This window comes from Paraburkholderia agricolaris (assembly GCF_009455635.1).
Classification (GTDB): domain Bacteria; phylum Pseudomonadota; class Gammaproteobacteria; order Burkholderiales; family Burkholderiaceae; genus Paraburkholderia; species Paraburkholderia agricolaris.
Genome location: NZ_QPER01000002.1, coordinates 1256396 through 1313811, shown reverse-complemented (window position 1 = coordinate 1313811; position 57416 = coordinate 1256396). Strand labels below are relative to the sequence as shown.

53 protein-coding genes and 1 pseudogene (2 of these 54 running past the window's edge) are annotated in these 57416 nt (G+C 62.6%); 23 read left to right on the top strand and 31 right to left on the bottom strand.

What is annotated here, in order from left to right; genetic code table 11:
• From GH665_RS27300 to GH665_RS27290, 3 genes are all read left to right on the top strand, one after another.
• Positions 1-571: the 3' portion of an anti-sigma factor gene (locus GH665_RS27300; protein ID WP_153140359.1), read on the top strand. The gene continues 212 nt to the left of window position 1, outside the view; only the last 571 of its 783 coding nucleotides appear in the window; the start codon falls outside the window, past its left edge; its stop codon occupies positions 569-571.
• Positions 572-587: 16 nt separating this feature from the next.
• Positions 588-1913 (top strand): NAD(P)/FAD-dependent oxidoreductase, encoded by a 1326-nt coding sequence (locus GH665_RS27295; protein ID WP_153140358.1) that lies wholly within the window; start codon positions 588-590, stop codon positions 1911-1913.
• 154 nt (positions 1914-2067) lie between these two features.
• Complete coding sequence (locus tag GH665_RS27290) at positions 2068-2763, top strand: TetR/AcrR family transcriptional regulator (RefSeq protein ID WP_153140357.1); 696 nt, start codon at positions 2068-2070, stop codon at positions 2761-2763.
• Positions 2764-2849: 86 nt separating this feature from the next.
• Here the strand turns inward: GH665_RS27290 and GH665_RS27285 are convergent, their stop codons facing one another.
• From GH665_RS27285 to aroQ, 3 genes are read right to left on the bottom strand one after another with little or no spacing between them, the layout of a single operon-like run.
• A complete protein-coding gene (locus tag GH665_RS27285) occupies positions 2850-4223 on the bottom strand; it encodes an MFS transporter (protein WP_153140356.1) in 1374 nt (457 codons plus the stop codon).
• Positions 4224-4269: 46 nt separating this feature from the next.
• Complete coding sequence (locus GH665_RS27280; RefSeq protein WP_153140355.1) at positions 4270-5205, bottom strand: shikimate dehydrogenase; 936 nt, start codon at positions 5203-5205, stop codon at positions 4270-4272.
• Positions 5202-5657 carry a type II 3-dehydroquinate dehydratase gene (gene aroQ / locus GH665_RS27275; protein WP_153140354.1) on the bottom strand — a complete coding sequence of 152 codons (456 nt, stop codon included), beginning with the start codon at positions 5655-5657 and terminating at the stop codon, positions 5202-5204. Before aroQ ends, GH665_RS27280 begins: the two co-directional genes overlap by 4 nt.
• A 318-nt stretch (positions 5658-5975) precedes the next feature.
• On the opposite strand from aroQ, the gene GH665_RS27270 reads away from it, so the two are divergent.
• The 3 genes from GH665_RS27270 (at position 5976) to GH665_RS27260 (ending at position 8862) form a co-directional block, all read left to right on the top strand.
• Positions 5976-7859, top strand: a complete 1884-nt coding sequence (locus tag GH665_RS27270) for a bifunctional sugar phosphate isomerase/epimerase/4-hydroxyphenylpyruvate dioxygenase family protein (protein ID WP_153140353.1) — start codon at positions 5976-5978, stop codon at positions 7857-7859.
• A gap of 253 nt (positions 7860-8112) precedes the next feature.
• Positions 8113-8445 (top strand): hypothetical protein, encoded by a 333-nt coding sequence (locus GH665_RS27265; protein WP_153140352.1) that lies wholly within the window; start codon positions 8113-8115, stop codon positions 8443-8445.
• Positions 8446-8601: 156 nt separating this feature from the next.
• On the top strand, positions 8602-8862 hold the full coding sequence (locus tag GH665_RS27260; RefSeq protein ID WP_153140351.1) for a hypothetical protein: 261 nt from the start codon (positions 8602-8604) through the stop codon (positions 8860-8862).
• An 18-nt stretch (positions 8863-8880) separates the two neighbouring features.
• On the opposite strand, the gene GH665_RS27255 is transcribed toward GH665_RS27260, so the two are convergent.
• The 6 genes and pseudogenes from GH665_RS27255 to GH665_RS27230 all read right to left on the bottom strand — a co-directional run bounded on the left by GH665_RS27255 (position 8881) and on the right by GH665_RS27230 (position 13868).
• Complete coding sequence (locus GH665_RS27255; RefSeq protein WP_028194912.1) at positions 8881-9210, bottom strand: hypothetical protein; 330 nt, start codon at positions 9208-9210, stop codon at positions 8881-8883.
• Positions 9211-9222: 12 nt separating this feature from the next.
• Positions 9223-9990 carry an AraC family transcriptional regulator gene (locus GH665_RS27250; RefSeq protein ID WP_153142323.1) on the bottom strand — a complete coding sequence of 256 codons (768 nt, stop codon included), beginning with the start codon at positions 9988-9990 and terminating at the stop codon, positions 9223-9225.
• Positions 9991-10110: 120 nt separating this feature from the next.
• A complete protein-coding gene (locus tag GH665_RS27245) occupies positions 10111-11421 on the bottom strand; it encodes an FAD-dependent oxidoreductase (protein WP_153140350.1) in 1311 nt (436 codons plus the stop codon).
• Between the two features lie 119 nt (positions 11422-11540).
• Positions 11541-11792 (bottom strand): annotated as a pseudogene (locus GH665_RS27240) ((2Fe-2S)-binding protein); the annotation flags it as partial.
• A complete protein-coding gene (locus GH665_RS27235; RefSeq protein WP_153142322.1) occupies positions 11785-12915 on the bottom strand; it encodes an NAD(P)/FAD-dependent oxidoreductase in 1131 nt (376 codons plus the stop codon). The gene GH665_RS27235 and the pseudogene GH665_RS27240, both read right to left, overlap by 8 nt.
• On the bottom strand, positions 12912-13868 hold the full coding sequence (locus GH665_RS27230) for a 4-hydroxyproline epimerase (protein ID WP_153140348.1): 957 nt from the start codon (positions 13866-13868) through the stop codon (positions 12912-12914). The genes GH665_RS27235 and GH665_RS27230 overlap by 4 nt, the downstream gene beginning before the upstream one ends.
• Positions 13869-14215: 347 nt before the next feature.
• Here GH665_RS27230 and GH665_RS27225 point away from each other — a divergent pair, with 347 nt between their 5' ends.
• Positions 14216-15121, top strand: a complete 906-nt coding sequence (locus GH665_RS27225; RefSeq protein WP_153140347.1) for a dihydrodipicolinate synthase family protein — start codon at positions 14216-14218, stop codon at positions 15119-15121.
• A gap of 12 nt (positions 15122-15133) precedes the next feature.
• On the opposite strand, the gene GH665_RS27220 is transcribed toward GH665_RS27225, so the two are convergent.
• Positions 15134-15853 (bottom strand): response regulator transcription factor, encoded by a 720-nt coding sequence (locus tag GH665_RS27220; RefSeq protein ID WP_028194918.1) that lies wholly within the window; start codon positions 15851-15853, stop codon positions 15134-15136.
• A gap of 408 nt (positions 15854-16261) precedes the next feature.
• Here GH665_RS27220 and GH665_RS27215 point away from each other — a divergent pair, with 408 nt between their 5' ends.
• Both GH665_RS27215 and GH665_RS27210 read left to right on the top strand, forming a co-directional pair.
• Positions 16262-17563 carry an MFS transporter gene (locus tag GH665_RS27215; RefSeq protein ID WP_153140346.1) on the top strand — a complete coding sequence of 434 codons (1302 nt, stop codon included), beginning with the start codon at positions 16262-16264 and terminating at the stop codon, positions 17561-17563.
• Between the two features lie 159 nt (positions 17564-17722).
• The gene (locus GH665_RS27210; protein WP_153140345.1) at positions 17723-19243 is read left to right on the top strand and encodes an MFS transporter; all 1521 of its coding nucleotides are present in this window, start codon (positions 17723-17725) and stop codon (positions 19241-19243) included.
• A 34-nt stretch (positions 19244-19277) separates the two neighbouring features.
• Here GH665_RS27210 and GH665_RS27205 read toward each other — a convergent pair whose 3' ends face one another.
• The 6 genes from GH665_RS27205 to GH665_RS27180 form a co-directional block, all read right to left on the bottom strand.
• Positions 19278-19550: a hypothetical protein gene (locus tag GH665_RS27205; protein ID WP_153140344.1), complete on the bottom strand. Its 273-nt coding sequence runs from the start codon at positions 19548-19550 to the stop codon at positions 19278-19280.
• 64 nt (positions 19551-19614) lie between these two features.
• Positions 19615-20046, bottom strand: coding sequence for a DoxX family protein (locus GH665_RS27200; protein ID WP_153140343.1), 432 nt, complete (start codon positions 20044-20046; stop codon positions 19615-19617).
• A 233-nt stretch (positions 20047-20279) separates the two neighbouring features.
• Positions 20280-20687 (bottom strand): VOC family protein, encoded by a 408-nt coding sequence (locus tag GH665_RS27195; protein ID WP_153140342.1) that lies wholly within the window; start codon positions 20685-20687, stop codon positions 20280-20282.
• Positions 20688-20711: 24 nt separating this feature from the next.
• Positions 20712-21176 (bottom strand): RbsD/FucU family protein, encoded by a 465-nt coding sequence (locus GH665_RS27190; protein WP_153140341.1) that lies wholly within the window; start codon positions 21174-21176, stop codon positions 20712-20714.
• Between the two features lie 27 nt (positions 21177-21203).
• Complete coding sequence (locus tag GH665_RS39220; protein WP_246216379.1) at positions 21204-21566, bottom strand: hypothetical protein; 363 nt, start codon at positions 21564-21566, stop codon at positions 21204-21206.
• 28 nt (positions 21567-21594) lie between these two features.
• Complete coding sequence (locus tag GH665_RS27180) at positions 21595-21963, bottom strand: nuclear transport factor 2 family protein (protein WP_153140340.1); 369 nt, start codon at positions 21961-21963, stop codon at positions 21595-21597.
• 293 nt (positions 21964-22256) lie between these two features.
• Here GH665_RS27180 and GH665_RS27175 point away from each other — a divergent pair, with 293 nt between their 5' ends.
• From GH665_RS27175 to flhC, 7 genes are all read left to right on the top strand, one after another.
• The gene (locus GH665_RS27175; protein ID WP_153142321.1) at positions 22257-22628 is read left to right on the top strand and encodes a type II toxin-antitoxin system RelE/ParE family toxin; all 372 of its coding nucleotides are present in this window, start codon (positions 22257-22259) and stop codon (positions 22626-22628) included.
• Positions 22625-22927: an addiction module antidote protein gene (locus GH665_RS27170; RefSeq protein WP_028194927.1), complete on the top strand. Its 303-nt coding sequence runs from the start codon at positions 22625-22627 to the stop codon at positions 22925-22927. Before GH665_RS27175 ends, GH665_RS27170 begins: the two co-directional genes overlap by 4 nt.
• A 189-nt stretch (positions 22928-23116) precedes the next feature.
• Positions 23117-23995 carry a helix-turn-helix domain-containing protein gene (locus GH665_RS27165; protein ID WP_153140339.1) on the top strand — a complete coding sequence of 293 codons (879 nt, stop codon included), beginning with the start codon at positions 23117-23119 and terminating at the stop codon, positions 23993-23995.
• 86 nt (positions 23996-24081) lie between these two features.
• The gene (locus GH665_RS27160; RefSeq protein WP_153140338.1) at positions 24082-24630 is read left to right on the top strand and encodes a GNAT family N-acetyltransferase; all 549 of its coding nucleotides are present in this window, start codon (positions 24082-24084) and stop codon (positions 24628-24630) included.
• Positions 24631-24660: 30 nt separating this feature from the next.
• The gene (locus tag GH665_RS27155; protein ID WP_153140337.1) at positions 24661-25884 is read left to right on the top strand and encodes a YeeE/YedE family protein; all 1224 of its coding nucleotides are present in this window, start codon (positions 24661-24663) and stop codon (positions 25882-25884) included.
• A 521-nt stretch (positions 25885-26405) separates the two neighbouring features.
• Positions 26406-26726 (top strand): flagellar transcriptional regulator FlhD, encoded by a 321-nt coding sequence (gene flhD / locus GH665_RS27150; RefSeq protein ID WP_028194930.1) that lies wholly within the window; start codon positions 26406-26408, stop codon positions 26724-26726.
• A gap of 14 nt (positions 26727-26740) precedes the next feature.
• Complete coding sequence (flhC, locus tag GH665_RS27145) at positions 26741-27310, top strand: flagellar transcriptional regulator FlhC (protein ID WP_028194931.1); 570 nt, start codon at positions 26741-26743, stop codon at positions 27308-27310.
• Between the two features lie 151 nt (positions 27311-27461).
• Here the strand turns inward: flhC and GH665_RS27140 are convergent, their stop codons facing one another.
• The 6 genes from GH665_RS27140 to GH665_RS27115 form a co-directional block, all read right to left on the bottom strand.
• The gene (locus tag GH665_RS27140; RefSeq protein ID WP_153140336.1) at positions 27462-28790 is read right to left on the bottom strand and encodes an Nramp family divalent metal transporter; all 1329 of its coding nucleotides are present in this window, start codon (positions 28788-28790) and stop codon (positions 27462-27464) included.
• A gap of 60 nt (positions 28791-28850) precedes the next feature.
• Positions 28851-30053, bottom strand: a complete 1203-nt coding sequence (locus GH665_RS27135; protein WP_153140335.1) for an acyl-CoA dehydrogenase family protein — start codon at positions 30051-30053, stop codon at positions 28851-28853.
• A 99-nt stretch (positions 30054-30152) separates the two neighbouring features.
• Positions 30153-30809, bottom strand: a complete 657-nt coding sequence (locus tag GH665_RS27130) for a methionine ABC transporter permease (RefSeq protein ID WP_153140334.1) — start codon at positions 30807-30809, stop codon at positions 30153-30155.
• The gene (locus GH665_RS27125; protein WP_153140333.1) at positions 30802-31959 is read right to left on the bottom strand and encodes a methionine ABC transporter ATP-binding protein; all 1158 of its coding nucleotides are present in this window, start codon (positions 31957-31959) and stop codon (positions 30802-30804) included. The genes GH665_RS27130 and GH665_RS27125 overlap by 8 nt, the downstream gene beginning before the upstream one ends.
• A gap of 13 nt (positions 31960-31972) precedes the next feature.
• Complete coding sequence (locus tag GH665_RS27120; protein ID WP_153140332.1) at positions 31973-33379, bottom strand: LLM class flavin-dependent oxidoreductase; 1407 nt, start codon at positions 33377-33379, stop codon at positions 31973-31975.
• 83 nt (positions 33380-33462) lie between these two features.
• The gene (locus tag GH665_RS27115; protein WP_153140331.1) at positions 33463-34311 is read right to left on the bottom strand and encodes a MetQ/NlpA family ABC transporter substrate-binding protein; all 849 of its coding nucleotides are present in this window, start codon (positions 34309-34311) and stop codon (positions 33463-33465) included.
• A gap of 216 nt (positions 34312-34527) precedes the next feature.
• On the opposite strand from GH665_RS27115, the gene GH665_RS27110 reads away from it, so the two are divergent.
• Positions 34528-34716: a hypothetical protein gene (locus GH665_RS27110; RefSeq protein ID WP_153140330.1), complete on the top strand. Its 189-nt coding sequence runs from the start codon at positions 34528-34530 to the stop codon at positions 34714-34716.
• Here the strand turns inward: GH665_RS27110 and GH665_RS27105 are convergent.
• From GH665_RS27105 to GH665_RS27090, 4 genes are all read right to left on the bottom strand, one after another.
• Complete coding sequence (locus GH665_RS27105) at positions 34713-36356, bottom strand: efflux transporter outer membrane subunit (protein ID WP_153140329.1); 1644 nt, start codon at positions 36354-36356, stop codon at positions 34713-34715. The genes GH665_RS27110 and GH665_RS27105 overlap by 4 nt on opposite strands.
• Before the next feature lie 13 nt (positions 36357-36369).
• A complete protein-coding gene (locus GH665_RS27100) occupies positions 36370-39555 on the bottom strand; it encodes an efflux RND transporter permease subunit (protein ID WP_153140328.1) in 3186 nt (1061 codons plus the stop codon).
• Between the two features lie 88 nt (positions 39556-39643).
• The gene (locus tag GH665_RS27095) at positions 39644-40855 is read right to left on the bottom strand and encodes an efflux RND transporter periplasmic adaptor subunit (protein ID WP_153140327.1); all 1212 of its coding nucleotides are present in this window, start codon (positions 40853-40855) and stop codon (positions 39644-39646) included.
• 45 nt (positions 40856-40900) lie between these two features.
• Positions 40901-41755 carry an alpha/beta hydrolase gene (locus GH665_RS27090; protein ID WP_153140326.1) on the bottom strand — a complete coding sequence of 285 codons (855 nt, stop codon included), beginning with the start codon at positions 41753-41755 and terminating at the stop codon, positions 40901-40903.
• Positions 41756-41929: 174 nt separating this feature from the next.
• Here GH665_RS27090 and GH665_RS27085 point away from each other — a divergent pair, with 174 nt between their 5' ends.
• Entirely contained in the window at positions 41930-42934 is a 1005-nt protein-coding gene (locus GH665_RS27085) for a LysR family transcriptional regulator (protein ID WP_153140325.1), read from the top strand.
• Positions 42935-43158: 224 nt separating this feature from the next.
• Positions 43159-43473, top strand: coding sequence for a DUF4148 domain-containing protein (locus tag GH665_RS27080; protein ID WP_153140324.1), 315 nt, complete (start codon positions 43159-43161; stop codon positions 43471-43473).
• A gap of 831 nt (positions 43474-44304) precedes the next feature.
• Here GH665_RS27080 and GH665_RS27075 read toward each other — a convergent pair.
• Complete coding sequence (locus GH665_RS27075; RefSeq protein WP_153140323.1) at positions 44305-45378, bottom strand: purine-nucleoside phosphorylase; 1074 nt, start codon at positions 45376-45378, stop codon at positions 44305-44307.
• A gap of 246 nt (positions 45379-45624) precedes the next feature.
• Between GH665_RS27075 and GH665_RS27070 the strand changes: the two genes are divergently transcribed.
• Positions 45625-46605, top strand: a complete 981-nt coding sequence (locus tag GH665_RS27070) for an aldo/keto reductase (protein WP_153140322.1) — start codon at positions 45625-45627, stop codon at positions 46603-46605.
• Positions 46606-46647: 42 nt separating this feature from the next.
• Here the strand turns inward: GH665_RS27070 and GH665_RS27065 are convergent, their stop codons facing one another.
• From GH665_RS27065 to GH665_RS27050, 4 genes are all read right to left on the bottom strand, one after another.
• Complete coding sequence (locus GH665_RS27065) at positions 46648-47553, bottom strand: cation diffusion facilitator family transporter (protein ID WP_153140321.1); 906 nt, start codon at positions 47551-47553, stop codon at positions 46648-46650.
• A 156-nt stretch (positions 47554-47709) separates the two neighbouring features.
• On the bottom strand, positions 47710-52551 hold the full coding sequence (locus GH665_RS27060; protein WP_153140320.1) for an NAD-glutamate dehydrogenase: 4842 nt from the start codon (positions 52549-52551) through the stop codon (positions 47710-47712).
• A gap of 146 nt (positions 52552-52697) precedes the next feature.
• A complete protein-coding gene (locus GH665_RS27055; protein WP_153140319.1) occupies positions 52698-53474 on the bottom strand; it encodes an alpha/beta fold hydrolase in 777 nt (258 codons plus the stop codon).
• Positions 53471-54505 (bottom strand): M14 family zinc carboxypeptidase, encoded by a 1035-nt coding sequence (locus GH665_RS27050; protein WP_153140318.1) that lies wholly within the window; start codon positions 54503-54505, stop codon positions 53471-53473. Before GH665_RS27050 ends, GH665_RS27055 begins: the two co-directional genes overlap by 4 nt.
• 291 nt (positions 54506-54796) lie before the next feature.
• Here GH665_RS27050 and phnC point away from each other — a divergent pair, with 291 nt between their 5' ends.
• The 3 genes in view from phnC to phnE are tightly spaced (at most 43 nt apart) and all read left to right on the top strand, a layout consistent with a single transcriptional unit that may run on beyond the window.
• Complete coding sequence (gene phnC, locus GH665_RS27045) at positions 54797-55714, top strand: phosphonate ABC transporter ATP-binding protein (RefSeq protein WP_153140317.1); 918 nt, start codon at positions 54797-54799, stop codon at positions 55712-55714.
• Between the two features lie 43 nt (positions 55715-55757).
• Positions 55758-56762, top strand: a complete 1005-nt coding sequence (phnD, locus tag GH665_RS27040) for a phosphonate ABC transporter substrate-binding protein (RefSeq protein WP_153140316.1) — start codon at positions 55758-55760, stop codon at positions 56760-56762.
• Positions 56759-57416 carry the 5' portion of a phosphonate ABC transporter, permease protein PhnE gene (gene phnE / locus GH665_RS27035; RefSeq protein ID WP_174771761.1) on the top strand. The gene runs 185 nt beyond the window's last position, so 658 of the gene's 843 nt are visible here — the first part of the coding sequence; its start codon is at positions 56759-56761; its stop codon lies off the right edge, out of view. Before phnD ends, phnE begins: the two co-directional genes overlap by 4 nt.

The following is a 57416-nucleotide window of genomic DNA, read 5'->3' as shown; positions in this document are numbered from 1 at the left end:
TGAACGGCGTCTCGACCTGAACTCGGCACGTGAGGCGGCACGTCCGCGCACCGTGGTCGAAAAACCCGCGCGTCCGTCCGGCAGCATCTTCGAGAACCTCGCGTTCTGGCGTGGCTGGGCAATCGGTGTGACAGGCTTCGCGGTGATCGCGGCCGTGGTCGCCGTGCGCTCGCTGCTGCCGTCCGCCGCAACCACCTCCACGACGCCAACCGTCGCGCAACAACCGGAGGCCGCCGTTTCGCATGTCGCGGTGCTCAACGACAAGGACACGCATCCGGTCATGCTGGTGGCGTGGGACGAAACTCATGCCACCATGACGCTGCATCCGCTCGCCAAGGTCGATTTGCCGGCCGGCCGGGCGATGGAGTTGTGGGGTATTCCGGCCAGCGGCCATCCGGTGTCGCTCGGCATGCTGCCGGACAGCGCCAATGGCAAGGTCACCGCCGGTCAGCAGAAACCTGAGGGCTACGCGGCGCTGGCGGTCTCGATCGAAGCGCCGGGCGGCTCGCCCGATCACAACGCGCCCACCGGTCCGGTGGTGTTCAGCGGCAAGCTGCTGCCGGTGTCCTGAGCCGGCCTTCGACTCCATGCAAAGTTTTTATGAAGCCACCGTCGCCCGCTCTGCCGGGCGCCCGTCCGCTTACGCGCCGCTCGCCGGCCGGCGCAGCGTCGACGTCTGCATCATGGGTGGCGGCCTCGCGGGTTTGTCCACCGCGTTGGGACTCGCCGAGCGGGGCATCACCGACGTCGCCGTACTCGAAGCCGAGCAGGTCGGTTTCGGCGCCTCCGGCCGCAATGGCGGCTTCGTATTCGGCGGCTACAGCCTCGATTGCGCGGCTCTGCTGAAAACCCTCGGGCCGGCCCGCGCGCGCGAACTCTATACGCTGACCACTGACGCCGTCGATCTGATGAGGAAGCGTATCCAGCGCTACAGCATCGATTGCGACGTGACCGATGCCGGCGTGATCCTCGCCAACTGGTTCGACGAACCGGCAAGACTCGACGCGCAGCGGCGCCTGATGCGCGATTCGTTCGGCGTCGAGTGGGAACCCGTGACGGCCGCGGCGCTCGCGTCACAACTGAAGACGAGCCGCTATCACGGCGGCCTGTTCGAGCGCAACGCGTTCAACTTTCATCCGCTGAAATATGTGCTCGGCGTCGCTTGCGCCGCAGCCAATGCGGGCGTGCAGATTCACGAGACGTCGCCGGTGGTGCGCCTGGAACACAGCGGCACCCAACGTGAAGGCGCCGGTTTTGTCGTGCATACGCCGCACGGCGTGCTCGAAGCGCGTCACGTGGTGATGGCCGGCGGCGGCTATGCGCGCAACGTCTATGCACGGGTCGAGCGCGCGGTGCTGCCGATCGCCACCTACGTGATGGCCACCGAACCGCTCGGCGCGCGCCTGAAAGAGGCGATGGACACGCGCGCCGCCGTCTACGACACCCGCTTCGCCTTCGACTATTACCGCCCGCTGCCCGACACCCGCATCCTGTGGGGTGGCCGCATCTCGGTGCGCGAGCGCGACCCCGACAGCATCGCGCGGTTGCTGCGGCGCGATCTGCTGAAGGTCTATCCGCAGTTGCACGACGTGCGTATCGAGTACGCCTGGGGCGGCCTGATGAGCTACGCGCGGCACAAGATGCCGCAAATCGGCCGCAGCGCGGACGGCGTCTGGCACGCGGTCGGCTTCGGCGGCCACGGCATGGCGCCGACCACCGTGTCCGGCGAATTGCTGGCGGCGGCCATTTCCGGCGAACGGCCGGTGCCCGACGCATTTGCCGCCTTCGGCCTGACACCCGCCTACGGCGCACTCGGTCTCGCGGCGGCCCAACTCACCTATACCGCCATGCAGACACGCGACGCGCTCGCGGCCCGGCGCCCCTCGACACGGTCGCCCCGCTCGACGTCGTGATGCCGCGATGCCGTGATGCCGCGATGCCGTGATGCCGTGATGCCGCGACTCTACGCCGGCGGCAACTCAATACGCCGCCGCTTATGCCCGGGACCCGCTCCAGAGGCGGATTTCGCCATGCTAGAATGCGCCGTCACTGCCGCTCGAATACACAATGAAAAAGGGAAGCAAGGCCGCCGAGCCTGATACCAACGGCATCGCGTCCGGCGCTCCGCGCGCCGACGCCCGACGCAAGTACGATCCCGAACAGACGAAGCGCAACATTCTCGACGTCGCGACCCAGGAGTTCTCCGCGATGGGATTGACCGGCGCGCGCGTCGACGCGATCGCGGAGCGCACGAACACCACCAAGCGCATGCTGTACTACTACTTCGGCAGCAAGGAAGGGTTGTACCAGGCGGTGCTGGAAAAAGTGTACGGCGACATTCGCGCGCTCGAACAGGATCTGCACGTCAGCGAACTCGATCCGATCGAGGGCATGCGTGCGCTGGTCGAGTTTACGTTCGACTATCACGACCGCCAACGCGACTTCGTGCGCCTCGTGACGATCGAGAACATTCACGGCGCGAAGTACGTCGAGCAGGTGAAGAGCTTCAAAGGCCGCAACGTCACCGTCATCCATACGATCGAAGATCTGCTCTCGCGCGGTATCGCGGCAGGACTGTTCCGCAGCGACGTCGACGCAATCGACCTGCATCTGATGATCAGCTCGCTGTGCTTTCACCGCGTCGGCAATCGCCATACCTTCGGTACGGCGTTCGGCCGCGATCCGTCGCACCCGCGCCTGCGCGCACGTCATCGCGCAATGATCGTCGACGCCGTGCTGCGTTTCGTACGCAAGGAAGACTGAAGCGCAGCTGAAACGAAACAAGGGGGACGCGGCCTCGCCGCGTCCCCCTTGTCTATTCCATCAGCCGATTCAATCGGGCCTGCGGCTCAATCCACCAGCACGATCCGCTTGATATCGCCGACGATAAAGATGTACGACAGCGCGCCGATCAACGCGACCGCGCCGATGAACACCAGCGCGCCGACAAACGAGCCGGTTGCCGCGACGATGAAACCCACCACCAGCGGCGTGATGATCCCGGCCAGGTTGGCGGCAAAGTTAAAGATACCGCCCGTCACGCCGAGCAGGCCTTCGGGCGCAATATCCGACACCAGCGTCCAGCCGAGCGCCGCCATCCCCTGCGCGAAGAACGCCACCGACAGAATCGCGATCACCACCACATTGCTCTCGACATAGTTGGCGAGAATGATCGTCGACGCGAGCAGCAGGCCGGCAATGATCGGCAGCTTGCGCGCCACATTCGCCGACTTGCCGCGCCGCAGCAGCCAGTCGGAGAAAATGCCGCCGAACATCACACCGATCGACGCCGCAATAAACGGCATGATCGCGAAGAAGCCGATCTTCAGCCATCCCATATGGCGTTCGGTGGCGAGATACGTCGGGAACCAGGTGAGGAAGAACACCAGCGTCGAGTTGCCGGCGAACTGGCCGAGGCAGATGCCGGCCAACTGGCGATGCTTGAGCAGGCGTCCGATGGTGCGCCATTCGAAGCCGCTCTTTCCTGCTGCCGCAGCCGGTGCGCCGGAAGGAGCGGCGTCCTTCTTTCCGTGAGTCAGACCGCCGCCTGCTTCGATATAGTCGAGCTCCGCCTGATTGATCCACGGATGCTCGTGCGGCTCGCGATAAAACTTCCACCAGACGAGGCCAAACACAATGCCGACGGCGCCGACCACGTAGAACAGCGAGCGCCAGCCGAACGCCCCCATCAGCATGAACAGGAACGGACTGAAAAACGCCAGGCCGATATATTCGCCGACGGTGTAGGTGCCGGTCGCCATCGCGCGTTCGCTTTGCGGAAACCAGGTGGCCACCACACGGCTATTGGTCGGAAAGCATGGCGCTTCCGACACACCGAGGCCGAGCCGGAGCGCAAACAACGCGCCGATGCCGTGCACCAGCCCTTGCGCCAACGTGCACAGCGACCAGAACGTCATCGACAGGAAATACGTGAGCTTGCTGCCGAAGCGGTCGAGAAAGAGGCCGCCCGGAATCTGCGAAGCCACATAGCTCCACGAGAACACGGAGAACAGCAGCCCCATGACCGCGGCGTTGATACCGAGCTCCTTCGTCAACTGCGGCGCCGCGATGCCGAGCACCGTGCGGTCCAGATAGTTGATCATCGTGCCGATCGCCAGCAACGAGAGAATCTGGTAGCGCGCTTTCGAGCGGCGCACGGTGCCAGCCGCGGCATTCGTCTGGCGTGTCGCGTCGGCGGGCGTGGATGGAAGCGGTTGTGGCATGGTGTGTCTGTCTCCTCGGTGTGATTACGTACCGGACATGTATGGTTTATGTGCTACTGCTGCTGGCCTGGCGTTGCAACAAGGACTGAAAGTGCGTGTACACGCGCTCGGCATCGGGCTCCAACCCCGTGAAGATACGCATCGCGTCGACCGCCTGGTACACCGCCATGCCGCCGCCGCTCAGCGTGCGGCAGCCGAGCGCTTCCGCCGCCTGCAACAACGCGGTGCGGATCGGGAAATAGACGATGTCCGCCACCCACAAATCGCGATGCAGCAATTCGACCGGCAAAGGCAAGCCCGGCAATTTCTCCATGCCGGTGGGCGTGGCGTGAATCAGGCCGTTGGCGGCCGCGAGCGATTCATGCAGCGACTCATGCAGCGATTCCGTGAGCGAGTTGCCGGCGCTGACGGTGGACGCCGGGAACCGCTTCTGCAACTCCTCGGCGAGCGACGCGGCGCGTGCGGCGTCCACATCGAATAAGGTGAGCGTTTGCGCGCCCATCGTCAGCGCGGCATGCGCGACTGCCGCGCCCGCGCCGCCCGCGCCGAGTTGCACGACGCGGGCAAGCGACACGTCCGGCAAACCGCGTTGAAACGCACGGGCGAAACCGGACCAATCGGTGTTATGGCCGATCCGTTTGCCCTCCTTGAACAGAACCGTGTTGACCGCACCGAGTGCGCGCGCGTCGTCGGACAATTCGTCGAGCAAAGGAATAACCGCCTGCTTGCACGGGTAGGTAATATTCAAGCCGTTGTAGCCCATGCGTTCCGCCGCGGCGAGCAAATCGGGGAGCGCCGCGGGGTCCAACTGCAACGCTTCCAGATCGATGCGGCGGTACACATAGTGCAGACCGAGCTTGCTACCCTCTTCCTCATGCATCGCGGGGCTGAGCGATCCGCCGATACCCGCTCCGATCAGACCAACGAGAAACGATTTGTCGCTTGCCTGTGAGTTCGCTTGTGGGTTCACGTGAGTGCTCATTTGGCCGCCCGATTTTTCAAAATGACTGCCATCCGCTCCAGTGCGAGCACGTACCCCTGCGTACCGCAGCCGACGATGATCGCCTCGGCCACCGCCGACACATACGAGTGATGCCGGAATGCTTCGCGACGATGCACGTTTGAAATATGCACTTCGATGACGGGTTTTTCGATCGCGCTGAGCGCATCGGCAATCGCCACCGAGGTATGCGTATAAGCAGCAGGATTGATTACGATGCCGTCGACTTTGGTACGTGCCGCATGCAGCCAGTCAATGAGTTGGTGTTCCGCGTTCGATTGGCAGAAGTCGATCGACAGATCCAGCCGTTCGCCGGCGTCACGGCAAAGTCTGGCGACGTCGTCGAGCGTTTCCGAGCCGTAGATGGTCGGCTCACGCGTGCCGAGCAGGTTGAGATTCGGTCCGTTGAGGACCAGCACTGATGCAAAACTCATGACGGGAACTCCTGCAAAGTAAGGCATAAAGCGGGCCACGACACACGCCGCGGCTCTACAACGTGAGCGCAGTGTGCGCGCATTGGCTGTAGCCGTCATTCGGGGTTTATACGAATTTGTACCATCTAGTTAGTTTGTATAAACTGGCTGAAAATTGCAGTATTGTGGGTGCTTGCGACCTGAGAGAACCGGCTTGCCGGTAACTAGCTAGACCATTTTTCGCATTGCAACATGACGGCCCGCAGGGCATGAGGACGCGGCACAGCGGCCGCCCGGCACCGTCCCAACCGTTGTTTATTGCTTTTGCAGGAGCCGTTCATGCAACGTTCGATTGCCACCGTGTCGATCAGCGGGACTCTCGTCGAAAAGCTGACCGCCATTCAGGCGGCGGGCTTCGAAGGCGTAGAAATCTTCGAGAACGACCTGTTGTATTTCGACGGCTCGCCCGCCGACGTACGGCGCATCGCCGAGGATCTCGGGCTGAAAATCATGCTGTTTCAGCCGTTCCGCGATTTCGACGGGGTCAGCCCGGAGCGCCTCGCGCGCAATCTGGATCGGGCGAAGCGCAAGTTCGACGTGATGCATGAACTGGGTACGGATCGGATTCTGGTGTGCAGCAACGTCTCGCCCGACACCATCGGCGACGATTCGCTGATGACCGACCAGCTCGGCGCGCTGGCCCGCGCGGCCGAAGCGGCCGGCGTAATCGCCGGTTATGAAGCGCTTGCATGGGGCAAGCATGTGAAGACGTACCGTCACGCATGGAAGCTCGTCAATGCGGTGAATCACCCGAATCTCGGGCTGGTGCTCGACAGCTTTCACACGCTGTCGCTCAACGATACGGTGGATGCGATCGCCGATATTCCTGGCGATCGCATCGCCTTCGTACAAATCGCGGATGCGCCGAAGCTCGCCATGGACGTGCTCGAATGGAGCCGCCATTACCGCTGCTTTCCGGGTCAGGGCGACTTCGATCTGGCAGGGTTCACCGCGCAGGTCGTGAAAACCGGCTACCGCGGGCCGCTTTCGCTCGAAATCTTCAACGACGGTTTTCGCGCCGCGCCAACCGCTATTACCGCGGCGGATGGCCATCGCTCGCTGCTGTTCCTCGAGGAACAGACTCGCGCGCTGCTTGAAGCCAACCGGCAGCCGCCCGGCGAACTCTATCAATCGCCCGCCGCGCCTGCCCACGTCGGCTATCAGTTTCTCGAGTTCGCGGTCGACCACACCACCCGCGCCCATCTCGTCGACTGGCTCGGCAAGCTGCGCTTTCGCCAGGCCGGTCAGCATCGTTCGAAAGATGTGAGCTTGTTTCAGCATGGCGCGGCGTCGATCGTGCTGAACGCCGAACCGGATTCATTCGCCAACGCCTTCTTCCAGCGGCATGGGTTGTCGCTGTGCGCGTCGGCATTTCGGGTAGACGATGCCAATCAGGCGTTCGAGCGCGCCGCCGGGTTCGGCTACGCGCCGTTCTCGGGCCAGATCGGCCCAAACGAACGCGTGCTGCCCGCCGTGCAGGGGCCCGACGGCAGCCTGAACTATTTCGTCGACGAAACGCCGGACCAACCCACCCTGTTCGAAGCCGATTTCGTCCTCACCGACATCAACGGTCCGGCCGAAGTGGGACCGCTCACGCGCATCGACCATGTGTGCCTGTCCGTGCCGGCTCCTGCGCTGGATACGTGGGTTCTGTTTCTGCGAACCGCGTTCGGCTTCCAGGCCGAGCCGGGCGTGCTGGTGCCCGATCCATACGGGCTGGTGCGCAGCCGCGCGCTGCGCAGTCGTGACGGTTCGGTGCGCATCATATTGAACGCGTCGGTGGACCACCACACGGCGGTGGCCGAAGCCGTCCACACCTACCACGGCTCGGGCCTGAATCACGTGGCATTCGGCACCAGCGACATTTTCAGCGCGATTCCCGAGTTCATCGCCGACGGTCTGCCGGTGCTGCGCATCCCGCGCAATTACTACGATGACCTCGCCGCCCGCTATGCGCTGCCGGACGAGACGCTCGAGGCGCTGCGCGCACACAACATCCTGTATGACCGGGACGAGCGCGGGGGCGAGTTCTTCCACGCTTACACCGAACAGCTGGATCAGCGCTTTTTCCTGGAACTGGTCGAACGGCGCGGCGGCTACGACGGCTACGGCGCTGTCAACGCGGCCGTGCGGCTTGCGGCGCAAGCTCAGCGCCGCAAATAGGCGTTCGCGGTCGGAACCCCTGGGGCTGCGGCCACAGGCAGCATGGGTTTCGGGCGGCGCTGTGCGCCTGGCATTGCGCCCTCGCCTGCGGATTCATGCGGATTCATGGGAATCGGGCACACCCCATGCTCCCTCGGCTCAGGCAAACTAGCCGCGCCGATATAATGGCGTCTGATCCGCAGCCCGGTACCGCGCCCTCAGCCCCATTCGGGTGTCGCGCGCGCCTTAGGCCGAATGAAACGCCAGGAGAGATATGAAGAAGTTTGCCGTAGTCCTTTCAGTTCCCCTGCTTCTCAGCGCTTGCGCTTACTTCCAGAAGAATCCGGATGCCGGCGAACCCGTCATCGACACTGTCACGCAGCGCTCAGTCAACGACGTGGTCGCCTGCCTGACGCAAGTGGCGACCAGCCACAACGCCGCGTTCAAGTCGACCGAAATCCCGCAAGGCCAGATGCTCGACTTCGGCGATTCGAATATCGTCAAGGTGCGCAGCGACAACGGTGCGACGACCTATCGCTTCTACCCGGGCAAGCGCCACGTGAGCAATCTGTGGCTTGAATCGGCGAGTAAAACCTGCGCGCCCTAAGGTAAGCCTGAGTAATAATCGGCCAAGTGTAACTATCGGTAACTTGTTCCGACGCAATGATAGTGTCACGGTGTTACATCACAATGGTGTCTTAAGAATCGTTTAAGACTTCATCCGCATGATCCACTCGACACTATCCCGCACAAGGTGCGCTCCATGAACCAGCCCGACCACAACACGAACGAAACGACGGCGCCAGCGAAGCGGCCCACGATTTTGCGCCGCCTGCTGAGCCATCACGAACTGGCGACGCTCCTGCTGTTGCTGCACGCGCCGATCGACGCATCCGCGAAGCCCGAAATTCCGCAGCTTCACGAAGCCGGCCTGATCGAAACGGTCTCCGGCGACACCGGTGCTTCGCAAATCCGTCTGACGTCTGAAGGCAATGCAGTGCTGCGCGGGCTGGGTGTGAAGTAAGACAGTAGCAAGCGTGGTTTATGCCTGCCACACGCCGTACCCCGCCTCGCGTAGTCCAATCGCCAACTCCACTTCCATATCCTGTGCGCCGCGGTAAGGCATAGGGTTGAACACTTCATACAACTCGGGCAAGAGGCGCAGGCCGTAATCGCGCACATAGCGATTTGCCTGAATGCCGGCTTTGTGCCGGTCGAATCTCAGATCCGGGTCCAGTCCCGTCATTCCCACATACACGCAAGGCTTGTCGAACCGGTAATCCGGATTCGCGCGGCGAAAGCGCGCCTCGTTCCAGACGGTGTCGTCCAGCGCGACGACGTAGACATAGTAATGATGCTTGCGACGAACCATGGGTGCCGGAGCTCAGCTTCGCGAGGTTCCGTGCAGCAGCATCCGGTACTCGGTCGGCGTAATGCCGACGGTCGCCTTGAATTGCCGCGTAAAGGCGCTGTGGTCGGTGTAGCCGCAGAGCGCGGCGACGTCGGTGACCTTGTCGTGCGAAACCAGCAGCGCGGTGGCGGCGTCCAGTCGCGTTTTCAGCAACACCTGACGCGGCGTCAAATGAAACACTTTGTGAAAGTAGCGCTCCAGTTGCGCCACCGACATATCCGCCATGGCAGCAAGCTGTTTCAGATTCAACGGCTGCACGTAGTTTTCCTGGATGGACTGCACCACCGCGGCCAGCCGGCTGTAAGCGGGGTGACTGCTTTCGTCGGCTTTCAGATCGCGGGAAATGCCGGCGAGGCCGACCACCTTGCCCGCGGGATCGCGCAACGGCTGCTTGCAGGTCAGACACCAACCCGGCTGGCGGCCCGGGTACAGATGCAGTTCCAGTTGATCGATCATCTGGCTGCCGACGTTGATGATCGCTTTGTCCTGGGCCGTGTAGATGCGGCCAAAGCGGCGCGGGAAAACGTCCTCGGCGGTCTTGCCGAGCAACGCGGCCTTTTCCTTGAAGCCACAGCGCGAAGCCAGCGTGCGGTTGACGAGCGCATAGCGCGCGTGCGCGTCCTTGACGAAGAACACGACGTCCGGCATTGCGTCGAACACCGGCTCGAGCAAAGTGAAATGCGACAGCATGCCGGACAGCGTTGCGTCGTCCGGTTCGAGCGGATGAGCCAGCGTGTTCATCATGCGGGTTCCGTGGTCGGTGCGGTTTGGTGTTGGTCGTGCGTTGCCGGCGCGCGCTTGCGCTCGATTATAGGACCACGCGGCTGGAGACAATATGCGGCAGCCGGGTGGATGCCGGGGTCATTCGGTCGGCGGCGCCTCCGCGCCCGCCACCATCAAGGTGCCGATTTGCGCCGGACTGAACGGCGGGCGCGGCGCGGCGGCTTGCCAGCCAAAGTACAGTCCAGCGGCGGCGCCGCAGATGCGTCCCTGGCATGCCCCCATTCCGCAGCGGGTATGCAGCTTGGCTTCGCGCCAATCCGGCCAGGCGCGCACTTCGCCAACGCTGACGTCTTCGCAACGGCAGAGCAGCGTGGCATCGTCGGGTGGCGTGCGCGCGGCGGCCTGTAACGCGAAGGCTGTTTCGACGCGCGTTGCGAAACGCTGCCATCGCGCGCGTTGGCTATGTAGTGCGATAGGGTTTGCCGAGCTGCGGTTTGTGGAGGCGTCGCTTGCCGGGGTGCCGCTCGCGAAGAGTCCGGCGATCTCGCCTTCCACACCCGCCAGTTCCGCACCGCCAACACCCGTGCATTCGCCTGCCGCCAACACGCCGTCGACTGAAGTCCGCTGCTCACTGTCGACCACGATCTGCCCTGCTTCGTTGATCGCACAGCCGAGTGCTTGCGCAAGCGTGGTATTCGGCACCAGTCCATAGCCGCATGCGATACGGTCGCAAGCGAGTGTCAGTTGCCGGCGTCCGCGCTGGATGGTCACGCGTTCGACGCGACCATCGCCAAGCGCTTGCCGGACGATGCTGCCGGTCCAGTAACGCACCCCCGCGAAACCGCGCGTCATGGTCACGGCCTGCCGCAACTTCGCAGGCTCGGCCAATAAGGAAATTCCGAAGCTGACAACCTCGAACGACGGTGCCTGCTCCACGACCGCCACGACTTGCGCGCCGGCAGCACGCGCGGTGGCAAGCGCGGCGATCAGCAGCGGACCGCTGCCGGCAATCACGATCCGCTCGCCGCGCACCGGCATGCCACCTTTAATGAGCGCCTGCAGCGCGCCCGCACCGGTCACGCCGGGTAGCGTCCAACCGGCGAACGGCAGGAGCCGCTCACGCGCACCGGTTGCGAGAATCAACTGCCCGTAGCTGATAGATACGCCGCCGAGCTCCGCCGATTCGAGCAGTAAACCGCGCGCACGCAAAGGCGCGATCACGCGAGTCGACGGCATAAGGGTGACGTTGGTTTGCATCTTCAAGGTGGCAAGGAAGCCTTGCAGCGGCACTTGCGGCGGATGGCCGGGACCTTGCCGCCAGATTTGACCACCGGCGCGCGGATTGTCGTCGAGCAGTGCGACCGTGGCGCCCGCGCGCCCCGCGGCTTGCGCGGCGTTCAGCCCAGCCGGACCGGCGCCTACCACGACGATATCGAAATGTTGCTTCATCGTGTGCCTGTGGTAGTGCCCGTGCCCTTGATGGCGGCAGCGGCTGTGGCGATGACAGTGCCCGTGCCCGCGTTGGCGTTGGCGTTGGCGTTGGCATTTATAACGTTCGCCGCGACAGTTGTGCGAACCACCTGCCCCTCGCAGCAAAGCGTCTGACACGCCATCACATGCGCCCGGCCGTCAATCGTAACGCGGCACTCCTGGCACACACCCATGCCGCACAGCGCCGCGCGCGTCTCACCGCGAACCGACGTCCGCGTACCGCCCACGCCCGCGATCGCAAGCGCCGCGGCCACGGTCGTACCCGCTTCGACCGCGACCTGCCGGCCGTCGATCGTCAAGTGAAGTCGCGCTGCATCGGCATTAGTCATGGGTCACCACCTGTTGCGCAAAACGGCCGGGCAAGTACGGTTCGACAGGAATCGGCGCGACCTCCCCCGTGATTTGCGCAGCCAGTAACTTCGCGCTCGCGAGCGAGGTCGTCACACCAAGACCTTCGTGTCCGATTGCCAGCCACACGCCGGGTGAAAAATCGCCGGCGGGACCGATCAACGGCAAGCCGTCGGGCGACGCCGCGCGAAAGCCGGTCCACGCGCGAATGCCATGGAGTGTCGGCAGAACCGGCAGGTAATGCGCGGCACGCTGCAGCATCTGAGCGAGCACCGGCATGTCGACCGCCGGATCGGTTGTATCGAACTGGCGCGACGAGCCGATCAGCAACTGGCCCGTGGGCCGCGGCTGTGCATTGAATGCCACCGAGGTGCCCGCCGCGTGATGCGCGCTCTTGATGTAGCCGAGTTCGAGCAGTTGATGGCGAATGAGCTCGGGGTAACGGTCCGTGATCAGCAGATGACCTTTCTTCGGCTGCAACGGCAGCGATCGCAGCAGTTGCTGAGCGCCCAGGCCATTGGCCACGATCACATGCGCGGCGCCGATGCGCTCGCCATCGGCCAGCGTCACGCCGTTCGCACTGACGGCAATAACCCGCGCGCCGAGCCGCACGCGAATATTCTCCACTCCTGAAGATTGTGTCAGCAGCCATTCGGCAACCGTGGGCGCATAGACGATACTGTCGTGCTCGATCCGCAAGCCGCCCGCCATCGACTGCGCCAGCGCCGGTTCGCACGCCCGCAACTCGACAGCATCGAGCATCTGCGCCGAAACACCCTGCGCCGCGAACGCGGCATGCATGGTGCGGGCGGCCTGCCATTCCTCGTCATCGGCTGCGACCCACAGCGTGCCGCAGCGCGCGAACGCATCGCGCTTGCGCAGTTGCGGCGCAAGCGCCAGCCACAAGTCGCGCGAGTAGCGGCTCAACGCGAATTCCGCGGGCGAGTCGTTCATCACGACAATATGGCCCATGCCCGCTGCCGTCGCGCCGCCGCCGATGCCCTGCGCGTCGAGTACATCGACCCGCATGCCGAGCGCGGCCAGCTCCGCGGCGCAAGCCGCACCGACAATGCCGGCCCCGACGATCAACGCGTCCGCCATCATGCGGTGCGAATGCCCCACGCGAACGGGTCGCGTTCGTCGAAACACAAGCGACCTTCGGCCATGATGTGCGCGTGGCCGGTAATGGTCGGCGTCACCGAAACCCCATCGCCAGTGTGGCGATAGCTCGCCTCGAATACGCTGCCGATAATGCTCTCCTGCCGCCACACCGCGCCTTCGGCGAGCTTGCCGTCGGCGGCGAGGCAGGCGATCTTCGCGCTCGTGCCGGTACCGCAGGGCGAGCGATCGTACGCGTTGCCGGGACAGAGGACGAAGCTGCGGCTGTCGATGCCGTCGCGCGAGCCGGCTCCAAAAAGTTCGACGTGATCGATCAACGCGCCTTCTGCACCGGTGATGCGCTGCGCGATCAGTGCGTCGCGGATTGCCGTACTGAACACGGTCAACTCGGCGATGTGCGCCGCCTCCAGCGCGTGCCCGTGGTCGGCAACGAGAAAGAACCAGTTGCCGCCCCAGCCGATGTCGCCAGTCAACTTGCCGTAGCCCGGCACGTCGACCTGCACGCCTTGCCGGTACCGATAAGCCGGCACGTTGCGCACAGCCACGCTGCCGTCCTCGTTGAGCGTCGCCTCGACAACGCCGACCGGCGTCTCGATCCGGTGACGCCCCGGTCCAATCCGGCCCATATGCGCGAGCGAGACGACGAGGCCGATGGTGCCGTGCCCGCACATGCCGAGATAGCCCACATTGTTGAAGAAGATCACGCCGGCTGCGCAAGCCGGGTCGTCCGGCTCGCACAGCAGCGCGCCGACCACCACGTCCGAGCCGCGCGGTTCGGTGACGACGCCCGCGCGCCAGTCGTCGAAACGCGTGCGAAACACGTCCAGACGCTGCGCCAGTGTGCCGCCGCCGAGCGCCGGGCCACCCGACACCACCAGGCGGGTCGGTTCACCGCCGGTGTGCGAGTCGATGATATCGAGGGTTTTCATGATGCACATGGTAGGAATGCCGGCCGCCGGAGTCTTGGTGTGCTTAAGCGCGGATTATGACGATTTCAGCATAGTGATTGCGCTCGCTCCCGCACACCCCAATCTTTGAAAACTGACAGAACCCACGCCTGAACAGCGTCCGGCAAGCAGAATCGGAAACGCACGCGAGCCCTTGCCAGCGCGACCCAGACGCATCCCGCGCATTGTCCTGAAATAGCGGGCTTACCCGATCTTGTTAGGCCTCAAGGCATGACGACTATGCTGAAATCGTCATCAGCCACGCATGAATCACGCAAGACGGCGGCATTTTCCCTGCTTACACTGCGCTTCAATTTAACTCACTCGGGAGAGCAGTCGTGGCGCATATCTGGGAAGGCGTATGGCCGGCGGTAACCACCAAATTCAACGCGGATTTCAGCATAGACCGCAAATGGACCGGCAAGAATATCGAGGCGCAGATCGACGCCGGAGTGGACGGCATCATCGTGTGCGGATCGCTCGGTGAAGCATCGACCCTTTCGCTGGACGAGAAACTGGAGGTGCTCGACATCGCCGTCGAGGCCTCACGCGGCCGGGTGCCGGTGTTGCTGACGATCGCCGAGAACAGCACGCTCGACGCCTGCCGCCAGGCCGAAGCCGGCAGCGGGCATGGCGCCGCGGGTTTCATGGTGCTGCCTGGACTGCGCTATCTGTCCGACCGGCGTGAAACGCTGCATCACTTTCGCAGCGTCGCCGATGCGAGCGTGCTACCCCTGATGATCTACAACAATCCGCTTGCCTATGGCGTCGACATGACGCCCGAGATGTTCGCGGAAATCGCCGACGAAAAGAAGATCGTCGCGATCAAGGAATCGTGCGGCGACGTGCGGCGTGTGACCGATCTGATCAACGTGGTCGGTGACCGCTTCGCGATTCTGTGCGGGGTCGACAATCTCGCCATGGAAGCGCTCCTGATGGGCGCGCATGGCTGGGTGGCCGGTCTCGTGTGCGCGTTTCCGCGCGAGACGGTTGTGATCTACAAGTTGCTGAAGGCGGGCCGGCTTGAAGAAGCGCGCGCGATCTACCGCTGGTTCGCGCCCCTGCTTGCACTCGACGTCTCGGCGAAACTGGTGCAAAACATCAAGCTGGCCGAGACGATTGTCGGGCTGGGCACGGAGCCGGTCCGGCCGCCGCGCCTGCCGTTGGCCGGCGATGAACGCAAGGCCGTCGATGCGTTGATCCGCCGGGCGATCGAAACCCGGCCGGTGCTGCCGCAAGTTTGAGTCGCAGTGGGCTCAAGCCGCCTGCTTCTCCGCACCCGCTTCACCCTGCCGCAGATGCAGCAGCCGATAGCCGCTCTTGTAAACGGGTTGCAGCCGGAAGTCGTTCTGCGGCTCGATCTCGAGCAGCAGGCGCAGGCGCGACACGTGGCTGTCGATGGTGCGGGTGAACTCGCGGAACTCACGGCCCCATACCATCGCGAAAATATGGTCGCGCGACAGCACGCGGCCGATATTGGAAAAGAACAGCGAGGCCAGCCGGTATTGCGTGCCGGATAGCGCGACCGGCTGGCCGCGCAGCATGACGAGCTGGCGATGCGTGTCGAAGTGGTAAGGCCCGACATCGAAGCTCGCGGCGCTGAAACGGTCCGGATAGGCGCGGCGCAGCAACGCCGCCACGCGCTCGCGGAATTCACCCGGCCGCAACGGCAGCGCGACGTAGTCGTCCGCCCCGCTGGCAAAGGCACGCACCACGCTCTCCTCCGACGTCTCCGCCGAAGCGAACAGAACCGGCAGGCGGTCGCCGCCGACCGCGCGCACCGAGCGCAGAACTTCGGCACCGGACAGGCGCGTGCCGTGCCAGTCCAGCACCAGCAAATCCACGGTGGAACGGGCGAGTGCTTTCGACATGGACAGACCGTCGTCGTAGGCCATACAGGTATGGCTGGCACTCATGAGGACCTTTTCGATCGACTGACGCATGACGGGGTCACGCTGAAGGATGGCAATGCGCATGGGATAACTTTTCACTGATAGCTCGGACGCGATTCTCAGAGGGACGCCCCAGTCATCCCATAGGAGCAATCCTAATTTACGCACCGATCGCCCCCTTCCGACAGATGCCCGCCGCATTCCTACACGCGAAGGCTCCAGCTCGCACGACACGCACTGCTCGCGATACAGCCCATAGCCAGGAAGGCAGGTTTCGGGGAACTTTTTCCAATCTAATTAAGCACTTCCCTAAGCAGACCGCAGTCATCCTGTAAAATCCCCGGCCTGGCCCCAGTCGTCATCGCGCTTGCCCTATCCGGGCGGCGCGCCGGTGTCCCGTGCTCTACCCAGCGCTTGCCACACTTCTCGCCCGACGACCGCCGATTTTCCACGCGCTACGTGTGGCTCCCAATTCAAGACAAAACACAAGCAATGCAAGCGACAAATCTGGGTGGAGCGCAGGCTGTCACCCCACGCCCTCTTGGGCGAAGCGATTACAAGACGCTCGGCCTCGCCGCGCTCGGCGGGGCGCTGGAGTTTTACGACTTCATCATCTTCGTATTCTTTGCGCCGGCGATCGGCCAGTTGTTCTTCCCTGCCGCGATGCCGGACTGGCTGCGTCAGGTGCAGACCTTCGGGATCTTCGCGGCGGGCTATCTGGCCCGGCCGCTTGGCGGCATCATCATGGCGCACTTCGGCGACCTGTTCGGCCGCAAGCGCATGTTCACGCTGAGCGTGCTGCTGATGTCGGTGCCGACACTGATGATGGGCCTGCTGCCCACCTACGCCAGCATCGGCGTGATGGCGCCGGTCTTGCTGCTGCTGTTCCGCGTGATGCAAGGCGCGGCGGTCGGCGGCGAGGTGCCGGGCGCATGGGTATTCGTTTCCGAGCACGTGCCGCAACGGCACGTGGGCTACGCGTGCGGCACGCTGACCGCCGGCCTCACGGCGGGCATCCTGCTGGGCTCGCTGATCGCATCGGCGGTGAATCGCAACTTCGCACCGACGGAAATCTCCGCCTACGCATGGCGCATTCCGTTCCTGGTGGGCGGCGTATTCGGCATGTTCTCGGTTTATCTGCGCCGCTGGCTGCATGAAACGCCGGTGTTCGCCGAACTCAAGCAACGCAAGGCAATCGCCGCGGAAGTGCCGCTCAAGGCCGTATTGCGCGACCATGGCCGCGCCGTGATCGTGTCGATGCTGCTCACGTGGATGCTGTCGGCGGCGATCGTCGTGGTGATTCTGATGACGCCGACCCTGCTGCAAAAGCAGTTTCATATCGCGCCGGCCACCGCGCTGCTGGCGAACTGCGTGGCAACGCTGTGCCTGACGATCGGTTGCGTGATGGCCGGTTCGATCGCCGGCCGGATCGGCGCGGGGCGCACGATTTTCATCGGCGGGCTCGCGCTGGCGGTGACGTACTACGTGATGTTCCAGCAACTTGCCGTCGATAGCTCGGCGCTGGTGCCGCTGTACGCCGTGGCCGGTCTTTTTGTCGGCGTGATCGGCGCGATCCCGTTCGTACTGGTCAAGGCGTTCCCGCCGGTCGTGCGATTCTCGGGCATCTCGTTCTCGTACAACGTCGCCTATGCGGTGTTTGGCGGCCTGACGCCGATCGCTGTTTCGCTGATGATGAAGTCGAACCCGATGGCCGCGCCGCTCTATGTCGGCGCGATCTGCATTCTCGGGGCGTTGACTACGCTGTTTATCAAAGACGCGCCGCCAGCGCGCTAATCGAGCGACTCCACAACGGCGCGCCGATAGCGCGCCGTTGTTCTATCGTCGCCACGCCACGCCTTTCCCGCGGTTTCGGCGGTTCGGGCGGTTTCGGCGACATCCACACTTCACGCCGGACCGAAACATCGCGTGCCGCATCGGCCTACGATGTAGGTCATGAACTCTTCCCACACGCCCCCCTCGCCCGCTCTCGGCCGCATCCTTGCGACAGTCAGCATCGGCTTCGTCGTCACCCAACTCGACGTGACCATCGTCAACATCGCACTGCCGAAAATCGGTGCGGACCTGCATGCGAATGTCGCGGGGCTGCAATGGGTCGTCGACGCGTACACGCTCGCGTTCGCCGTGCTGATGCTGTCGGCGGGCGCGCTCGGCGACCGGCTCGGCATCCGGCGCATGTACGCGGCCGGGATCGTGCTGTTCGCGCTCGCGTCGCTCGCCTGCGGCCTGGCGCTCGGTGCCACCATGCTGGTGGCCGCGCGCGCGGTGCAGGGCATCGGCGCGGCCGCCATGTTGCCGAACTCGCTGGCGCTGCTCAACCGCTCATACGGTCACGATCCGAAACTCCGGGCACGTGCAGTCGGCCTGTGGACCGCTGCGGGTGCGATTGCGATCGCGGCCGGGCCGGTGGTCGGCGGTCTGCTGATTGCGGCATTCGGTTGGCGCAGCATCTTTCTCGTCAATCTGCCGATTTGCGCAGCCGGTTGGCTGGCGACTTTGCTCTGGGTGCCCCGGTCTGAGCCCGCGCGAAACGAAACACGGCAAACGGCACCGGCTAACGCCGCTGCCGCGTCTGAAGCTCACGCGGCAACCCAGGCCGGAACAGCAAGCGCAGCGAGCCCGCGCGGCATCGACCTGAGCGGTCAGACCCTTGCGATCGTCGCGCTCACCGCCTTCGTAGCCGCGGTGATCGAATGGCGGCCGCTGGGGTTGGGCCATCCGCTGGTAGCCGGCGGTTTCATCCTTGCGCTAATCGCCACAGTTGCCTTTATCGCCGTGGAATCGCGCGTCGCGGCGCCGATGTTGCCGCTCTCGCTATTCAGCAAGCGCACGTTCAACGCGGCGGTGCTGTTCGGCGTCTGCGTAAATCTGACGTACTACGGCATGGTGTTCGTGCTGAGCCTGTATTTGCAGCGCGTGCGCGGCTACACCCCGCTGCAGGCGGGCCTCGCCTTCCTGCCGTTGACCGGTGGCTTTCTGATTTCGAATGTGGCGAGCGGCTGGGTGGTCGGACGGTTTGGCGTACGCGTGCCGATGATTGCCGGCGCGATCACGGCGGGGTTCGGCTACGGCCTGCTGCATTTCGTCGGAGCGTCCACACCGCTGGCCGGCTTGCTGCTGCCGTTCCTGCTTATTCCGTCGGGAATGGGGCTTGCGGTGCCGGCCATGACCACCGCGGTGCTGGCCTCCGTTGAAGCGAGGCGCGCGGGCACGGCGTCCGCCGTGCTCAATACCGCGAGGCAAGCAGGCGGCGCAGTGGGGGTAGCCGCCTTCGGCGCGTTGGCGAGCGGCGCGGCCGCCGCACAGATCGTCACAGGGATGCAGGCGGCGACAGCGATCTCGGTCGGCCTGCTGGTGATGGCCGGCGTAATGGCCTGCCTTGTCCATCCGGAACCGCACGCGCCGGCCTCCAGGCCCCACAAGACCGGCCGCGGGCAAGTGCCTGACTCGCGCTGATCAGATCATGCGCCGATCAGCGTGACTGCGCGACTTACAGCGACGCTTCCTGAATCGCGCCGGTGTCAATCGCACGCTCGATCAGCCCTTCGTTTTGCGCCTTGGCGATCGCGTCCGCGACCAGCTTTTCCGGCTGTTCGATTTCGGCCTTGATCGTGCCAATCAGACCCGATGCATCCAGAACCACCAAGGTTTTCGCCGAATCGGCAAGGCTGATGATGACGCGATGCGGCGTAGGCCCTTCGCCGAGACTTGCGCACAACTGCGTGACCTTGCCGCCAATGGTTTGCTCAAAACTTTGAATCATTATTTGCTCCCTTGATTACAGCCAGAATCAAAAGCGACCGGCACAGACTACGTCGACCGCGTGACTAGAGATTCAGTCCCCGGCGTGGCGATCGCGCGCCGTCGATACTGATACGGCCCGCTCCGGTCACGAACAGCAGCAGGAAACCGCCGGCGATACCAATGTTCTTCCAGAAGTGAATCACCATATCGCGTTGCAACGCGGGATCCGTGACGTTCCAGAAATCGTGGCCCAGCACGGCGGTTGCCACAGTGTAGACGGCCATGATGAGCGCGAGTGGGCGAACCTTGAAGCCGACGATCAGTAGCAGACCACCGAGCGCCTCGACAGCGGTTGCAATCGGCGCGGCGACCTGAACGAACGGCACCCCCTTCGAATGCAGATAGCTGACAAAGCCCGCATAGCCCAGCAATTTCATCACGCCGCCCCACAAAAACAGCACAGCAAGGGCGATACGCGCGATGAGGATCACGCCGGAATCGACGGGACGCGTCATGAGGGGCTCCTGTAAATGAATAAGCAGCAGACCCGGCCAGGCGGCCGCAGTTCCCTATTTTGCATCCGGTAACATGTGCATTGCCCGCCTTTTCCAAGCGCGGGCCGGCGTGAACGGCGCATTTCGCACCGTCCCGAGGGGAGAATCCAGGGGAACAGAGGTGTGCGGGCGCCCGGCACGCAGCGGATTTTGCCCGGCACGGCGGGATTGGCCCGCGTGGCCTCGATGCTTATTTATGCTCGAGGATACGTTGCGACTTCGATCAGATTGCCGTCCGGATCGCGGCAATACACCGAAGTCATCTTGCCGCGCGCGCCGTCGCGCTCAACCGGGCCGGCCTCTATCTCAACACCCTGGGCAAGCCAATGGGCTTTGACCTCGGCCGGATTCGCGGTCGTGACGAAGCACAGATCGGCACTGCCCGGCATCGCCTCACGGCCGGTGAACCACGCGACCGTGTCCGCATCCGCCGGACGCAGATTGATCTTCTGATTGCCGTAGGTCATCGCCACCCGCGTGCCGGTGCGCGACTCGAACTCGGTGCGCCGCATGCCGAGCATTCGGGCGTACCAGGCCGCGCTGGCTTCCACGTCAGCGACATTCAGAACGAGATGATCGAGACTGTCTATCGAGAAGCTCATGGACCCCACCGCCGTGACGAAGTGCTATTGCTGCGGCGCATCCGGCGCGAGCAAGACACCTTTTGTGAAAACGAAGCAGCCGTAACCGCGCTCTTCACCGGTCGCGATCACGCAATAGGCTTTGCGCGCCCGCTCATAAAATGCGAAACGTTCGACCGACGCAAACGGCACCTCGCGCCCTTCCGCCGCATTGATCTCGATCTGCGCTTCGCGCTGAACGGCCGGGATCGTATCCGGCTCGCCCACTACTTGCATCCGCGAGGCAGGACGATCGATGAAAGTATCCAGTGGCATCACCGACAGAATCGCGCGGATCGCGCGCGGTGCATTCACGCCATCGAGGCGAAGCAGCTTGCCCAACACCGTCTCCTGTGCGACCGAAGCGCCCGGAAAATTGGCGTCGCAAACGACCAGTTCGTCGCCATGTCCCATTGAGCGGAGCGCATGCAGCACGTCGGCATTCAGCAGCGGGTCCAGATTCTTCAGCACGGTGTCTCCTTGAGGTCTGGTTAGTGGCTAGCCAGGCCGAACGGGTTGTCCCCGTAGTGTCCCTGTAGCACGTCGCGATCGATTGTAGCAAGACCGCGGCGCACGGTCCGTTGCCGGCGGCTTATCGTCAATCAGCCTTGCCGCGCGATGCGGTGAGCGGCGTTCCGCCGACACGCTCCAGCGCAGCCATCCGACCAGGGCGAGCAGCACGAGACCCGCGCCGCCCAACACCGGCTCGCGCCAGGCCAGCAACGCCGTGAAGGTGAACGCGCGCGTGCCGGCCAGCAGAGCGAAGCCTGCGATCGCGCTGGAAAGCGCGTTGACCGCGCCCGACAGGCGCGCGAACGTGAGAACCGTACCAGGAACCGTGGCGGCAGCGGACTCGTGCATGATCGTCTCCGTGAAAAACTGCGTGTTGTCAGGTAGCGGCAGGCACCTGATCGAGGAAACCGGTCACCGCCTGCAGCCGGCCGTGTGTATCGAGCAGGCCGAAGTCGGAGCCCTTGACGATCGCTTCGCCCGCCGGCGTGGTCAGTGCCCACGAAAACCGCAGGCGGTTCGCGAAACCGTCGACCTCGGTCGTGCGGTGAAACGTGTGATGCGGGAAGCGTTCATGCACCGCACGGATCATCGCGTCGATGCCGTCGTGACCCGCGCCCGCCAGCAGCGGATCGCGATAGTCGGCATCGGCGGCCCACGTCGCGGCGATCAACTCGCGGCGGCGCACTGCATCCGTCTCATTCCATGCGTCGAAATAACGGTCGATCAGATCGGTATGCGCATTCATCTCAGACTCCTTGGTTGGCATGACTGAGCACTACGCCAGGCAGACACGTTGTATGCGGCGGGCTCGGAACAAAGATTGGCGCTTCGGGCGCGGCGCGTCGATTACGTGAGAGGTAAGCATCCGGATGCACGGAGGTGAAGAACCGTGTTTTTTGCCTGCCGGATTGGCCATCCGGCCGAATCGTCAGGAGCGGCGTCAGCCGCTAACCTCGTGAAGCAAATGGGGGCCGCGCAGCGTTGACGCACGGCATGTGACGAACTGAACGGGTGCGGACACGAGCCGCTTTTTTCAGTATGGTTTTTACTCTTGCAAGACCGTATCCATGGGGATACACTTCTCAGCAGATCGGTTCACCGCCTGTGTACACGGTCAATCGCACCGAGGAATTCGACAGCTGGCTCGCGGGCCTCGCAGACTTGAGAGCGAGGGCAAAAATCCTGGTGCGGGTCCGGCGTGCGGAGCGAGGTCATTTCGGCGACGTGAAGCTGCTGGAAGACGGTGTATCCGAAATGCGCGTTGATAGCGGTCCCGGCTACCGGGTCTACTTCGCGCGCGAAGGGCGAATGGTGTACCTGCTGCTCTGCGGAGGCGACAAGTCCACGCAGGCGGCCGACATCAAACACGCCAAATCAATGTGGGCAGCAATCAGAAAGGAACTGTCATGAGCAAAGTCAAAACCGCACGGTTCGACGCATCGCACTACCTCGATAGCGAAGAGATGATCGCTGAATATCTCAACGCAGCCCTGGAAGAAAGCGACGCCGACGTCCTGCTCGCCGCGATCGCCGATATCGCAAAAGCGCGCGGCATCGCAAAGGTCGCGGCCGACGCCGGGCTCGGGCGCGAAAGCCTCTATAAAACGCTCGCGCCGGGCTCCAAACCGCGCATGGATACTGTGTTCAAACTGCTGCGCGCGCTGGGCGTCAAACTTAATGCCGTGCCGGAAGGTGTGGCGCACGCGTGATTCGCACTCGCCGTGTCCTTGGCTGGGGCAACGCGCTGAATAGGCTGCGATTCGTGGGTGCGTGGGTGTGTGGGCGCGTGGGTGTGCCTACGCTTTCCCGGATATTCCCGTGTATTCCCCAATAATCCGTGGTATTCCATTACCTGCTAGGTAATGGATTGCTAACGCGCTTTGGCTATCATCGGTAGCATGAACACACTCTCTCTTGCGCAAACCATCCCGTCGAACGCTCCGACGGCAAGCCGCACGGTCGGCGATCTGCTGCGCGAATGGCGGCAGCGGCGAAGAATGAGCCAGTTGCTGCTCGCCGCCGAAGCCGAAATTTCAACGCGGCATCTGAGCTTCGTCGAGTCAGGCCGGGCGGTGCCCAGCCGGGAAATGGTCATGCACCTCGCCGAGCGACTCGACGTGCCGCTCCGTGCGCGCAACGCGCTGCTGGTCGCGGCGGGTTATGCGCCGCTGTTCCGCGAACGTCCTCTCACGGACCCGCAACTGGCCGCGGCGCGCGAGGCAGTCGAGTTGGTGCTCAAAGGTCACGAGCCGTATCCGGCCCTCGCGATCGACCGTCACTGGACCATCGTGGCTGCGAACAATGCGCTTGCGCCACTGCTTGCAGGCGCAAGCCCGGAACTGCTGAAGCCGCCAGTCAACGCAATGCGGCTGAGCTTGCATCCGCAGGGCATCGCAGCGTCGATCGTCAATTGGCATGCGTGGCGCGCGCATGCGCTGTCCCGACTCCAGCGGCAAATCGACGTGAGCGGTGACGAAACGTTGAGCGCGCTGCGTGACGAGCTCGCCGCCTATCCTGCTCCGCCCGGCGCGCAAGCAGCCAGCCACGACGAGGCCGCGAGTCACCAGGTCGCCGTGCCGCTGCGGCTGCGCACGCCAATCGGCGAGTTGTCGTTCTTTAGCACAACCACGGTATTCGGCACGCCGGTAGATGTAACGCTATCGGAACTTGCCATTGAAGCGTTCTTTCCCGCCGACCAGCAAACCGCGGCGGCCCTGCGCGAGTTTGCCGAAAGCCAGCGCGCCGAGACGCAAAAGGCCGAAGCCGGGAAGTCTTAGCGCGCACTGCGGACAGCGGCGCCTCAGCGAACACGGCGTTGTTAGCGCTTGCGGCGCCATTCAAATCACATGGAGAGACGCATTCGATGAACAGCGCCCTACTGATCCGCCAGCTTGGTCCGGCCGACCGCGACGCCTATTTCCAGCTTCGCCTGCACGGTCTGAAAACCCATCCGGAGTCGTTCGGCCAAGGCTATGAAGAAGCGCTAGCCAAGGGCGCTTCGCAGCATGACGCTATGTTGCAAGGCGCGCGCGCGGCCAAAGGCGATTTTCTGCTCGGCGCTTATGCAGTCAATGCGGCAGTCAATGCGGCGGTCAATGCGCCGTTGATCGGCGTGGTCGGCTTGCTGCGCAGCCAGCGCGACAAGGAACAGCACAAGGCCTCTGTCATCGGCATGTATGTCGCGCCGGAAGCGGCAGGTCGCGGCGTCGGGCGTGCTTTGCTCAATGCGTTGCTGGAACGGGCGGCGCAAGTAGAAGGCCTGAGGCAAATTCAGTTGATAGTGAATAGCCAGAATGAGGCGGCACGCAAACTCTATGAGTCGCTCGGCTTTCGCAGGTATGGCTGCGAGATCGACGCGCTAAACGTCAACGGGGTGTTTCACGATGCCGATCTGATGGCACGCTTCATGTAACAATTATCTGCCGTTCGTCATTCAAACATCATGTCCGATTTCTCCACTTCGCTTCCACGCGCACCACGACGCTTCGACATCAATCCGAAGCCGCTTGGCGCCGCGCTCGTGCTAATCGCGCTGGGCGCTGTTTATCTGGCGCAAACCGTTAGCGGGCGCCAGGCGGCGCTCTATATCGTCGGCGCGCTGCTGGGTATGTCGCTTTATCATGCGGCGTTCGGCTTTACCTCCGCATGGCGGGTCTTTATCGCCGACGGCCGCGGCGCCGGCCTGCGCGCACAAATGCTGATGCTGGCGCTCGGCGTATTGCTGTTCTTTCCGGTGCTCGCCGCAGGCACGCTGTTCGGCCGGCCGGTAGTCGGCCTGGTCGCGCCAGCCGGCACGTCGGTGCTGGTCGGGGCCTTCATGTTCGGCGTCGGCATGCAACTGGGCGGTGGCTGCGCGTCCGGCACGCTATACACCGTGGGTGGCGGCAGTACACGCATGATCGTCACGCTGGCCGCGTTTGTCATCGGCTCGGTTGTCGCGACCGCGCACATGCCGTTCTGGACCGCGTTGCCATCGCTCAAACCGCTTTCGTTGGTCAGCACGCTCGGCGCGGGCTGGGCCATCGTGCTGAATCTGGCCGTTTTCGCCGGGATCGCGGCGCTCACGGTTGTGGTCGAACGGCGCCGTCATGGCCGACTGATCAACGAGCCGCCACGCGCGCCCCATGCGTCGCCCTGGTTGCACGGCCCGTGGCCGCTGTTTGTCGGCGCAATCGCTCTGGTGTTACTCAACTTCGCAACCCTCGCATTGTCCGGCCGTCCATGGGGAGTGACGTCGGCGTTCGCGCTGTGGGGCGCCAAGCTATTCGCCGCACTGGGTATCGACGTGGCCAACTGGCCGTATTGGGCCGCTCATGCCAACGCCGGTGCGCTGGCTGCCCCTGTTACACGTGACGTCACCACAGTCATGGACATCGGGATCATCCTCGGCGCCATGACGGCTGCGGCGCTTGCCGGCCGTTACGCACCGGTCTGGAAAGTTCCGGCACGCTCGCTGATCGCGGCGGTAGTCGGCGGCCTGATGCTCGGCTATGGAGCCCGTCTGGCCTATGGTTGTAACATCGGCGCCTATTTCAGCGGCATCGTGTCAGGCAGCTTGCATGGCTGGCTGTGGCTGGTCGCCGCCTTCGCCGGCAATGTGCTCGGCACCCGCCTGCGCCCGGTGTTCGGCCTCGAAGTCGAGCGGATTCGCGCAAACGGTTGCTAGAAGTTACAAACGCGGCCTCGTTTGTAACTGGGGCCGCACCAATCTGTTACACCTCTGATTTGTCCCCATAGCGGCATCGATGAACGGTATTTATTACTTTTAATTGATCTCGCTTTCTACTTCCTTTCTGATTCCATCCTGATTTTGCGGCGCTCGGCCGGCCGCACGTCATTACTCAGACGAATCAGTCCGAAGCCCACTACACAAGGGTTTCCATGGATTAGACGAAATTCTCAGGCGGCAAAAAATCCGCTATGCATCCTCTATTACAGCGCCGTGAAAGAGTTACCGAAATTTGATGCATTTTTTTGAGATATTTTTTTGAGAGGGGATTGATTTCTTGTTTTACCCTTCATACAATTCGTCCCAAGCTGTTACGAAATGTAACGTGATGTATCAAAAAGTCGCTATCTGTATCAGGTGGTGACATGTAGCCGGAGGACAACGTTTCCGGTGAGGCACAAAAGACATAACGGCAAAAAAAGCCGACATAGTAATTCGGGGCTTCGGAAACACAGAAAATGGACCGTAGCAGCGAGACGCTGGATTCAATCCGCGAGATCAACTTGTCTTACATCATGCTCGCGCAACGTATGTTGCGTGAGGACAAACCGGTCGGCATGTTCCGGCTGGGACTGTCGTCGGAACTGGCTGATTTGCTTGCCGGGCTGTCGCTCGCGCAGATCGTCAAGCTGGCCGCTTCCGATCAGCTTTTATGCTTCTTCCGCTTCAACGACCACTCGATGTTGTCGGCGTTGACGCAAACGACGAAGCACGCAGCAGTTGCACCGACTCACGCGGCGATTCTGCTTGCAGGCCAGCCTGCTGAGCAGTTTGCTTAATCGAGGTGACCGCGATGCTCAAGCGTAGCCTGACGGAAGACGCGCAAGAAGTATTTCGCGCCATCGCGCTGATTGAACTCGGCGCGCGCATGCAGGTGCTCGAAAGCGAGTTGACGCTTTCGCGCGACCGCATGATCCGCCTGTACCGCGAGGTCAAAGGTGTATCGCCGCCCAAGGGCATGCTGCCGTTCTCGGCGGACTGGTACATGACGTGGCTGGCGAACATCCACGCGTCGTTGTTTTACAACACGTACCTGTTCCTGAAGAACGAAGCACGTTGCTCGCATCTGGACGCGCTGACCAAAGGGTATCGACTGTATCTGGAACATTGCCAGCACAGCGAAACCGAACCCGTACTGGACCTGACGCGTGCGTGGACGTTGGTGCGTTTCTTCGACGCCAACATCCTGCAGTTGACCAAATGCTGCCGTTGCACCGGCAAGTTTGTCGCGCACAAGCACGATCTGCAGCACAACGTGGTGTGTGGCGCCTGCCAGCCGCCGTCGCGCGCCGGCAAGACCAAGAAGGCCGCGGCCGCTCGCCAGGAAGCGCTCGAAGCAGCGCAGATCGCGCAAGCCGCCTGAATCGGATTGAATCGATGAGGGCCGGTCCAGCCTGATTCGAACCGAAGCCCCCAGAAAAAAGGTCCGCCACCAACACGCGGACCTTTTTTATTTGGCTTTCGCCCGACGCGGCCTTGCTGCTCTACCCTACCACCACCAGCTAGCTGCCTCCTCAGTCCACCAGACCGACCGTCTGCACCACCAGCCACAGGTTCGCCGCGCTGATCACCACGAACAGCGACCAGGCGAGCAGCCGCGTCGGCAGTCTGTTGGCGAATTCGCCCATCAGAGAACGATCGTTGGTCATGCGAATCAACGGATAAAGCGCGAACGGCAGTTGCAGACTCAACACAACCTGGCTTGCGACCAGCAGTTTGCCCACAGCGCCGTTGCCCATCATCTGCACGCCGATCAGCGCCGGAATCAAGGCAAGCGCCCGCGTGATGAAGCGCCGTTGCCAGCATGGAATTTTCAGCTTCAGGAAGCCTTCCATGATGACCTGCCCCGCCACCGTGCCGGTAAAGGTCGAACTTTGCCCCGACGCCAGCAGCGTGATCGCGAACAATACCGCGGCAAAGCCGGTACCGACGATCGGCGCCAGCAGCTTGTACGCGTCTTCGATTTCGGTAACCTGATTGTGGCCGGTCGCGTGGAACGCAGCGGCCGCGAGAATCAGGATCGCCATGTTGATCAGCAGCGCGATCACCAGCGAGACGATCGTATCGATGCGCGACATGCCGATCGCCGACCTGATGCTGGCCGGATCGCGCTTGACCGCACGGGTCTGCACGATCGACGAATGCAGGTAAAGGTTGTGCGGCATCACAGTCGCACCGAGAATGCCGATCGCCAGATACATCGGCTCGCGGCTGCTGAGCGCCTGCCACGAAGGAATCAATCCTTGCGCGACCGACGGCCAATGCGGCTTCACCAGCGCCAGTTCGATGATGTAGCCCACGCCGATCGTCGCGATCAAGCCGAGCATGATCGCTTCGAGGTCACGAAAATTCTTGCCCTTCAGGCCGAGCACGATCAGCGTGTCGAAGGCGGTCAGCAACACGCCGGTGGTCAGCGAGCATTTGAAGAGCAAGTGAAAGGCCAACGCGCCGCCGAGCACTTCGGCCAGATCGCAGGCCACGATCGAGAGTTCCGCGAGCAGCCACTGACAACGTGCGGCACCCGGCGAATAGCGCAGCCTCGACAACTCCGCGAGGTCGCGCCCGGTAGCGATGCCCAGACGCATGCTCAGGCATTGCAGCGCCATCGCCGCAAGACTCGACAGCATCACGACGAACAGCAGGCTGTAACCGTAGCGCGAACCCGCTTCGATATCCGTGGCCCAGTTGCCCGGGTCCATGTAGCCGATCGAAATCAGCAGACCGGGGCCGGCGAATTGCAGGATTTTTTTCCAGAACGGCGCGCCTTGCGAAACGGCAACCGTGCCTTGTACTTCAGATGGGCAAAACGGCGCCGTGGCGGTAGTCGGTAATTTGAACTGCAATCCGGTGGTCTCTTGAAGGGGATAAAACGCGACGCCTCATACCGGCCGCCGCGAACCGCTTCAAGTGTACAAAGAAACCTCCGGCAATGTCCCGCTCAATGCGTAGCGGCCGACGTCGCGCACGCGGTAGTCGAGCGGATCATGCAGCGTATGCACCCGGGCGTTGCGCCAGAAACGGTCGAGTGCGAGCGGTGCGTGCGTGGCGCGCGCGCCACAGGCGTCGAACAGTTTCTCGCTGACGTCGAGCGCGGCGCGATGCGCGACGATTTTTGCCTCCGAGGTGGCGAGCGCCACGCGGGCGCGCTTTTCGGCATCCAAAGCCGGACCCTGCTGCCATGCGTCTTCGAGTGCGTAGGCCGCGCGCGTTGCCAGCGCTTCCGCGCTTACCGCCTGCAGACGCATCTCGCCGAAACGTTGGATCAGGTAAGGATCGTCGGTGGCTTGGTCGACGCCGGAAGAGATCCACGGCTTGCCGTATTGCGTGACGTACTCGCGAGCTTCTTCGAGCGCACCCTGCGCGATGCCGACGAACAGATTGGTCAGCACCTGCTGCGAGATCAGCGTGCGCAGACTCGCGTATGGCGTGTCGGCCCGCGCCAGCACCTCATGCGGCTCGATCTGCACTCGTTCAAAGGAGACGCTGCCGCTATCCGTTTGCCGCTGGCCGATCGGATTCCAGTCTTCGTGAACGGTAATGCCCTCGCGGGTGGTCGGCACCACGGCGAATACTGCTTTGCCGGTAGTCGGATCGAGCGCGGAAATAGTCATCATGTGCGAGCCGCGTGTGCCCGAGCAGAATCCTTTCTGCCCGTCGAGGCGATAGCCGCCGTCGCGGGTTGCGCCAGCAACGAGTCGCGTGTCGAGCGGGTTGACCGCATTGCCCCACCACCAGCGCCCCTCCGCCGTGCCGCTCAGGTAGCGGGCACGTTGTTCCGCGTTGCCCCACACATTGACGCTGACCACCTGCAGGCACGTGAAGCCCAGCAGATGCGCGAGCGCGCTGTCGACTCGCGCGATCTGCCGGATCGTCTCGTAGATCTCCGGCCAGCGCGCACCGAGGCCGCCGAATTCACGCGGCACGGCGAGCGTCAGCAGACCTGCGTCGGCGATCCATTGTTTTTCCTGCGCGGCGTGGCCGCCGTCGCGGTCGCGCTGAGCCGCACTGGCACGCAATGCCTTGAGCAAGCCGGCGAGATCGCGCACCACGGGCGCAGCGTCGGTTGGCAAGTTTTGCAGCGCCTCGGGATAACGAGGTTCGTTCATTGAATGTCCACGTGAAAAAGTTTGGCGAGCAGCGCATGGCTTATCCGCGCGACCGACTCGGGCTCGATCGGATTCGCGAGAATCTTCACGCCGCCGCCATCATGCGCGCTGCGCAAGCCGCCGCACAAAGCGGTCGCCGAGAAATTGCACCGCGGTCACAATCACGATCAGCAACACGATTACCGTCACCATCACCGTGGTATCGAAACGCTGATAACCGTAGCGGATCGCCAGGTCGCCCAGACCGCCGGCGCCCACCGCGCCCGCCATTGCGGAGGAGCCGATCATCGCTACCACCGTGATCGTGAAGCCGCCGAGAATGCCTGGCAGCGCCTCAGGCAGCAGTACATGCCAGATGATATGCCGGCGCTGCGCGCCCATTGCCTGCGCGGCTTCGATCAAGCCGCGGTCCACTTCACGCAGGCTCACTTCGGCCACACGTGCAAAAAATGGAATCGCCGCGATACTGAGCGGCACAATCGCGGCCCATACGCCGATCGTCGTGCCGATCAGCAAACGCGTGAGCGGCAGCAGCGCAACCAGCAAAATGATAAACGGCGTGGAGCGAAACGCATTGACGAGCGCGCCAAGCGTGCTGTTCACCACGCGTTTTTCAAAGATCCCGCCTCGCGTCGTGGTGACCAGCACCAGGGCGAGCGGAATGCCGACCAGTGCCGCGATGAAGGCAGATACGCCGACCATGACGATGGTGTCGCGGATCGCATCGGCGAGCTCGGAGAGCCAGAGATCAGACATAGCCGAGCACCTCGACATGATTGGCATAGCGGCGTGCGCGTTCGAGCAAGGTCGCGATCTGCGTTTGCACCGTGCCGCCCGCATTCGCGCGCACTTCCGCCGACACCACCAGACGTCCTTGCGCATGGCCCTGAATCCGGTCGATGCCACCGTGCACGAAGCTCACCCGCCCTCCTGCCAGGCTCAATGCGGAAGTCAATCCGCCGAGGTCAGGCTCGCTTGCATCGCTGCCGGTGAAACGCACGTCCAGCAGAATCTGTGCATCCGCTTGCGCAATTTCGTGCAACGGTTTGACGCGCGCGGCCAGATCCGCAGGCAGATCGTGCACCAGCGTACGCAGCAACGCGCGCGTTGCGTCATGCTGCGGGTCGCCAAACACGCGCCACACGGAACCGGTCTCCACCACTTCGCCGCGCTCGATCACCGCCACCGTATCGCAGACCTCGCGAATCACCTGCATTTCGTGCGTGATCAGCACGATGGTCAGCTTGAGACGCTGATTGATATCGCGCAGCAACGCGAGAATGGCTTGTGTCGTTTCCGGGTCGAGTGCGGAGGTCGCTTCGTCGCATAGCAGAATATCCGGATCGGTCACGAGCGCGCGTGCGATTCCAACGCGCTGTTTCTGCCCACCGGACAAACTCGCCGGATAAGCGTCGCGCTTGCTCGACAGCCCGACCAGATCGAGCAACGCATCGACCTTTTCGTCGATCGCCGCTTTCGGCGCGCCGGCGATTTTTAGCGGCAACGCAATGTTCTCGCGCACCGTTTTCGCGGAGAGCAGATTGAAATGCTGGAACACCATGCCGATGCGCCGGCGCAACGTGACCAGCCCGCGTTCGTCGAGCTCGCCGACACTCACGCCATTCACGCGAACCGCGCCGGAACTCGGTTTTTCCAGGCCGTTGACGAGCCGCAGCAGTGTCGATTTGCCTGCGCCGCTGCGGCCGATAATGCCGAACACCTCGCCACGCGCTACCTTCAGCGTGACGTTCGAAAGCGCAGCGGTCGACACACCGCGCGTGTTGGCGAACAGCTTGCCCACATCGTCGAAAACGACGGCGTCCTGCGCGGTGTCGGGCGCAACACGATTCAAGCCGAGGGACGGTGCGTCTTCAATGAACTGCGGCACGTCGAAAAGATTAGCCATGGCTGCGTTCCTCTCAGGCGTCCACGGTGGACGGTGCAGCGGTTTGCGCACGACGCCGATGCTGCGCGCCGGCATGCACCTCGGGCAATCGCGCGCGGCCGCCGCCGAATAGCTTTTCGCGCAGCGTCGGCGCCGGGTCGTAGTCTTCCTTGTACACGCCGCGGTTCTGCAACTCCGGCACCACCAGATCGACGAAGTCTTCAAACGATTCGGGCATGACCGTACGCGTCAGATTGAATCCGTCCACGCCCGCCTCCTCTATCCACGAGATCAACTCGTCCGCGATCTGTTGTGGCGAACCGACCACGGGCTTCGCGCGGCCGCCCAGCGTCATCTGCTCGAGTACCTTGCGTTTAGTCCAAACGCCGCTCACGCTCTTCTTCGAAATTGCCTCAACGGCCGATTGCATCGATTCGGTCTTCACGTACGAAATCGGGTCATCCAGCGCGTATTGCGAGAAGTCGATGCCGGTCGAACTGGAAAAGTGCGCGATGCCGCCTTCGGCACTCGCATAGCGCCGGTACTCCTCGAACTTCTCCTGTGCGGCGCGTTCCGTTTCGCCGACTACAACGGTAATGCCGGCAAAGATCCTGATATCGTCAGGCGCACGGCCGAAGCGCACCGCCCGCGCCCGGATGTCGTCGACAATGGAACGCGTAAGCTGCTTGTTCTGCCCGCCGACAAACACACATTCCGCGTGACGCGCCGCGAAATCGACGCCCCGGCTCGACGAACCCGCCTGATAGAGAACCGGCGTGCGTTGCGGCGACGGCTCGCTCAGGTGGATGGCGTCGATCGAATAGTACGGACCGTCGTGTTTCACCCGATGCACCTTGCCCGGATGCGAGAAGATACGCGCCGCACGATCGCGCACCACGGCGTCGTCTTCCCAGCTTTGCTCCCATAGCTTGTAGACCACGTCCATGTAATCGTCCGCGCGATCGTAGCGATCGTCGTGACTGATCTGTTGCGCGAGACCCATGCCGCGCGCGGCACTGTCCAGATAGCCGGTAACGATGTTCCAGCCCACCCGCCCTTTGGTCAGATGATCCAGCGTCGACATACGGCGCGCGAACAGGTACGGGGGCTCATAAGTCAGATTCGATGTGACGCCGAAGCCGATATGTTGGGTCACGTGCGCCATGGCCGGCACGATCAGCGAGGGATCGTTGATCGGAATCTGCACCGATTCACGCAGCGGCGTGTCCGGACCGCCCTGATAAACGTCGTATACGCCGACGATATCCGCCAGAAAGATCCCGTCGAACTTGCCGCGCTCGAGCGTTTGCGCAAGGCTCGTCCAGTAATCGAGGTCGGTGTACTGTGCGGACCGGTCCCGCGGATGCGTCCACAAACCATGGTTGATATGGCCGACCGCATTCATGTTGAACGCGTTCAGCAGAATCTTTTTCTTCGCCATCGTGTGGCTCCTTGCTCTATTTGACGCTGGCCGTGCGGCCTTCGCAGCCTTCGCAGCCTTATTACGCAACTGAATCGCGCACCTTACCAGGCAACGGCGTAAAGATTGCCGAAGGCTTTATCGAGCGCCGCGCGCACCGCGGGCGAATGCTGATAGATCGAGATGAACTTGCGGATACGCGGATCGTTTGCGCTTTCCGGGCGCACAACCCACTGAATCGCATAATTCTTGTTTTCCACGCCGTCGAACAGCAACGCGCTATTCGGATCGGTGGTGCCCGCGAGCTTGATGAAGCTCGGATAGCCCTGGGCGAGATCGACGTCGTCGAGCGAGCGGGCCAACTGCGATGCTTCAAGCTGGACGATTTTCAGGTGCTTCGGGTTGTCGATGATGTTAAGCGTCGTAGCGCGATAGTCGATGCCCGGCGTCAGTTTGATAAGACCGGCGCGTTGCAGCAGCAACAGACCGCGGCCGCCGTTGACCGGATCGTTGGCAATGGCGACGGTGGCACCGTCCTTCAGTTGATCGAAGCTTTTGATCTTCTTCGAGTACAGACCGATCTTCATGATCGTGCCTGGCGCAATCGCTACGAAGTTATAGCCGCCCTGCTTCTTTGCGTTCTCGAGAAACGGGATGTGCTGGAAATAGTTGACGTCGATATCCTTGTTGGCGAGTGCCGCGTTCGGCGTATTCCAGTCGGTGAACTCGATGATCTTCACGTCCAGCCCCTGCTCCTTCGCTTCGCGCGCGGCCACTTTGAGCGCTTCGATTTGCGGGCTGGTGGCGATGCCGATTTTCAGTGTCGGGGTATCTGCCGCGGAAGCCGGCGCGGCAAACAAGGCCAGCGCGACGCCGAATACACTGAATACACCGATCAGCGTCAGCGCGGGCGCGCGGAAAAAACGCTGCACGGCGGAGAGAGAAATGGGCATGGTGAGCTCTTTAGGGTTGCGGCGTGGCGTGTTTCGGGACGAGCCGATCCCACAGCACGCGGGCAGGCGTGCCGGAATCGGTCAGGCAAACGGATAACGGAAATCTGCAACGCGCGGTTTAACCGGCGCGCAACGGCAATAGAGCGCGCGAGCGGATCAGCGCGGACAGTGGCAGGTCGGACAGGTCATCGCCTCTCTCCAGATGAGGTGCGAATCATGATAGACGGCGGAAAACCGGCGGTCTACGAACGGATTTTGGGAAGGAAAGCGGGAAAAATGATTTGGAGCGGCGCACCCCGCGCGTGCATCGACACACTCCATAAGCAAAAAAAAAACGCCGGGCCGCGCTTTGGCAAGCGCAACCCGGCGTTCCTCATCGACCAGCAAACCGGAAGCCAACCCTAACGCTTCGCCACCTGATCCACCGGCGCTGAGGCAGAAGCAGCAACAGAGCTGCTCGATGCGGCAATCGCACCCGAGGCCGGCGCAACCGCGCCCACCGCCGTATCGTCCGCCGGCTTCGCATCGCCCCAGCCACCGCCTAGCGCGCGAATCAGATTGACGGTCGCCACTGCCTGCGTACCCGACAAATGACTCGCCTGCAGTTGCGTAAGCAGCACCTGCCGCTCGCCGTCAATCACATCCAGATAGCTGACCGCGCCTTCCGTGTACTGCGTGCGCGACAGATGCGCCGCACGCTGCGAGGCCACCACCGCATTGTTCTGCTCGCGCATCTGATCGTCGAGCAAACGCAGATCGGCCAGATTGTCCTCGACCTCACGGAACGCCACCAGCACCTGCTGACGATATTGCGCGACATCCTCGTCGTACTTCGAACGCGCTTGCGCCAGGTTTGCCTTGCGGCGGCCGCCGTCGAACAAAGGCAGCGTCAGCGCGGTACCGGCGAACGGCCCGAGAATGAACGCGCGGCTCGACCACATGAACAGATCGCCCAGCGTCGCCGATTCAAAGCCAGCCCCACCCGTAATATCGAGCTTCGGGAAGAACGCCGATTTCGCCAGACCAACCCGCGCATTCGCCGCCATCATCGCCCGCTCCGCCGCCGAAATATCCGGCCGACGTTCGAGCAGTGCCGAAGGCAATCCTGGCGGCACGCGCGCCGTCACAGGCACGAGCGGCGCTTCCGCGAACGAGAAATCTGCCGGCGGCTTGCCTAGCAGAATCGCCAGACTGTGCTCGGAGGCCGCGCGCTGACGCGCCACGCCCACGGCGTCCGCACGCGCACTCGCCAGTTCGTTGCGAGCGCGCGAAACATCCAGCTCGCCGATATCGCCTTCCTTGAAACGGCGCTCGATCAGTTTCAGCGTGTCTTCGCGCAATGCCACGGTGCGGCGGTACAGATCCTGATCCGTGTCGAGTTCGCGCAACTGAAAGTAGTTCTGCGCGACGTCGGCCTGCAACGACAACTGCACCGAGCGAAACAGCGCTTCAGTTTGCTGCTCGTCGGCACGCGACGCGTTCACGTTCGAACCGACCCGCCCGAACAGATCGGTCTCATACGACGCGCCCACCTGGGCGCGCCAGATCGTGCCGTTCGTGCCACCCGCGCTATCCGGCTGGAATTGCGAGGCTGCCGATGCCCGTTCACGCGTTGGGCCGAAGCCCGCGTCGAGCTTCGGGAACCAGTCCGATTTCGCCGCCTGGGTCACCGCGCGCGCCTGCTGCACGCGGGCCGCAGCCGCCTTCAGGTCCTGATTCGCGGCAGCCGCCTGCTCTTCCAGCGCGTTGAGCTGCGGGTCGCCGAAAATCGTCCACCATTCGCCGCGATGCGCGTCGTCGGCGGGCTGCGCCTGTTTCCAGGTGCCCGCGTCCTGCGGCGATGCGGCTGACGTAGCCGAAGTAGCCGATGTAGCCGATGTAGCGGACGCACCCGAAGCAGCAACCGGCGCTTCCTTGAACGCAACCGGCGTATCCACCTCCGGCCGCTTATACGTGGGTTCCACGGAGCAGGCCGCGAGCAACGCCACCAGCAAACCGCTGGCAGCCGCCCGGCCCCACCCGCCTAAAGATTCAAAGCGATTCATTTTTATTTTCTCCTCAGGCGTCCGTCAACGGCGCCCCAAGATGCGGTGCGTCTTTCTGCGCGACGTGAATTGTCCCGCCCGCCAACGTACGCAGCACCACATAGAACACAGGGGTCAGCATCAGACCGAACAGCGTCACGCCGAGCATGCCGAAGAACACCGCGATACCCATCGCGTGACGCATCTCCGAACCCGCTCCACTCGAAAGCACCAGCGGCACCACACCCATGATGAAAGCGATCGACGTCATCAGAATCGGCCGCAGACGCAAACGGCTCGCCTCGATCGCCGCTGCCAGCGGCGTACGCCCGTCATGCTCCAGCTCGCGGGCAAACTCCACAATCAGAATCGCGTTCTTCGCCGACAGCCCCACCAGCACCATCAAGCCAATCTGCGTGAAGATGTTGTTGTCGCCGCCCGTGAGCCACACCCCGGTGAGCGCCGACAGCACGCTCATCGGCACGATCAGAATCACCGCGAGCGGCAGCGTCAGGCTTTCATACAATGCGGCCAACACGAGGAACACGAGCAGCACGCTGATCGGGAACACCCACAAACCCGCATTGCCGGCGATGATCTGCTGATACGTCAAATCGGTCCATTCGAGCTTGACACCGTGCGGCAAGGTTTCCGCCGCCACGCGTTCAGCCGCGGCTTGCGCCTGGCCCGACGAGTAACCCGGCGCCGGACCGCCGTTGATGTCGGCAGCCGTATAACCGTTGTAACGCACCACCATTTCCGGACCGTACGTAGGCGTGACCGTCACCAGCGACGACAACGGCACCATGTCGCCAGCCGCATTACGCGTCTTCAGTTGCAGGATGTCGTCGGCACGTTGACGGAACGGCGCATCGGCCTGGACCCGCACCTGATACACGCGGCCAAAGCGGTTGAAGTCGTTCACATACAGCGAGCCGAGATAGATCTGCATCGTGTTGAACACGTCCGTGACCGGCACGCCGAGCTGCTTGGCCTTCACGCGATCCAGATCGACATTCAGCTGCGGCACGTTGATCTGATAGCTGGAGAAGGTCGGTCCGAGTTCAGGCGTTTGCGCCGCCTTTTTCACGAATGCCTCCGCAGCCTTGTTCAGCTCCGCGTAACCCACCGCTCCATGGTCTTCCAGCTGCATCTTGAAGCCGCCGAGCGTACCGAGGCCCAGCACCGGAGGCGGCGGGAACACCGCCACGAACGAGTCCTTGATCGCGCCGTACTGCTGGTTCAATGCACCGGCAATCGCACCCGCCGAGAGCTTCTTGTTGCCGCGCTCCTTGAAAGGCTTCAGCGTGACGAACACGATGCCCGCGCTCGAACTATTAGTGAAGCCGTTCACCGACAGACCCGGGAATGCCACCGCGCTTTCCACGCCCGGCTGCTTCAATGCGATCGCGCTCATATCGCGGATCACCTTTTCGGTACGATCCAGCGACGCACCGTTCGGCAATTGCGCGAAGGCAATCAGGTATTCCTTGTCCTGCGCCGGCACGAAACCGCCCGGCACGACGCGCGAGATCAGCACCGTTGCGCCCAGCAGGATCGCGTACACCGCGAGCATCGCGCCCTTACGGCGCAGCACGCCCTTCACGCCACGGCCATACTCCGTCGAGCCGCGATGGAAGACCTTGTTGAAGCCCTTGAAGAAGCGGCCCAGCACGCGATTCATCAAGCGCGTCAGGAAGTCTTCCTTGGCGCCGTGGCCGCGCAACAGCATCGCGGACAAAGCCGGCGACAAGGTCAGCGAGTTGAACGCCGAGATCACCGTCGAGATCGCGATGGTCATCGCGAACTGCTTGTAGAACTGGCCGGTCAAGCCGGTCATGAAAGCGAGCGGCACGAACACGGCGACCAGCGTCAGCGCGATAGCGATAATCGGCCCGCTCACCTCCTGCATCGCCTTATAGGTGGCATCGCGCGCGCTGAGCCCGTTTTCGATGTTCCGCTCGACGTTCTCCACCACCACGATCGCATCGTCCACCACGATCCCGATGGCCAGCACCATCCCGAACAATGACAACGCGTTGATCGAGAAGCCGAATGCGAGCAGCAACGAGAACGTACCGACAATCGACACCGGCACCGCGATCAGCGGAATGATCGATGCACGCCACGTTTGCAGGAACACGATCACCACGATCACCACCAGCGCGATCGCTTCGAGCAGCGTGTGGATCACCGCCTCGATACTCGACCGCACGAATTGCGTCGGGTCATAGACGATCTTGTACTCGACGCCGGCCGGCATATCTTCCGCCAGCTCTTTCATCGCGGAACGAACCTGGTCGGAAATCGCCAGCGAGTTCGCACCCGGTGCCTGATTGATAGCGAGCGCCACCGCCGGTTTGTTATCCAGCAGCGAACGCAGGCCGTATTCCGACGCCGCCAGTTCGACACGTGCGATATCACGCAGGTACGTCACGCCGCCATCCGGCGCGGTTTTGACGATGATGTCGCCGAATTCGCCCTCAGTCCTCAAACGGCCACGCGCATTCACCGACAACTGCAATTGCGTGCCCGGCACTGAAGGCGATGCGCCGATCACACCGGCTGCCACCTGAATGTTCTGCTCACGGATCGCGTTGACCACTTCGGTCGCGGTCAAACCGCGCTGTGCGACTTTCTGCGGATCGAGCCAGACACGCATCGCGTAGTCGCCCGAACCCCACAACTGCACTTCGCCGACGCCCTGAATTCGCGCCAGGCGGTCCTTGACGTTGAGCAGCGCGTAGTTGCGCAGATACGTCATGTCGTAGCGATTGTTCGGCGAGATCAGGTGGACCACCATCGTCAGCGTAGGCGAACTCTTGATGGTCGTGATGCCAAGCCGTTGCACGTCTTCCGGCAGGCGCGGCAGCGCCTGGTTGACGCGGTTCTGCACCAGTTGCGTCGCAAGGTCCGGATTGGTGCCGAGCTTGAAGGTCACCGTCAGCGTGAGATTGCCGTCGCTATTGGCTTGCGACTGCATGTACAGCATGTTCTCGACGCCGTTGATCTGCTCCTCGAGCGGCGCGGCGACCGCCTCGGCGATCACCTTCGGATTGGCGCCCGGATATTGCGCGTGCACCACCACCGAAGGCGGCACGACTTCCGGGTACTCCGAAATCGGCAGCTTGAAGAGCGAAATAATGCCCCCCAGCAGGATCAATACCGATAGCACACCGGCAAAGATCGGTCGATCGATGAAGAATTTGGATATGTTCATTGGAAGCTCTTAACGTTGGAGCATGCGCCCGCTATCGCCAGAAAATACGGGTAGCTCAGACGATCTGGATAAGCGCGGTGCACGAGGCTCACGAATTCTTGTCCGCGGTTTTCGCTCGCGTCTGCGCAAGCGGCGCGCTATTCGGGTCCTGATCGGCGGTCATCGGCACCATGTGAGCACGCACTGCATCGCCCGGACGCACGCGCTGAATACCGTTCACGACGATCCGGTCGGTCGGCTGCAAGCCGCCCTTGACCACGCGCAGGTTGCCCTGCATGCTGCCGACCGCGATTTCCCGATAGATGACGTGATTGCTCTGGTCGACCACCAGCACGAACTTCTTGTCCTGATCGGTGCCCACCGCGGCGTCGTCGATCAGCAGTGCCGGATGCGGCTCGCTGCCGCCGACCTTCACGCGCGCATACAGACCCGGGATCAATGCACCATCCTGGTTATCGAAACGCGCGCGCACCCGGATCGTGCCAGACGACGTGTCCAGCCGGTTGTCGACGGACTCGATCGTGCCGCTGCGCGAGTAGCCGCTTTCATCCGCCAGGCCCAGGTCCACCGGCACCTTGCGGCCATCCTTCGCGCGGCTCAGGTACTGCAGGTAGGTTTGTTCGTCGACGTCGAACGATGCGTAGATCGGCGAAACCGACACCAGCGTGGTGAGCGGCGCCGAGCTTGCGCCCGCCGCCACCACGTTGCCCACCGTGATTTCCGCACGCGATACGCGGCCCGACACCGGCGCGACGATCTTCGTGTAGCCGAGATTGATACGAGCCGTTTCGACGGCTGCTTGCGCGGCCTTCAGATTGGCGCTCGCTTCGCGCGCGGCGTTCTGCTTCTCGTCGTAATCACGCTTGGCGATCGCGTTGTCGGCGATCAGGCGTTGCGCACGTTCCCAATCGCTTTGCGTGTAGCCGGTGCGCGCCTGCGCCGCCGCGACCTGTGCTTCGGCGCGGTCGACTTCGGCTGCGTACGGACGCGGATCGATCACGAACAGCGTGTCGCCCTTCTTCACGAGCGCGCCGTCCTTGAAGTTGACGGACACGATCGTGCCCGGCACCTGCGAACGGACCTCTACTTTTTCGACCGCCTCGAGGCGGCCCGAATAGCTTTGCCAGTCGGTGATGGTCTTTTGCACCACGGTGGCAACATCGACTTCCGGCACGATGGTCGGCGCGGCGGGCGAGCTTGCGTCGACGCGAATCGCGCCGAACGTGCCCAGCCCGGCCACCACGATGACGGCTAGCGCTGCAATCGCCACACGGCGACGGGAAAGAGGAAGGATAGTCATGTGAAGCTCCCGGTATCGTTGGTTAAAGTTCTGCTTATTTCTGTCTCAGCGATGGGCGCGCGCATCGAAGCGCCACTGAAAAAACCTGACCGCTTCCTGCAAGGCGGGCGGATGGTCCGCCAACGCGGCGTGTGAGATGCTGGGATAGCGGACCACCTGGGTCAGCACACCCGCGTCGATCAGACTGCTCGCGTATTTCTCCGCTTCCACATGCAGCACATCGTTTTGCGCCGTCGCGATCAGCGTGGCCGGCAGGCCCGCGAGACGTGACGACTCGAGCGGCGCGGCGTACGGATGCATGCGTTGCGACGCTTGCGGCAAGTACGCGCGATAACACGCCGCGCATTCCTTCGCCGTGATGTCCGAACCCAGACGCTTCTCGTCGCCGAGACGCGTGAGGCTCGGGTCGAGCATCGGTCCGAACAGCGCCTGCGCGACGATGCGCACGTCGCCGCGATCGCGGGCGATGAAAGCGAGGCAATTGGCCAGTTGCCCGCCCGCGTCGTGGCCCGCCACGCCGACCTTCTTGCTGTTCCCGCCAAACGCGCGCGCTCTTGTCTGCACCCACAGCGCCGCGCGATGGGCGTCTTCAGGCGCCGCCGGAAACGGAAACTGCGGCGCCAGCGAATAACCGACCGAGACCACCAGGGCCGGTAAGTGTTCTGCGAAATAACGTGCGGCGTAGTCGGCCTGATCGATCGAGCCCTTGGTAAAACCGCCGCCGTGGAAGTAAAGCAGTACTGGCAGTGCGGTTTTGTGTGACTGCCGGTACAAACGCAACGTTATGTCCTGGGCGTGCCCTTCGATCTGCACGTCAGTGACCTCAAGTGCCGTGCTGTCTGCCTGTGCCGGGCCGCTGCCGGCGGGCACAAAGGAGTACGGCGGTTTAAATGCATCCATGTCGAGCCGCGCAATGCGCATAGAACTTCAATGGTGCGAATTGTGGGTTCGGCAGACTCGTAAATAAATGCCTATAATCCGGCAACACAATTCGGCGCCCCTGAACAATCGAATGCGATTGCTCTGCGGATTCGATTCCTGCTCAGTGCGCCCGCCCCTTTCTGGAGGTTTGCAATGGACCGGCTTCAGGCCATGCAAGTGTTCACGCGCGTCGTCGACACCAACAGCTTTACCCGTGCGGCGGAAACGCTCGACCTGCCGCGCGCATCGGTCACCACCATCATTCAGAATCTCGAAGCGTTCCTCGGCACGCGTTTGATGCACCGGACCACGCGGCGTTTGTCGCTCACACCGGACGGCGCTGCGTATTACGAACGCTGCGTGCGCATCCTGGCGGACGTCGAAGAGACCGAAGCCAGCTTCCAGAGCGGCAACAAGAAGCCGCACGGCAAGCTGCGCATCGACATGCCGGGATCGATCGGACGTTTGCTGGTGATCCCTTCTCTGTGTGAATTCCACACGCGCTATCCGGACATCGACCTGCAACTCGGATTGACGGACCGGCCCGTCGACCTGTTGCAGGAAGGCGTGGATTGCGTTGTACGTGTGGGTGCGCTACAGGATTCGTCGCTGGTGGCGCGGCGTATCGGTTTGTTCGAGGGCGTGACCTGCGCCGCCCCCGACTACATCGAACGCGCGGGCATGCCGGCGTCGCTTGAGGACCTCGAGAATCACAAAGCAGTCAATTATTTTTCGAGCCGCACGGGGCGCACGATCGATTGGGCCTTCATGGTTGATGGCAAAGAAGTCGAAGTGAAAATGAAGGGCATTGTGTCGGTGAACGACGCTGATGCCTACGTAACTTGCGGACTGGAAGGTTTCGGTCTGATTCAGCCGGCGCTCTTCATGGTGCTGCCGCATCTGCGTTCGGGCCAGCTGGTTGAAGTGTTGCCGGAGCTGAAGCCTTTACCGATGCCGATTTCCGCAGTCTATCCGCACAGTCGGCATCTGTCGCCTAAAGTCCGCGTTTTCGTAGACTGGATTGCCGAGCTGTTCGATCGTTGCCCGTTGCTGAGCGGGCGCGGCAGTCTCGACGCGATGTGCACGAAGCGCACGTTTGAAGAACGCGAATCTGCTCCGACGCTCGATACGCCGGTGATGACGGAATGGGTTGCCTGATTCGCACGAGTTGAAGTACAGAATCTGGAACAGTGAATTCCAACCGCGGCTCTAATGCCGCGGTTGCCCTGCAGTAACCGGCGGGGCGCGCACGTTATCGCGATTGTTCTGGAATCGCGACAATTCATTTCGCGAAAGTGCGATTTATCCGCACTGGCTCGAAGTCTACATTTCACCCTGTCGCGGCGCTGCTTGCGCTGCAAACAAATCGACAGGAGTGAATCATGAAACGCAATCTCTTAGCAGGTCTGGCTCTTTCGCTGCTGGCCAGCGCGCCGGTGTTTGCACAAGGCAACGCTGGTGGTGGGGGTATTGGTCGTGCGGGCACCTATGAAACGCAACCTGTTCCGACTACGGGTGGGAAGACTCGCGCTGAGGTTCAGGCTGAACTGGTTGCGGCGTATCGGGATGGGTCGCTGCCCGCATTGAATCGCACGTCGTATCCGAATAAAGGTTTGATTGGGCAGACGCAGGCTGCGCGCATTGCCTTGCAGGAAGGCAGAAATGGCAATGTGACGCGTGTTGCTGATGGGCAGTGAAGCGGCTATGCCGCGATGATTCGGTTTCCATAAGAAATTTTCATCACGGTTTTGGTTTGTTGTTTCACTCTTTGTAAAGGAGTACGTTATGACGCCGTCTGAACTCGATGATTGGGATGTGGATGCGCCTGTGTGGACGCCTTATCGGGCGCCACAGCAGTAGAGGTTTTTTTGCCTGTTCGGCGGTTTTGTTGTTGATCTGGGTCTTTGGCGTTTCCTTGTTTTGTTAGTGGTCCGTTCTGGTGTTGGTCTTTTGGCCTTTCCTTGAATTGTTAGTGGTCTATTAGCGTTGCCCCTGTGCGGGGCGGCACCTACTTTTCTTTGCCTGCCGCAAAGAAAAGTAGGCAAAAGAAAGCGGCTCACCCCGCTAGCTCATAAGCGGGTCCCCCGCACAGCCACGGTAGTGGTACATCTGGAATCCGTGCTCTCGCACACTCCGCGCTAGCGACAAAGCGCTCATCAGCTCCCACTCCGCACTACGTGCGTCGCGGACGGGTCTACCAAGGAAACCTGGTCGGTGATTTGCATAACTGATGGCTTTCTGAACCGGGCGTCGGCGCGCACAGCGCCGCCGGAAGTATGACTGCCTTGTCACTAACGCCGAATGTGCGAGGCGACAGATTCCAGATGCACCACTACCGCTACTGTGCGGGGGACCCGCTTAAGAATTAGCGGTTTGAGCCGCTTTCTCTTGCCTACTTTTCTTTGCGGCAGGCAAAGAAAAGTAGGTGCCGCCCCGCACAGGGGCAACGCTAATAGACCACTAACAAAGCAAGGAAAAGCCAAAGACCCAGATCAACAACAAGGAAACCGCCGAACAGGCCCCAACCCTTACCTCTTAGGCACCCCTTCCCTCCACTCCCCCCAATGACTAACGATATCCTGCACAAGCGGACTCCCAGCCCTATACAAATTCTCAATAGCAATCGTAAAGCCCCCTTGCGCAGCATAGTTAAGCAGATTATCCGCACTAGTCTGCCCATCATATGGCCGATCAAAATCTGACCCGGCCCGCAGCACCGCAACGCGATTCAAGTCGACCTTATGCACCGAGGCCGCGCGCTTAAGCGCCTCATACGTCGCGTTATCCTCCTGCTGCGTCGTGCAATAAACCCCGTTGCCGTCGGTCAGAATTCTGGTCCAGTCCCGCGCCCGCTGCCCAAGCAGCGTCCCCGACCACCAGGTGTCTCCAGCCAGCGTGTCGCATTGAATAACGGTAGGCGGCCGATTCGCCGGCGCATAAGAATACTTGGCTCGCGCTGCCTGCGCCTGAGCACTATCGGACAGCACCACACTGCGCGACAAAGCAAACGCCGTATCGGCCAGCTGGGTATTCAACTGGAACACCTCCGTCCGATAATCGAGCGGCGGCTTGGCCGTGGGACCCGTGGTATTGATCCCCAGGTACCCGGTATTCCAGCCCGGCGGAATCTCCCGCGCATCGAGCTCCCACTGGATTCCGAAATCCACAAGATACTTCGCCCACGCGGCAGACCCAACCGTGCCCTGCTGCGGATCGATCCCGGCAATCCCCGCGACCATAAAGTACGTATGCCGCAAGTCGAAACGCGGCGAGAAGGTCAACGCCATGATCGACGCGGCAGCATTGCTATGCCCCATGCCAGTGGTCATGACACACACGTCCTGCTTATTGCAATGAACCGTCGGGTAATCAGGTGACAGGCCGTCGACCGTAATCTCGCGCCATGGCCCAAGCCGGTCCAGCCATACCTGCCCCTCGGGTGCAAACATCGAAATGATCATCACCTTGACCGGCAGCCCGCGTGAGCCGCCGTCACCTTGCGAATAGCCCGCGTTGTCGTCGGCGTTAGCCGGGCCGGACGTGAAAGCGGCGCAAGCCGCGAGTGTCATTGCGCAGAACGCGCCAAGTGTGCGAGTCAGCATCGGGATCCTTCCTTTTTCTTTTGATGCAAATTGGGAGAGGGACTGCCTTCAGGCCGAAAGAAGTATAGATGCGAAGAAATTATTTTCCACTACGTGTTGCGGCAATTCATGCGCCGCGCCTGAACTCCCGCCTACCCGCATGCCCGTGCGGCCCGTCGGCCACTCAGCGCGTCAACGCCGCCGTTCTTATAATGGGGGACCTTCAGCACGCATCGCGTTTGCGCGCTTCAACCCAGGAGCACCACGATGGATTATGTGAAACTCGGCCGCACCGGCCTCGATGTATCGCGTCTTTGTCTCGGTTGCATGAGCTACGGCGTGCCCGCTCGCGGCACTCACCCCTGGTCGCTCGACGATGAAGCGGCACGTCCTTTCATCAAGCAGGCACTCGACCACGGCATCAATTTCTTCGACACGGCCAACGTTTACTCGGACGGCACCAGCGAAGAAATCGTCGGCCGTGCGCTCAAGGACTTTGCAAAGCGCGACGAAATCGTGCTGGCAACCAAGGTGAATAGCCGCATGCATCCGGGCCCGAACGGTGCAGGCCTGTCGCGCAAGGCAATCATGACCGAAATCGACAATAGCTTGCGGCGCCTCGGTACGGATTACGTCGATCTGTATCAGATCCACCGCTGGGACTACGGCACACCGATCGAAGAAACCATGGAAGCACTGCACGACGTCGTGAAAGCCGGCAAGGCGCGCTATATTGGTGCATCGTCGATGTACGCGTGGCAGTTCGCCAAGGCGCTGCATGTAGCCGAACGCAATGGCTGGACGCGTTTCGTGACCATGCAGAACTACGTGAATCTGTTGTACCGCGAGGAAGAGCGCGAGATGCTGCCGCTGTGCGAAAGCGAAGGCGTGGGCGTGATTCCGTGGAGCCCGCTGGCACGCGGACGCCTGACGCGCGACTGGAACACCGAAAGCGCACGCTCGGAGACCGACGCGTTCGGCCGCACCTTATACGCGCAAACCGAAGACGCGGATCGCCGGATCGTCGAGCGCGTCAGCGAGATTGCCAGGGAACGCGGTGTGCCGCGAGCGCAGGTGGCCCTCGCGTGGGTCTTGCAGAAGAAGCCGATCACCGCGCCAATCGTCGGCGCGACCAAGCTGCATCACCTGGACGATGCGGTCGCCGCGCTCTCGCTGAATCTGAGCGCGGACGAAATCCGCCGACTGGAAGAACTGTATGTGCCGCACGCGGTGACCGGGTTTCAATAAACGGTCAATGGACCGGACGGGCACCGCAAGCAAGACAATGCATCAAACCCGCGGCACGTCCGGTTCAAAAAACACCCAGCGCACTTGCGGAAACGCCGCCTGCAGGTCCGCTTCGATCACGTTGATCGCATCGACCATCGCGCGGCCGCTGGCATAGTCGATCATTTCGGCCTGCACGGCCACCACCACGTGGCGGCCCCATTGCAGCGTAATCATGTTGATGATGCTGCGAATCTCCGACCGGGCGCCCAGATGCGCCTCGATCGCGCGGCGCACTTCCGGCCCCGCCGATTCGCCGACGATCATGGACTTCACTTCGCGCGCCACCAGCCACGCAATCACCATCAGCAATACGCCCACGCCGATGGAACCCAAAGCGTCATAGACAGGATTGCCGGTCACCATCGTCAGCAGCACCGCGACGAAGGCGATTGCAAGCCCCGCTAACGCGGCAATGTCCTCGCCGGCCACCACCAGCAGTTCGGACTCGCGCGTTTCGCGAAACCAGCGCCACAGGTTTTTGTCGGGATGCGTCCTACGGATCTCCTTGATCGCGCCCCACAGCGAAAGCGTCTCGAGCACGACCGAAACACCCAGTACGACAAGCGCTACATACGCGTACTGCAAAGGTTCCCGCGCAAACAGGCGATGCACGCCCTCGTACACCGAAAACGCGCCGCCCACAAAGAACAGCAGCAACGCCACCAGCAACGAATAGAAATTGATCTCGCGGCCGCCGCCCAGGGGATGCAACGGGCTCGCGGGCCGGCGCGCCTGGCGCAGGCCGAATAGCAGCAGCAACTGGTTACCGCAGTCGGCAGTGGAGTGGATGGCTTCGGCGAACATCGAACCGGAGCCGGTGAAGGCGGCAGCAGCGAACTTGCAGATGGCGATGCCGAGGTTGGCGGCAAGCGCATAAAAGATGGCTTTCGGCGATTCTTCTTTCATCGTCGTGGCGGGGTTCCGTGAGTTTGCAGAGCGCTTTCAGTTGGCAAGAGTTCGTATTATGGACATGCCAGGTGGCAAGCGTCCAATCCCGGCGCTGTTTTGCGCCGGGTGTCGTGACGTATGCAGCACATCGGCCCTCGCTCGCGCTTCGTCGCGCTATGCCCTTTCGAGCGCCGCCATCTCCCGCACGATCACCAGCAGCATCGACAAGCTCGCGCCGCCCGTGGCCCGCAAATCGGCAAGCAGGCGCGCGTAACGTTCGAGTTGCGCAGCGCGCTTCTCACGCCATGTCTGAACCAGGCTCTCGGGCGTCGACGCCTCGTCGGCATCGGCCAGCGCGCTCGTGGTCAGCGCGCGTTTCAGGCGTGCGAGTTCCGCCAGCGCCGTGGCTCGCGCCAGCATGTCCCAGTGCGTGGGTGCCGGCAGTGCGGCCGCCCGCTCGCTGATCCAGCTGTAGTTCAGCAACGTGCCGAGCGCGAAGTAGACGCCCGCCACGAGTTCGAGACCGCGCCCGCAGGTCGACGACACCTCGGCGATGTCGAGCAAAGCCGCCGAGATTTCACCGCTGGCAATTCGCACCGCCAGATCGCTATCGACGCCGGCATCCACCAGCACGCGCTGCCGCTCGGACAGCGCTTCGAGATCGGCGGCCGGCAGCAGCGCGGGCCATTGCGGCGCGAGGCGTTGCGCCGCGTCGCGGCAGCGTGCGAGCAAGCCGGCGACATCGCCGTCGCTGACCGCCCCCGATTGCAGTTGCCGCAAGAACCACAACGCCGAGCGTTCGACGAGCCGCGCCACTTCGACGAACATGCGTGCCTGCACGTCGTCGGCGACACGATTGTCCAGCGCGTCGATGCTGCGCCACACGTCGTCGAGATCGAACACATCGCGCGCCATGATGCAGGCCCGCACGATGTCGCCGGGCTTCGCATCGGTCTCTTCCATCAGGCGATGCACGAACTCGCAGCCCACGCGATTCACCAGCGCATTGGTCAGGTGGGTGGCGAGGATTTCGCGCCGCAACGGGTGACGTTGCATCGGATCGCTAAAGCGTTGCCGCAACGGCTTTGGAAAGTACTCGACCAACATGTCGCTGACGAGCGGGTCTTCCGGCATCGACGATTCGAGCAACGCGTCGTACAGCCACATCTTGCTATAGGCGAGCAACACCGCGCGCTCGGGCGTGGTTAGTCCTTGTTTCGCGGCCAGGCGTTCGGTGACCTCTTCATCGGTCGGCAAGAACTCGATCACGCGATTCAGGCGGCCCGCGCGTTCGAGGTAACGCATCAGGCGCGCTTCGGCATCGAGCAACTCGACGCCATAGCGCCCCGCGATCGAGAGCGCCTGGGTCTGGTAATAGTTGTCCTGCAAGACAAGCAGCCCGACTTCGTCGGTCATTTCCGCGAGCAGTGTATTGCGCTGCTTCCCGGTCATTTCGCCATCGGAGACGACGAGACCCAGCAAAATCTTGATGTTGACCTCGTGGTCCGAACAGTCGACCCCGGCGGAGTTGTCGATCGCGTCGGTGTTGATACGGCCGCCGCGCTGCGCAAACTCAATACGCCCCAGTTGCGTGAGACCGAGATTGCCGCCTTCCGCCACGACCTTGCATTGCAGATCGGCGCCGTTGACGCGGATCGCATCGTTAGCACGGTCGCCGACCTGCAGATGCGTTTCACGGGTCGCCTTCACGTAGGTGCCGATACCGCCGTTGTAGAGCAGATCGACGGGCGCCTGCAGAATCGCCCGCATCAATTCAGCGGGCGCGAGCGCCGGCGCACTGATGCCAAGCGCCGACTGCACCGCCGCGGACAACGGAATCGTCTTGGCGGTGCGTGGAAACACGCCGCCGCCAGCCGAGATCAGCGATGGGTCGTAGTCGGCCCAGCTGGAGCGGTCCATGCCGAACAAACGCCCACGTTCGGCAAGGCTTACGGCCGGGTCGGGGTTGGGATCGAGAAAGATATGCCGATGATCGAACGCGGCCACCAGCTTGATATGCGGCGACAGCAGCATGCCATTGCCGAACACATCGCCCGACATGTCGCCGACGCCGACCACCGTGAAATCAGTCGCCTGCGTATCGACGCCCATTTCCCGGAAGTGCCGCTTGACCGACTCCCAGGCGCCGCGCGCCGTGATCGCCATTTTCTTGTGGTCGTAGCCGACGGAACCGCCGGACGCAAAAGCGTCGTCGAGCCAGAAACCGTACTCCTGCGAGATCGCGTTCGCGTAGTCGGAGAAGGTGGCGGTGCCCTTGTCGGCGGCAACCACCAGATACGGATCGTCAGGATCATGCCGCACCACATCGGGCGGCGGCACGACCGTCGTACCCGCGAGGTTGTCGGTTAGATCGAGCAAGCCGCGCAGGAAAGTCTGATAGCAGGCGATGCCTTCACGCATCCACGCGTCGCGTTCGGTCTGCGGCGGCGGATTCTTCACGACGAAACCGCCTTTGGAGCCGACCGGCACGATCACCACGTTCTTCACCATCTGCGCTTTCATCAAGCCGAGCACTTCCGTGCGGAAGTCCTCGCGCCGATCCGACCAGCGCAGACCGCCGCGCGCGACACGGCCGCCGCGCAAATGCACGCCTTCTACTCGCGGTGAGTACACCCAGATTTCGAACATCGGTTTCGGTTCGGGCAAACCGGGGACATGCGCAGGATCGAATTTGAACGACAGATACGGTTTAGCATGGCCTTCAGCATCGAAGCGGTAGTAGTTCGTGCGCTGCGTAGCCTTGATGACGCCGAGGAATTGCCGCAGTATCCGGTCCTCGTCGAGATTCGGCACCTGATCGAGCGCACTGTCGATCCGCTTCAACAAACCGTCGACGCGAGCTTCCCGCGTATCGCCGAGTACCGGATCGAAGCGCGCAATGAACAACTCCACGAGCATGCGGGCAATCGCCGGATTGCCGGTGACCGCGCGTTCGATGTACGCGTCGCTGAATGTCGAGCCCACCTGCCTCAAGTACTTGGCATAAGCACGCAGAATCGTCACCTCGCGCGCACTCAATTGCGCGCGCAACACGAGACGGTTGAAATCGTCGCTTTCGATTGCGCCGGTCCACACCTGCTCGAATGCATCTTCGAACAGGTCCTTCACGCGTTCGATGTCGAACTCAGCATCGTCCGCGAGTTCGAGGCCGAAGTCGTGAATCCACGCAGGCGTGGCGTCGATTGCTTCGATCAGATAGGGGCGCTCTTCATCGACACGTACGCCGAGATGTTCGAGCATCGGCAAGCTGCGCGACAACGCAATCGGCAAGCCCGCGCGATAGACCTTGAAACGAAACGCGCGCGGCCCGGCTTCGATCGGACGGTACAGGTTCATGGCGAGCCGTTCGCTGCCCTGCACGCGCTCGATCAACTCGATATCGCGCACCGCCGTGCGGGCCGGATAATCGTCGCGATAACCAGCGGGGAATGAATCCGCATAGTGTTGCAAGAGGCGGTTACCCTGCTCTTCGCCGAATGCATCGAGCAATGCGTCGGCGAGATCGTCCTGCCAGCGGCGCGTGACCTGCACGAGCCGCGCTTCGAGTTCGCGCGTATCGACCTGGGGCATGCCGCCCGGCTTCGCATGCACCACGAAATGAATCCGCGCGAGGGTCGACTCCGATAACAGCGGCGTGAATTCGACGCTTTCGCCGTTGAACGCATCGGTCAGCAGGTTCGCGATACGCTGCCGCAGATCGGTGTTGTACTTGTCGCGCGGCACGAACACCAGACACGATACGAAGCGGTCAAAACGATCACGCCGTATGAACAGGCGCGTGCGCTGATGCTCCTGCAAACGCAGTACACCCAGCGCGATGTCGTAAAGCTGGTCTTCGTCGGCCTGGAAGAGTTCGTCGCGCGGATAGGTTTCGAGCACCGTCACCAGCGATTTGGCCAGGTGGCCCTTCGGCAGGAAGCCGGCCCGCCGCACGATGTTCGCGCATTTGCGCCGCACGATTGGAATTTCCGAGGCCGACACCAGGTAGGCGGTAGAGGTGTACAGGCCGATGAAGCGCCGCTCGCCGATCGTCTTGCCGTCCGCCCCCGTCAGCTTGATGCCCACGTAATCCAGATAGCCGGGCCGATGCACCGTCGCGCGCGAATTGGCCTTGGTGAGGAAAATGGGCGACGAACCGGAGATGATATCGGCGGCCGCCGGCGGCAACGGCGTGACTTCGGCGGCCCCCGCCGGGCGCAACTCATCGCGCAGAATGCCGAGGCCGGAGCCGGGCACCGCGCGCAGGCCAAAGCCGCCGCCATGCTGCACCAGCTCATAGTCGCGCTGGCCGAGAAACGTGAAATGGTCGGCCACCATCCATTCGAGGAACGCGCGGGCTTCCACACCTTCGGGCCCTGCTTCGCCGGCCTTCATGCCTTTGACGGTGACACGCGCGAGTTCGACGATCTTCGGCCAGTCTTCCACTGCGGCACGCACGTCGCGCAGCACCCGGGCGATTTCGTCACGCAATGCGTCGAGCTTCGCTGCGTCGCCGCAACGGTCGACTTCGAAGTGAATGAACGAGGCGAGCTGCGAGCGCGTGTCGGTGGCATCTTCGGCACCCTGGCTGACTCGCACGATGCTGCCGTCCGGATCACGCCAGATGCGAAACACCGGATGCACGACTGAATGGAGCGCAAGCCCGAGGCGATTGACCGCCATCGATACCGAATCGACCAGAAACGGCATGTCGTCGTTGACGATCTCGATCACCGTGTGATCGGAATGCCAGCCGTGCTGTTCGAGTATCGGGTTGTAGACACGCAGCCGTTCGCTGCCTGGCACGAAGCGCTGCGCGGTTTGCCAGTGTGCGAGCGCCGCGCCGTAAAGATCGGCGATCGCGCGGCTCTGCAGATCGTCGGCGTCGACGAAATCGTAGTAGTGCCGCAAGAAAGGTTCGACGACTTTGAAGGTCGGCTCGGGCAAGCGCCCACGCGCAAATTCGAAGACATCGTTCAGCAGGTGCGTGACGGCTTCTTCATTCTTTGCTTGCATGATCAACTCCCCTGGCGGGCGGCAATAGCGAGTATCGCTCGATTCGCATGCATCGTCTGAACGGGGATTATGCGCCTGCCGCCCCGAAAAGCGATGCGTAAGCGCACTTAGGTTATACCCGTTGCCGGTATGCGTGCGGCTTCTGTTTAAAGCACGGCCTTCGATTCTCCGGCCTCCTGCTTCAGCCATGCCTCGACCTGTTCGCTGGTCCACGCCGGGTCGTCGTGCGGCAGGTCGTGGCCGGCCCACTGATGCTCGCGATGCGTTGCGCCCCACGCCGCCGCGAGCTTCGCCGAACACACCGGGTTGACCAGCTTGTCGGCGCGTGAAGAAAGAATCAGCAACGGACAACGCGGTTTCGTTGCCGCCGCGCTAAAGCGCGCAGCCGCCCACAGCTGCCGTAGCGCGTTGCCCCGCCGCACCGGCGCGCTCCGGCGAATTTCGCTCCACGCTTCGAGATCCGCGCCCAACGTTTCAACGTTATTGCACGTGAGCCGATGGATGCCGCTTTCCGCGCGCGGCGCATCGAGCCAGTGAGCCGCCACGCCCACCAGGCCCGGCCATGCGGAGGGACGCAAGCGTTCGTGCATGCGGCTGAACGGCCGCATGCTGGTATTGATCAGCACGAGCCGCTCGATCTCGCCGGGATAGCGCTGCGCCCAATCAGTCGCCACCATGCCGCCAAGCGACATCGCCAACACGCGATAAGGGCCTGGCGCCCCGGTTTGCAGCGCAGCAATCCGCACAAAGCTCACCATATCCTCCACGCCAGCCGGGGCGCGCAAGCTGGTGAACTCACCGTTGCCCGGCAGGTCGAGCAACAAAAGGCGATCCGTGCCGGCCGCTTCACGCAGCAAGCCGGGCAAACGGCCCCAGTGGCGTGTTTCGCGCGTCAATCCACGCAACAGAATCCAAGTGCTCATAACACTGCCGGTTTGGACCAATGCTCGGTCGCGCTTTGCAGCAATTGCTCGCGACGATTGCCTTGCGGCAGCCAGCGTTGCGATGAGAACGCCGCACGCGCGAGGAAATCGAGGAGATTCGCATGACGCCGCAGCACGCGCGCGGTGCGATGCGCCTTCACCGGATTAAACATGCCCTGGCGCGAAAACAGTTGGCGCGGATTCTTCTTGATCCACAACCACGAACCGAGTTCGAGCGTCATTGGCAGGAGGATGTTTGGCGCCAGTGTACGGTCGTACGCGAAGTCCCACAGATCGCCGTGCAGCAGATACTGGTGGCTCTGCGGTTCGAACGCGTAGCCATGATGCGGATGTGCGCGTTCGAACATGGTCTTCAGCATGTACATTTCCGGCAGATGCGCCATCAGCTTGCGCGTGCGCGCATAAGGAAACCAGATGCTATCGCGCCAGCCGTAACCCGAGTGGCAGTCGAGCGCAATGCTCAGGGGTCGCGCGGCCATTTCGGTTTCGACCACCTGCAGGAGCGCCGCCGCCTCCGGTTCCATGGGGTCGCCCGGCCGGCCGCGATACCAGGGCAGCCATGCGCCCACCCGCTGGCCGCCCGCGAGCAGCGGCACGCGTTCGTCGGCATTCTGCGGCGCATTGCGCATCAGATCGACCCCATTGGGATTGGCGCGCGTGGCGGCCCACATGCCGCCCGGATTGACGATCGGCATAAAGATCAGACGAATCGACTGCAATTGCCGCACCAGCAGCTCGTCCCATTCCAGCCGGGCGAGCAGCGCGCGCATGTAGTCGAGCACGAGTTGCGAGCCAATCCGTTCAAGCCCGTGAATGCCGCCAAAAAAACCAATTGCCGGCGCGAGCGGATCGGTCGAGCCGATACTCGCGGTGTGCACGGCGAACTGCCGCCCTCGCACCGTGGTTTCGCAAACGGTACGAATCTCGAAGCTGGCGCTGCCCTGGTCGAGGATCGTCTTGAGATCTTCGTACTCCGCAAAACTGTCGGGAAGAAAGCTCAAAGGCTGCATGACGACGTCGAAAGGAACTGCAAGGTTATTGGGGACGGCACACTGAATGGAGCAATATAGCCTGGCAGCACACGATCATGCGAAACCCGCGCCGCGCACCGCAAATCGTGTCATGCGGGTGTCATTTTTTATTCGAACGAATGACATCTTCCTGCCTTTCTGGCGACGCAAAAAAGACACGTGAAGATATAGTCGTCTAGACGTTGCGATGCCTTCACTCAACCGTCACAGACGCTTCCTAGAATGGGCCCCACACATGCCGGCAATGGCCGTATGCATCAAGGGGTACTTATGGAAACAATTCGGGAAGCAATCCGTATCGAACGCCTGAGCAAGACGTTCAGCAATGGCCGCAAGGCGCTGGACGAAATCGATCTGCGTGTCGAACCGGGCGAAATGGTTGCCTTGATCGGCGCCTCGGGCTCGGGCAAGTCGACGCTGCTGCGGCATATCGCGGGCTTCACGGCTTCGGATGCGCAGCCGTCGCAGATCGCGATTCTCGGCCGGCCGATCCAGCAGAACGGCCGCATCGTACGGGAGGTGCGCAGTATTCGCCGCGATATCGGCTTTGTGTTCCAGCAGTTCAATCTGGTGAACCGGCTTTCGGTGGAGCGCAACGTACTGATCGGCGCGCTCGCGCGGCTGCCTTTGTGGCGCCGTCTCAGCGGGCGCTTTCCGGCCGCGGAACGGGCGTTGTCGATGGCCGCGCTCAATGAAGTCGGCATCGGCGACCATGCACGCGAACGCGCCGCCAATCTCTCCGGCGGTCAGCAGCAACGCGCCGCCCTCGCGCGAGCGCTGGTGCAACGCGCACGCATCGTACTCGCCGACGAACCGATCGCTTCGCTCGACCCCGAATCGTCGCGCCGTGTAATGGAAATGCTGCGCACGCTCAACGTCGAGCATCAATTGACGGTGCTCGTGTCGCTGCATCAAGTCGACATCGCCATGCAATTTTGCCCGCGCACGGTTGCGCTGCGTCGCGGCAAGGTGGTCTACGACGGCCCCTCCGCGGCGCTGAGCCCTGCCCTGCTCAAGAAACTCTATGGCGACGACGCCCGCGAACTGCTCGACGAGGCCGCCGCCGGCAACATGGTCAATCAGGCGGACAACGCCGCCAACGGGGGCGACGCCAGCGCGCCGGCGAACGACGCCGTCCCCAACTCGACACGCTATGCGTTCGCCCTCAATCCGGCGCACTCGAACTGAGCGCGCCCATCCATTCTGTTCACTCAACCGGACTTCAAAAGCGATGAAATTTCTGCGTTCATTAGGTTCATTACGTTCACTACGTTCATTAGTCACGCTGACTGTCGGCGCGGCCACATTCGCCTGCGCCGCCACCGCACACGCCGAGGACATCAACCTCGGCATCATTTCGACCGACTCCTCCTCGGTGCTGAAACAGCGCTGGGAACCGCTGATCGCGGACATGAACAAGCAGACCGGCCTGAATGTCAAAGCGTTCTTCGCGACCGACTACGCCGGCATCATTGAAGGCATGCGCTTCAACAAGGTACAGGTGGGCTATTTCGGCAATGCATCGGCGATCGAGGCGGTGGATCGTTCGCAAGGCGAAGTATTCGCCAAGGTGCTGTATGCGAACGGCGACCTCGGCTACAAGTCGGTGCTCATCACCAACGTCAACAGCCGCTTCAAGACGCTGGACGACGTGTTCAAGAATACGAAAGACGTCACGCTCGGTTTCGGCGATCCGAACTCCACCTCCGGCACGCTGATCCCGGGCTACTACCTGTTCGCCAAGCGCAACGTCGCGGTCAACACGGCATTCAAGGCGGTGCTGCCGTCGAGTCACGAGGCCAATCTGCTGGCCGTGGTGAACAACAAGATCGACGTCGCGACCAACAACACCGAGATGCTCGACACGCTGAAGCAACAGCATCCGGACAAGTTTGCACAGGTACGCGTGCTGTGGACTTCGCCGCTGATTCCGTCGGACCCGCTGGTGTGGCGCAAGGATCTGCCGCAAGCCACCAAGGACAAGCTGCGCAACTTCTTCCTGAACTATGGCAAGACCGATCCGCATGAAAAAGCGGTGATGGCCGCGATTACGGGCTACGCCGGCTTCGCGGCATCGTCGGATGCGCAGTTGCTGCCGATCCGCCAGGTCGCGTTGTACCGGCAGAAGCAGAAGATCGAGAACGACACCCATCTTTCCGACGACGACCGCAAGACCCAGCTGGCCGACATCGACGCGAAGATGAGCGCACTCAACAGCGCCGTATCGAAGCAATGAACACGGTTGATCTGATCACGTCGCCCATGCGCGCGAGCGAAGCGCTCGCCGCGCAGGCGGCACGGCACGCTGCGCCTGCCGCAGGCAAGCGCAGCTGGCTGTCGCTTATCGGCTGGATCGCCGTGCTTGCCGTACTGGGTGGCGCGTGGCACGGCGCCGATATGCGTCCGCTCGACCTGCTCTCCGATTCGGGCAACATGGGGCAGTTCGCCAAGGACTTCTTCCCGCCGGACTTCACCGAGTGGCGCAGCTATTTGCACGAGATGTACGTGACGCTCTCGGTTGCCGTGTGGGGCACCGTGCTCTCACTGGTGTGCGCCGTGCCGTGCGGCCTGATGTCCGCACACAACATGGCGCCCATGTGGGTCGTACAGCCGATGCGCCGCATGATGGATGCATGCCGCGCGATCAATGAAATGGTCTTCGCGATGCTGTTCATCGTCGCGGTGGGACTCGGTCCGTTCGCCGGCGTGCTCGCATTGTGGGTGCACACCACCGGCGTGCTCGCCAAGCTCTTCGCCGAAGCGGTCGAGGCTATCGATCCGCGACCGGCCGAAGGCGTGCGTGCAACCGGCGCGACCAGTCTCGACGAAATCATCTACGGCGTGCTGCCGCAAGTGTTGCCGTTGTGGATCTCGTACGCGCTATATCGCT

Bases quoted from the DNA above. Each gene is read 5' to 3' on its own strand.
- GH665_RS27295 (WP_153140358.1), top strand. From the start codon at position 588: ATGCAAAGTTTTTATGAAGCCACCGTCGCCCGCTCTGCCGGGCGCCCG.
- GH665_RS27290 (WP_153140357.1), top strand. From the start codon at position 2,068: ATGAAAAAGGGAAGCAAGGCCGCCGAGCCTGATACCAACGGCATCGCG.
- GH665_RS27285 (WP_153140356.1), bottom strand. From the start codon at position 4,223: ATGCCACAACCGCTTCCATCCACGCCCGCCGACGCGACACGCCAGACG.
- GH665_RS27280 (WP_153140355.1), bottom strand. From the start codon at position 5,205: ATGAGCACTCACGTGAACCCACAAGCGAACTCACAGGCAAGCGACAAA.
- aroQ (WP_153140354.1), bottom strand. From the start codon at position 5,657: ATGAGTTTTGCATCAGTGCTGGTCCTCAACGGACCGAATCTCAACCTG.
- GH665_RS27270 (WP_153140353.1), top strand. From the start codon at position 5,976: ATGCAACGTTCGATTGCCACCGTGTCGATCAGCGGGACTCTCGTCGAA.
- GH665_RS27265 (WP_153140352.1), top strand. From the start codon at position 8,113: ATGAAGAAGTTTGCCGTAGTCCTTTCAGTTCCCCTGCTTCTCAGCGCT.
- GH665_RS27260 (WP_153140351.1), top strand. From the start codon at position 8,602: ATGAACCAGCCCGACCACAACACGAACGAAACGACGGCGCCAGCGAAG.
- GH665_RS27255 (WP_028194912.1), bottom strand. From the start codon at position 9,210: ATGGTTCGTCGCAAGCATCATTACTATGTCTACGTCGTCGCGCTGGAC.
- GH665_RS27250 (WP_153142323.1), bottom strand. From the start codon at position 9,990: ATGAACACGCTGGCTCATCCGCTCGAACCGGACGACGCAACGCTGTCC.
- GH665_RS27245 (WP_153140350.1), bottom strand. From the start codon at position 11,421: ATGAAGCAACATTTCGATATCGTCGTGGTAGGCGCCGGTCCGGCTGGG.
- GH665_RS27235 (WP_153142322.1), bottom strand. From the start codon at position 12,915: ATGATGGCGGACGCGTTGATCGTCGGGGCCGGCATTGTCGGTGCGGCT.
- GH665_RS27230 (WP_153140348.1), bottom strand. From the start codon at position 13,868: ATGTGCATCATGAAAACCCTCGATATCATCGACTCGCACACCGGCGGT.
- GH665_RS27220 (WP_028194918.1), bottom strand. From the start codon at position 15,853: ATGCGCATTGCCATCCTTCAGCGTGACCCCGTCATGCGTCAGTCGATC.
- GH665_RS27215 (WP_153140346.1), top strand. From the start codon at position 16,262: ATGCAAGCGACAAATCTGGGTGGAGCGCAGGCTGTCACCCCACGCCCT.
- GH665_RS27210 (WP_153140345.1), top strand. From the start codon at position 17,723: ATGAACTCTTCCCACACGCCCCCCTCGCCCGCTCTCGGCCGCATCCTT.
- GH665_RS27205 (WP_153140344.1), bottom strand. From the start codon at position 19,550: ATGATTCAAAGTTTTGAGCAAACCATTGGCGGCAAGGTCACGCAGTTG.
- GH665_RS27200 (WP_153140343.1), bottom strand. From the start codon at position 20,046: ATGACGCGTCCCGTCGATTCCGGCGTGATCCTCATCGCGCGTATCGCC.
- GH665_RS27195 (WP_153140342.1), bottom strand. From the start codon at position 20,687: ATGAGCTTCTCGATAGACAGTCTCGATCATCTCGTTCTGAATGTCGCT.
- GH665_RS39220 (WP_246216379.1), bottom strand. From the start codon at position 21,566: ATGCACGAGTCCGCTGCCGCCACGGTTCCTGGTACGGTTCTCACGTTC.
- GH665_RS27180 (WP_153140340.1), bottom strand. From the start codon at position 21,963: ATGAATGCGCATACCGATCTGATCGACCGTTATTTCGACGCATGGAAT.
- GH665_RS27175 (WP_153142321.1), top strand. From the start codon at position 22,257: ATGGTTTTTACTCTTGCAAGACCGTATCCATGGGGATACACTTCTCAG.
- GH665_RS27170 (WP_028194927.1), top strand. From the start codon at position 22,625: ATGAGCAAAGTCAAAACCGCACGGTTCGACGCATCGCACTACCTCGAT.
- GH665_RS27165 (WP_153140339.1), top strand. From the start codon at position 23,117: ATGAACACACTCTCTCTTGCGCAAACCATCCCGTCGAACGCTCCGACG.
- GH665_RS27160 (WP_153140338.1), top strand. From the start codon at position 24,082: ATGAACAGCGCCCTACTGATCCGCCAGCTTGGTCCGGCCGACCGCGAC.
- GH665_RS27155 (WP_153140337.1), top strand. From the start codon at position 24,661: ATGTCCGATTTCTCCACTTCGCTTCCACGCGCACCACGACGCTTCGAC.
- flhD (WP_028194930.1), top strand. From the start codon at position 26,406: ATGGACCGTAGCAGCGAGACGCTGGATTCAATCCGCGAGATCAACTTG.
- flhC (WP_028194931.1), top strand. From the start codon at position 26,741: ATGCTCAAGCGTAGCCTGACGGAAGACGCGCAAGAAGTATTTCGCGCC.
- GH665_RS27135 (WP_153140335.1), bottom strand. From the start codon at position 30,053: ATGAACGAACCTCGTTATCCCGAGGCGCTGCAAAACTTGCCAACCGAC.
- GH665_RS27130 (WP_153140334.1), bottom strand. From the start codon at position 30,809: ATGTCTGATCTCTGGCTCTCCGAGCTCGCCGATGCGATCCGCGACACC.
- GH665_RS27125 (WP_153140333.1), bottom strand. From the start codon at position 31,959: ATGGCTAATCTTTTCGACGTGCCGCAGTTCATTGAAGACGCACCGTCC.
- GH665_RS27120 (WP_153140332.1), bottom strand. From the start codon at position 33,379: ATGGCGAAGAAAAAGATTCTGCTGAACGCGTTCAACATGAATGCGGTC.
- GH665_RS27115 (WP_153140331.1), bottom strand. From the start codon at position 34,311: ATGCCCATTTCTCTCTCCGCCGTGCAGCGTTTTTTCCGCGCGCCCGCG.
- GH665_RS27110 (WP_153140330.1), top strand. From the start codon at position 34,528: ATGATAGACGGCGGAAAACCGGCGGTCTACGAACGGATTTTGGGAAGG.
- GH665_RS27105 (WP_153140329.1), bottom strand. From the start codon at position 36,356: ATGAATCGCTTTGAATCTTTAGGCGGGTGGGGCCGGGCGGCTGCCAGC.
- GH665_RS27100 (WP_153140328.1), bottom strand. From the start codon at position 39,555: ATGAACATATCCAAATTCTTCATCGATCGACCGATCTTTGCCGGTGTG.
- GH665_RS27095 (WP_153140327.1), bottom strand. From the start codon at position 40,855: ATGACTATCCTTCCTCTTTCCCGTCGCCGTGTGGCGATTGCAGCGCTA.
- GH665_RS27090 (WP_153140326.1), bottom strand. From the start codon at position 41,755: ATGGATGCATTTAAACCGCCGTACTCCTTTGTGCCCGCCGGCAGCGGC.
- GH665_RS27085 (WP_153140325.1), top strand. From the start codon at position 41,930: ATGGACCGGCTTCAGGCCATGCAAGTGTTCACGCGCGTCGTCGACACC.
- GH665_RS27080 (WP_153140324.1), top strand. From the start codon at position 43,159: ATGAAACGCAATCTCTTAGCAGGTCTGGCTCTTTCGCTGCTGGCCAGC.
- GH665_RS27075 (WP_153140323.1), bottom strand. From the start codon at position 45,378: ATGCTGACTCGCACACTTGGCGCGTTCTGCGCAATGACACTCGCGGCT.
- GH665_RS27070 (WP_153140322.1), top strand. From the start codon at position 45,625: ATGGATTATGTGAAACTCGGCCGCACCGGCCTCGATGTATCGCGTCTT.
- GH665_RS27065 (WP_153140321.1), bottom strand. From the start codon at position 47,553: ATGAAAGAAGAATCGCCGAAAGCCATCTTTTATGCGCTTGCCGCCAAC.
- GH665_RS27060 (WP_153140320.1), bottom strand. From the start codon at position 52,551: ATGCAAGCAAAGAATGAAGAAGCCGTCACGCACCTGCTGAACGATGTC.
- GH665_RS27055 (WP_153140319.1), bottom strand. From the start codon at position 53,474: ATGAGCACTTGGATTCTGTTGCGTGGATTGACGCGCGAAACACGCCAC.
- GH665_RS27050 (WP_153140318.1), bottom strand. From the start codon at position 54,505: ATGCAGCCTTTGAGCTTTCTTCCCGACAGTTTTGCGGAGTACGAAGAT.
- phnC (WP_153140317.1), top strand. From the start codon at position 54,797: ATGGAAACAATTCGGGAAGCAATCCGTATCGAACGCCTGAGCAAGACG.
- phnD (WP_153140316.1), top strand. From the start codon at position 55,758: ATGAAATTTCTGCGTTCATTAGGTTCATTACGTTCACTACGTTCATTA.